66 protein-coding genes and 2 other annotated features (2 of these 68 running past the window's edge) are annotated in these 57,671 nt (G+C 37.4%); of the genes, 13 read left to right on the plus strand and 53 right to left on the minus strand.

Annotated elements, in window-relative coordinates; all coding sequences use genetic code 11:
• The 14 genes from ACQKNX_RS19575 to hmpA all read right to left on the minus strand — a co-directional run.
• Positions 1-2,128: the beginning of an S-layer homology domain-containing protein gene (locus ACQKNX_RS19575; RefSeq protein WP_427430297.1), read on the minus strand. It extends 2,306 nt beyond the left edge of the window; only the first 2,128 of its 4,434 coding nucleotides appear in the window; it begins with the start codon at positions 2,126-2,128; its stop codon lies off the left edge, out of view.
• A 281-nt stretch (positions 2,129-2,409) separates the two neighbouring features.
• Positions 2,410-3,579 carry an NlpC/P60 family protein gene (locus ACQKNX_RS19580; RefSeq protein WP_427430298.1) on the minus strand — a complete coding sequence of 390 codons (1,170 nt, stop codon included), beginning with the start codon at positions 3,577-3,579 and terminating at the stop codon, positions 2,410-2,412.
• A gap of 498 nt (positions 3,580-4,077) precedes the next feature.
• Positions 4,078-6,063, minus strand: a complete 1,986-nt coding sequence (locus tag ACQKNX_RS19585; protein ID WP_427430299.1) for an ABC1 kinase family protein — start codon at positions 6,061-6,063, stop codon at positions 4,078-4,080.
• Positions 6,064-6,313: 250 nt separating this feature from the next.
• A complete protein-coding gene (locus ACQKNX_RS19590; RefSeq protein ID WP_427430300.1) occupies positions 6,314-7,264 on the minus strand; it encodes a c-type cytochrome in 951 nt (316 codons plus the stop codon).
• 429 nt (positions 7,265-7,693) lie between these two features.
• On the minus strand, positions 7,694-8,359 hold the full coding sequence (locus ACQKNX_RS19595) for a DsbA family oxidoreductase (protein ID WP_427430301.1): 666 nt from the start codon (positions 8,357-8,359) through the stop codon (positions 7,694-7,696).
• Positions 8,360-8,369: 10 nt separating this feature from the next.
• The gene (locus ACQKNX_RS19600) at positions 8,370-9,146 is read right to left on the minus strand and encodes a sulfite exporter TauE/SafE family protein (protein WP_427430302.1); all 777 of its coding nucleotides are present in this window, start codon (positions 9,144-9,146) and stop codon (positions 8,370-8,372) included.
• Positions 9,147-9,279: 133 nt separating this feature from the next.
• Complete coding sequence (locus ACQKNX_RS19605) at positions 9,280-9,507, minus strand: sulfurtransferase TusA family protein (RefSeq protein ID WP_401013169.1); 228 nt, start codon at positions 9,505-9,507, stop codon at positions 9,280-9,282.
• 61 nt (positions 9,508-9,568) lie between these two features.
• Positions 9,569-10,696: an MBL fold metallo-hydrolase gene (locus ACQKNX_RS19610; protein ID WP_427430303.1), complete on the minus strand. Its 1,128-nt coding sequence runs from the start codon at positions 10,694-10,696 to the stop codon at positions 9,569-9,571.
• Positions 10,697-10,927: 231 nt separating this feature from the next.
• A complete protein-coding gene (locus tag ACQKNX_RS19615) occupies positions 10,928-11,323 on the minus strand; it encodes a DsrE/DsrF/DrsH-like family protein (protein WP_402765272.1) in 396 nt (131 codons plus the stop codon).
• Between the two features lie 16 nt (positions 11,324-11,339).
• The gene (locus ACQKNX_RS19620; RefSeq protein WP_427430304.1) at positions 11,340-11,894 is read right to left on the minus strand and encodes a sulfurtransferase TusA family protein; all 555 of its coding nucleotides are present in this window, start codon (positions 11,892-11,894) and stop codon (positions 11,340-11,342) included.
• An 83-nt stretch (positions 11,895-11,977) separates the two neighbouring features.
• Positions 11,978-12,274 (minus strand): rhodanese-like domain-containing protein, encoded by a 297-nt coding sequence (locus tag ACQKNX_RS19625; protein WP_427430305.1) that lies wholly within the window; start codon positions 12,272-12,274, stop codon positions 11,978-11,980.
• A 12-nt stretch (positions 12,275-12,286) separates the two neighbouring features.
• On the minus strand, positions 12,287-12,628 hold the full coding sequence (locus tag ACQKNX_RS19630; protein ID WP_427430306.1) for a rhodanese-like domain-containing protein: 342 nt from the start codon (positions 12,626-12,628) through the stop codon (positions 12,287-12,289).
• 43 nt (positions 12,629-12,671) lie between these two features.
• On the minus strand, positions 12,672-12,932 hold the full coding sequence (locus tag ACQKNX_RS19635) for a metal-sensitive transcriptional regulator (protein WP_173479334.1): 261 nt from the start codon (positions 12,930-12,932) through the stop codon (positions 12,672-12,674).
• A gap of 180 nt (positions 12,933-13,112) precedes the next feature.
• Positions 13,113-14,279 carry an NO-inducible flavohemoprotein gene (gene hmpA, locus ACQKNX_RS19640; protein WP_427430307.1) on the minus strand — a complete coding sequence of 389 codons (1,167 nt, stop codon included), beginning with the start codon at positions 14,277-14,279 and terminating at the stop codon, positions 13,113-13,115.
• Positions 14,280-14,473: 194 nt separating this feature from the next.
• Between hmpA and ACQKNX_RS19645 the strand changes: the two genes are divergently transcribed.
• Complete coding sequence (locus tag ACQKNX_RS19645) at positions 14,474-14,911, plus strand: RrF2 family transcriptional regulator (protein WP_069508058.1); 438 nt, start codon at positions 14,474-14,476, stop codon at positions 14,909-14,911.
• A gap of 62 nt (positions 14,912-14,973) precedes the next feature.
• Here ACQKNX_RS19645 and ACQKNX_RS19650 read toward each other — a convergent pair whose 3' ends face one another.
• The 7 genes from ACQKNX_RS19650 to ACQKNX_RS19680 form a co-directional block, all read right to left on the minus strand.
• Positions 14,974-15,954, minus strand: coding sequence for a GNAT family N-acetyltransferase (locus tag ACQKNX_RS19650; RefSeq protein ID WP_427430308.1), 981 nt, complete (start codon positions 15,952-15,954; stop codon positions 14,974-14,976).
• Positions 15,955-15,977: 23 nt separating this feature from the next.
• Positions 15,978-16,430, minus strand: a complete 453-nt coding sequence (locus ACQKNX_RS19655; RefSeq protein ID WP_427430309.1) for a nucleoside deaminase — start codon at positions 16,428-16,430, stop codon at positions 15,978-15,980.
• A 17-nt stretch (positions 16,431-16,447) separates the two neighbouring features.
• Positions 16,448-16,825, minus strand: coding sequence for a VOC family protein (locus ACQKNX_RS19660; RefSeq protein WP_427430310.1), 378 nt, complete (start codon positions 16,823-16,825; stop codon positions 16,448-16,450).
• Entirely contained in the window at positions 16,822-17,256 is a 435-nt protein-coding gene (locus ACQKNX_RS19665) for a DUF1801 domain-containing protein (RefSeq protein ID WP_427430311.1), read from the minus strand. The genes ACQKNX_RS19660 and ACQKNX_RS19665 overlap by 4 nt, the downstream gene beginning before the upstream one ends.
• A 155-nt stretch (positions 17,257-17,411) precedes the next feature.
• Positions 17,412-18,071 carry a YdeI/OmpD-associated family protein gene (locus ACQKNX_RS19670; protein WP_427430312.1) on the minus strand — a complete coding sequence of 220 codons (660 nt, stop codon included), beginning with the start codon at positions 18,069-18,071 and terminating at the stop codon, positions 17,412-17,414.
• A gap of 119 nt (positions 18,072-18,190) precedes the next feature.
• Positions 18,191-18,595, minus strand: a complete 405-nt coding sequence (locus ACQKNX_RS19675; protein ID WP_427430313.1) for a GNAT family N-acetyltransferase — start codon at positions 18,593-18,595, stop codon at positions 18,191-18,193.
• 170 nt (positions 18,596-18,765) lie between these two features.
• A complete protein-coding gene (locus ACQKNX_RS19680) occupies positions 18,766-19,260 on the minus strand; it encodes a DUF1648 domain-containing protein (protein WP_427430314.1) in 495 nt (164 codons plus the stop codon).
• Positions 19,261-19,575: 315 nt separating this feature from the next.
• Here ACQKNX_RS19680 and ACQKNX_RS19685 point away from each other — a divergent pair, with 315 nt between their 5' ends.
• Entirely contained in the window at positions 19,576-21,270 is a 1,695-nt protein-coding gene (locus tag ACQKNX_RS19685; RefSeq protein ID WP_427430315.1) for a methyl-accepting chemotaxis protein, read from the plus strand.
• A 175-nt stretch (positions 21,271-21,445) separates the two neighbouring features.
• Here the strand turns inward: ACQKNX_RS19685 and ACQKNX_RS19690 are convergent, their stop codons facing one another.
• Positions 21,446-22,198, minus strand: a complete 753-nt coding sequence (locus ACQKNX_RS19690) for an HAD-IIB family hydrolase (RefSeq protein WP_427430316.1) — start codon at positions 22,196-22,198, stop codon at positions 21,446-21,448.
• 196 nt (positions 22,199-22,394) lie between these two features.
• Positions 22,395-22,688, plus strand: a binding site (T-box leader).
• Positions 22,689-22,743: 55 nt separating this feature from the next.
• Between ACQKNX_RS19690 and ACQKNX_RS19695 the strand changes: the two genes are divergently transcribed.
• Positions 22,744-24,315: a 2-isopropylmalate synthase gene (locus ACQKNX_RS19695; RefSeq protein ID WP_427430317.1), complete on the plus strand. Its 1,572-nt coding sequence runs from the start codon at positions 22,744-22,746 to the stop codon at positions 24,313-24,315.
• 138 nt (positions 24,316-24,453) lie between these two features.
• Here ACQKNX_RS19695 and metG read toward each other — a convergent pair whose 3' ends face one another.
• The 4 genes from metG to rsgA form a co-directional block, all read right to left on the minus strand.
• Complete coding sequence (gene metG, locus ACQKNX_RS19700; protein ID WP_427430318.1) at positions 24,454-26,088, minus strand: methionine--tRNA ligase; 1,635 nt, start codon at positions 26,086-26,088, stop codon at positions 24,454-24,456.
• Between the two features lie 159 nt (positions 26,089-26,247).
• Positions 26,248-26,509 (minus strand) — a binding site (T-box leader).
• A 67-nt stretch (positions 26,510-26,576) separates the two neighbouring features.
• Entirely contained in the window at positions 26,577-27,233 is a 657-nt protein-coding gene (locus ACQKNX_RS19705; RefSeq protein WP_427430319.1) for an HAD family hydrolase, read from the minus strand.
• A gap of 21 nt (positions 27,234-27,254) precedes the next feature.
• Positions 27,255-27,680 (minus strand): FosM family fosfomycin resistance protein, encoded by a 426-nt coding sequence (gene fosM, locus ACQKNX_RS19710; RefSeq protein WP_427430320.1) that lies wholly within the window; start codon positions 27,678-27,680, stop codon positions 27,255-27,257.
• 70 nt (positions 27,681-27,750) lie between these two features.
• Entirely contained in the window at positions 27,751-28,821 is a 1,071-nt protein-coding gene (rsgA, locus tag ACQKNX_RS19715; protein ID WP_427430321.1) for a ribosome small subunit-dependent GTPase A, read from the minus strand.
• 380 nt (positions 28,822-29,201) lie between these two features.
• Here rsgA and ACQKNX_RS19720 point away from each other — a divergent pair, with 380 nt between their 5' ends.
• Positions 29,202-30,284 carry a type III polyketide synthase gene (locus tag ACQKNX_RS19720; protein ID WP_427430322.1) on the plus strand — a complete coding sequence of 361 codons (1,083 nt, stop codon included), beginning with the start codon at positions 29,202-29,204 and terminating at the stop codon, positions 30,282-30,284.
• A 1-nt stretch (position 30,285) separates the two neighbouring features.
• Positions 30,286-30,828 (plus strand): isoprenylcysteine carboxyl methyltransferase family protein, encoded by a 543-nt coding sequence (locus tag ACQKNX_RS19725; protein WP_427430323.1) that lies wholly within the window; start codon positions 30,286-30,288, stop codon positions 30,826-30,828.
• 84 nt (positions 30,829-30,912) lie between these two features.
• Here the strand turns inward: ACQKNX_RS19725 and ACQKNX_RS19730 are convergent, their stop codons facing one another.
• Complete coding sequence (locus ACQKNX_RS19730; RefSeq protein ID WP_427430324.1) at positions 30,913-32,109, minus strand: GTP-binding protein; 1,197 nt, start codon at positions 32,107-32,109, stop codon at positions 30,913-30,915.
• 168 nt (positions 32,110-32,277) lie between these two features.
• On the opposite strand from ACQKNX_RS19730, the gene rpmG reads away from it, so the two are divergent.
• Positions 32,278-32,427: a 50S ribosomal protein L33 gene (rpmG, locus tag ACQKNX_RS19735; protein ID WP_340821894.1), complete on the plus strand. Its 150-nt coding sequence runs from the start codon at positions 32,278-32,280 to the stop codon at positions 32,425-32,427.
• A gap of 302 nt (positions 32,428-32,729) precedes the next feature.
• Here rpmG and ACQKNX_RS19740 read toward each other — a convergent pair whose 3' ends face one another.
• From ACQKNX_RS19740 to ACQKNX_RS19755, 4 genes are all read right to left on the minus strand, one after another.
• Positions 32,730-33,536 carry a hypothetical protein gene (locus ACQKNX_RS19740; RefSeq protein ID WP_427430325.1) on the minus strand — a complete coding sequence of 269 codons (807 nt, stop codon included), beginning with the start codon at positions 33,534-33,536 and terminating at the stop codon, positions 32,730-32,732.
• 19 nt (positions 33,537-33,555) lie between these two features.
• Positions 33,556-33,852: a hypothetical protein gene (locus ACQKNX_RS19745; RefSeq protein WP_427430326.1), complete on the minus strand. Its 297-nt coding sequence runs from the start codon at positions 33,850-33,852 to the stop codon at positions 33,556-33,558.
• Positions 33,845-34,420, minus strand: a complete 576-nt coding sequence (locus ACQKNX_RS19750; RefSeq protein ID WP_427430327.1) for a hypothetical protein — start codon at positions 34,418-34,420, stop codon at positions 33,845-33,847. Before ACQKNX_RS19750 ends, ACQKNX_RS19745 begins: the two co-directional genes overlap by 8 nt.
• Before the next feature lie 99 nt (positions 34,421-34,519).
• Positions 34,520-35,158 (minus strand): hypothetical protein, encoded by a 639-nt coding sequence (locus ACQKNX_RS19755; protein WP_427430328.1) that lies wholly within the window; start codon positions 35,156-35,158, stop codon positions 34,520-34,522.
• A 226-nt stretch (positions 35,159-35,384) separates the two neighbouring features.
• On the opposite strand from ACQKNX_RS19755, the gene ACQKNX_RS19760 reads away from it, so the two are divergent.
• The gene (locus tag ACQKNX_RS19760) at positions 35,385-36,467 is read left to right on the plus strand and encodes a hypothetical protein (RefSeq protein WP_427430329.1); all 1,083 of its coding nucleotides are present in this window, start codon (positions 35,385-35,387) and stop codon (positions 36,465-36,467) included.
• Positions 36,468-36,806: 339 nt separating this feature from the next.
• A complete protein-coding gene (locus tag ACQKNX_RS19765) occupies positions 36,807-37,442 on the plus strand; it encodes an exosporium glycoprotein BclB-related protein (protein WP_427430330.1) in 636 nt (211 codons plus the stop codon).
• Positions 37,443-37,552: 110 nt separating this feature from the next.
• Here ACQKNX_RS19765 and ACQKNX_RS19770 read toward each other — a convergent pair whose 3' ends face one another.
• The 8 genes from ACQKNX_RS19770 to ACQKNX_RS19805 all read right to left on the minus strand — a co-directional run bounded on the left by ACQKNX_RS19770 (position 37,553) and on the right by ACQKNX_RS19805 (position 44,137).
• On the minus strand, positions 37,553-38,065 hold the full coding sequence (locus ACQKNX_RS19770; protein ID WP_427430331.1) for a YfiT family bacillithiol transferase: 513 nt from the start codon (positions 38,063-38,065) through the stop codon (positions 37,553-37,555).
• 161 nt (positions 38,066-38,226) lie between these two features.
• Positions 38,227-38,883 carry a hypothetical protein gene (locus tag ACQKNX_RS19775; RefSeq protein WP_427430332.1) on the minus strand — a complete coding sequence of 219 codons (657 nt, stop codon included), beginning with the start codon at positions 38,881-38,883 and terminating at the stop codon, positions 38,227-38,229.
• A gap of 5 nt (positions 38,884-38,888) precedes the next feature.
• Positions 38,889-39,356, minus strand: a complete 468-nt coding sequence (locus ACQKNX_RS19780) for a GNAT family N-acetyltransferase (RefSeq protein ID WP_427430333.1) — start codon at positions 39,354-39,356, stop codon at positions 38,889-38,891.
• Positions 39,357-39,446: 90 nt separating this feature from the next.
• Positions 39,447-40,208, minus strand: a complete 762-nt coding sequence (locus ACQKNX_RS19785; protein WP_427430381.1) for an alpha/beta hydrolase — start codon at positions 40,206-40,208, stop codon at positions 39,447-39,449.
• Between the two features lie 14 nt (positions 40,209-40,222).
• Positions 40,223-41,005 (minus strand): ABC transporter ATP-binding protein, encoded by a 783-nt coding sequence (locus tag ACQKNX_RS19790; protein WP_427430382.1) that lies wholly within the window; start codon positions 41,003-41,005, stop codon positions 40,223-40,225.
• A 29-nt stretch (positions 41,006-41,034) separates the two neighbouring features.
• A complete protein-coding gene (locus ACQKNX_RS19795; RefSeq protein ID WP_340821880.1) occupies positions 41,035-42,066 on the minus strand; it encodes a FecCD family ABC transporter permease in 1,032 nt (343 codons plus the stop codon).
• Positions 42,059-43,066 (minus strand): FecCD family ABC transporter permease, encoded by a 1,008-nt coding sequence (locus ACQKNX_RS19800; RefSeq protein WP_340821879.1) that lies wholly within the window; start codon positions 43,064-43,066, stop codon positions 42,059-42,061. Before ACQKNX_RS19800 ends, ACQKNX_RS19795 begins: the two co-directional genes overlap by 8 nt.
• A gap of 90 nt (positions 43,067-43,156) precedes the next feature.
• Positions 43,157-44,137, minus strand: coding sequence for an ABC transporter substrate-binding protein (locus ACQKNX_RS19805; protein WP_427430334.1), 981 nt, complete (start codon positions 44,135-44,137; stop codon positions 43,157-43,159).
• 288 nt (positions 44,138-44,425) lie between these two features.
• Here ACQKNX_RS19805 and ACQKNX_RS19810 point away from each other — a divergent pair, with 288 nt between their 5' ends.
• Complete coding sequence (locus tag ACQKNX_RS19810; protein ID WP_427430335.1) at positions 44,426-44,620, plus strand: hypothetical protein; 195 nt, start codon at positions 44,426-44,428, stop codon at positions 44,618-44,620.
• 5 nt (positions 44,621-44,625) lie between these two features.
• On the opposite strand, the gene ACQKNX_RS19815 is transcribed toward ACQKNX_RS19810, so the two are convergent.
• The 5 genes from ACQKNX_RS19815 to ACQKNX_RS19835 are packed head-to-tail and all read right to left on the minus strand — an operon-like array spanning position 44,626 to position 46,962.
• Positions 44,626-45,459, minus strand: coding sequence for an AraC family transcriptional regulator (locus ACQKNX_RS19815; protein ID WP_427430336.1), 834 nt, complete (start codon positions 45,457-45,459; stop codon positions 44,626-44,628).
• Positions 45,450-45,926 (minus strand): DinB family protein, encoded by a 477-nt coding sequence (locus ACQKNX_RS19820; RefSeq protein WP_427430337.1) that lies wholly within the window; start codon positions 45,924-45,926, stop codon positions 45,450-45,452. The genes ACQKNX_RS19815 and ACQKNX_RS19820 overlap by 10 nt, the downstream gene beginning before the upstream one ends.
• Before the next feature lie 18 nt (positions 45,927-45,944).
• Complete coding sequence (locus tag ACQKNX_RS19825; RefSeq protein WP_427430338.1) at positions 45,945-46,517, minus strand: nucleotidyltransferase family protein; 573 nt, start codon at positions 46,515-46,517, stop codon at positions 45,945-45,947.
• A gap of 13 nt (positions 46,518-46,530) precedes the next feature.
• On the minus strand, positions 46,531-46,740 hold the full coding sequence (locus ACQKNX_RS19830; protein WP_427430383.1) for a GNAT family N-acetyltransferase: 210 nt from the start codon (positions 46,738-46,740) through the stop codon (positions 46,531-46,533).
• 6 nt (positions 46,741-46,746) lie between these two features.
• Complete coding sequence (locus tag ACQKNX_RS19835; protein ID WP_427430339.1) at positions 46,747-46,962, minus strand: hypothetical protein; 216 nt, start codon at positions 46,960-46,962, stop codon at positions 46,747-46,749.
• Positions 46,963-47,058: 96 nt separating this feature from the next.
• On the opposite strand from ACQKNX_RS19835, the gene ACQKNX_RS19840 reads away from it, so the two are divergent.
• Positions 47,059-47,514: a GNAT family N-acetyltransferase gene (locus ACQKNX_RS19840; protein WP_427430340.1), complete on the plus strand. Its 456-nt coding sequence runs from the start codon at positions 47,059-47,061 to the stop codon at positions 47,512-47,514.
• A gap of 23 nt (positions 47,515-47,537) precedes the next feature.
• Here the strand turns inward: ACQKNX_RS19840 and ACQKNX_RS19845 are convergent, their stop codons facing one another.
• From ACQKNX_RS19845 to ACQKNX_RS19855, 3 genes are read right to left on the minus strand one after another with little or no spacing between them, the layout of a single operon-like run.
• On the minus strand, positions 47,538-47,897 hold the full coding sequence (locus ACQKNX_RS19845) for a YybH family protein (protein ID WP_427430341.1): 360 nt from the start codon (positions 47,895-47,897) through the stop codon (positions 47,538-47,540).
• Between the two features lie 56 nt (positions 47,898-47,953).
• Positions 47,954-48,847: a DMT family transporter gene (locus tag ACQKNX_RS19850; protein ID WP_427430342.1), complete on the minus strand. Its 894-nt coding sequence runs from the start codon at positions 48,845-48,847 to the stop codon at positions 47,954-47,956.
• Entirely contained in the window at positions 48,844-49,803 is a 960-nt protein-coding gene (locus ACQKNX_RS19855; protein WP_427430343.1) for a proline dehydrogenase family protein, read from the minus strand. The genes ACQKNX_RS19850 and ACQKNX_RS19855 overlap by 4 nt, the downstream gene beginning before the upstream one ends.
• Before the next feature lie 114 nt (positions 49,804-49,917).
• Here ACQKNX_RS19855 and ACQKNX_RS19860 point away from each other — a divergent pair, with 114 nt between their 5' ends.
• A complete protein-coding gene (locus tag ACQKNX_RS19860; RefSeq protein ID WP_427430344.1) occupies positions 49,918-51,309 on the plus strand; it encodes a PLP-dependent aminotransferase family protein in 1,392 nt (463 codons plus the stop codon).
• Positions 51,310-51,344: 35 nt separating this feature from the next.
• Positions 51,345-51,833, plus strand: coding sequence for an SRPBCC family protein (locus ACQKNX_RS19865; protein WP_427430345.1), 489 nt, complete (start codon positions 51,345-51,347; stop codon positions 51,831-51,833).
• 48 nt (positions 51,834-51,881) lie between these two features.
• Here ACQKNX_RS19865 and ACQKNX_RS19870 read toward each other — a convergent pair whose 3' ends face one another.
• The 5 genes from ACQKNX_RS19870 to ACQKNX_RS19890 all read right to left on the minus strand — a co-directional run bounded on the left by ACQKNX_RS19870 (position 51,882) and on the right by ACQKNX_RS19890 (position 57,077).
• A complete protein-coding gene (locus ACQKNX_RS19870) occupies positions 51,882-52,688 on the minus strand; it encodes a hypothetical protein (RefSeq protein ID WP_427430346.1) in 807 nt (268 codons plus the stop codon).
• 164 nt (positions 52,689-52,852) lie between these two features.
• Positions 52,853-54,484, minus strand: a complete 1,632-nt coding sequence (abc-f, locus tag ACQKNX_RS19875) for a ribosomal protection-like ABC-F family protein (protein WP_427430347.1) — start codon at positions 54,482-54,484, stop codon at positions 52,853-52,855.
• A gap of 482 nt (positions 54,485-54,966) precedes the next feature.
• Complete coding sequence (locus ACQKNX_RS19880) at positions 54,967-55,512, minus strand: hypothetical protein (protein WP_427430348.1); 546 nt, start codon at positions 55,510-55,512, stop codon at positions 54,967-54,969.
• Positions 55,513-55,638: 126 nt separating this feature from the next.
• The gene (locus ACQKNX_RS19885) at positions 55,639-56,148 is read right to left on the minus strand and encodes a DNA-deoxyinosine glycosylase (RefSeq protein ID WP_427430349.1); all 510 of its coding nucleotides are present in this window, start codon (positions 56,146-56,148) and stop codon (positions 55,639-55,641) included.
• A gap of 137 nt (positions 56,149-56,285) precedes the next feature.
• Positions 56,286-57,077, minus strand: a complete 792-nt coding sequence (locus ACQKNX_RS19890) for a DUF2268 domain-containing protein (protein ID WP_427430350.1) — start codon at positions 57,075-57,077, stop codon at positions 56,286-56,288.
• A gap of 108 nt (positions 57,078-57,185) precedes the next feature.
• On the opposite strand from ACQKNX_RS19890, the gene ACQKNX_RS19895 reads away from it, so the two are divergent.
• Positions 57,186-57,452, plus strand: coding sequence for a hypothetical protein (locus ACQKNX_RS19895; RefSeq protein WP_427430351.1), 267 nt, complete (start codon positions 57,186-57,188; stop codon positions 57,450-57,452).
• A 70-nt stretch (positions 57,453-57,522) separates the two neighbouring features.
• On the opposite strand, the gene ACQKNX_RS19900 is transcribed toward ACQKNX_RS19895, so the two are convergent.
• On the minus strand, positions 57,523-57,671 hold the 3' portion of the coding sequence (locus ACQKNX_RS19900) for a polysaccharide deacetylase family protein (protein WP_427430384.1). 523 nt of this gene lie beyond the right edge of the window; the window shows 149 of its 672 coding nt (coding positions 524-672); the start codon falls outside the window, past its right edge; it ends in the stop codon at positions 57,523-57,525.

Consider the following 57,671-nt stretch of genomic DNA (forward strand, 5'->3'; position numbering starts at 1 on the left):
CTCTTATTGGAGTTAACGTATCATCTTCAGCAATTGGATTATCATTCACTTCACTAACAGATATAGTAGCTTGTACTGTATCACTTAAGCCAATCTCTGTTGTATCAAGTGCTGCTGCAACATCAAAAGTAAAGACATCATTTGCCTCTGAATTTAAGTATTGCGTAGGTGTAAACTTTAAGCCACTATTTCCTTCAGCAATAGTAATAAAATCTCCATCTTGGATTGCTGTTGACCCATCGTTTTTATATAATGTTCCGCCTTGGATATTACTTATTTTCAGATGCGTTACAGCATTGCCATCTTGTGACGCAATCACCAATCCACTTTGTGTTTGCGTATGCTCAGAAGTCGAAGCAGTTGTAACCGATGGAATACTTGCGTTTCTAATTACTGTTAGAGTATAAGTAGTTTTGATTCCCTGACTAGATGTCACAACGACAGGTATACTATTTTTTCCTACTTTGAGTGGAAGTTCATCAGATGGACTATCACTTGTAACATCTGTATCTAGTACTTTTATTGTAGCTGAAGTTTCCGTAACTGTCGGTGTTACCTTTATAGATTGAATCTCATTATCTACAGTAAGAGTATAGTCATTCGTATCTTCTGAAAATGCAGGGTTAAGCGTTCCTTCACTTACACTTAAATTGGATAATGTTGATGGATACGCCACTATAACATCACATGTTGCGAATTTTGTGCCATCTTTTTTTGAAGTGACTTTTATTGTAGCACTACCTTCTGCTAACCCTGTCACAATACCATTTTGGTCAACTGCTGCAATCGTAGGGTCGCTAGATTCCCACTTTACATCTTGAAATGTTGCATTTGCAGGAGTAAATAAAGCTGTTAACTGTTTTGTTGTATTTGGTTTAACCGTTATATTCGTTTGATCGAGCGTTAAATTAGTAGCTTCATTATATAGTTTGACAGGATAATAACTAACTATATTTCTTCCAACTGTCAAAATATCATTTACACCATCATCATTCATATCTTCTATAAATAATTGGTCGATATCGTCCCCACTTGTAGAAGTATTAGGGGAGCTACTAAATTGACCTGCCCCGTTATTTAGGTGAATATCTAATTTCTTTTGACTGTCATTATTCATTGTTATGACAGCTAAATCCTCAAAACCATCTTGATTTAAATCACCAATTGCTAAAGAGCCATATACAAAATGATCTTGTCTCATTCTCTTCATATCAAAGCCTGTATTAGAATTATTTCGTAGTCCCACGTCTATAGAAAGTATTCTTTCATCGTAATTACTACTTATTAAAATGAAATCATCTTTCCCATCTCGATTTAAATCCCCTGTAGCTACAAATAATCCAGTTAAACCGTTCGATTTCTGCGGTGTTGCTTCAAAATGAAATGTACCGTCACCGTTACCTATTCCAATTTTATATGCGTCGTTACCATAATAATTTAGTGTCGTACAAATATAGTCTAAATTATGATCACCATTAAAATCCCCAACAGAACAACCATGATTGCCCATTTCATTATCTACGCCCTCATTTTCTTTCAACGAGAATGAAGGATTATTTGGTGTACTATTATTAATACCGACATACACTTTACTAGTTGTAAACCAAATAACATCATTTTTCCCATCATTATTGACATCTCCCGTTTGCACATTAGTACCATAAAATGCTTTTGAAAAAAGATTAAACGTAGATTGTTTCATTAATGTTTGATTATCATGGTTCCATAAAATAATATTATTAGGGCTTTCTTTAGATCCATTTGGCCCAGCTGAAACAATATCTTGTTTACCATCACCATCTAAATCAGTCATTGCTGTACTATAAAATTCATTTACCTCCGGGCTTTCAGTATGTACTTTATAGACAGGTTCTCCTTTTAAATCGTTTAGTGTAAAAGGAGATTGTGAACCGACCATTCCTGCCATGCGGAGTATACCATCACTATCTTCTCCAATAGATACTGCTCGTCGTCCAGAGCTAATCGGCAAACCCGAAAATATCACTTGCGGTTCTCCTAAAATGATTTGGTTTAACGATGCTGCTTTTGCTTCTCTTGGTGTCATTGGAAGCAAGCTAAGTAACATGCTAAAAATGATAACTATATGTAAAAATTTCTTATTATGCATTCTATTTCTCCTTTCTGTTTCTTTTATTTTTTTAATGAATGCCGTAATAAGAATAGCATCGACAACTCTCAAATTTCTCTCAAAAACAGCTTATTACCATTAATATTCAACAGTTAATCGTTTCTTATGTAATTAAAATTTGTATTATATATAGTGAAAAATACTTATATTTATCTAAAAATTAAATAAAAATAGCACCCATTATCGTTACTTGATAATGAATGCTATTTAAATAGTTTATTTAACTTTTTTGCTATTAAAATCGTCTAACTAATATAGGCTTACTGAATACGACCGAAGCCTACTAGATATTGGTTCCACCAATCAAGTGACTCAATGACTACCCCTTTATTTTGAGCATCAATCATTGTGTTATTACCAAGGTAAATACCAACATGCGCTACGCCTGAGCCATAGCTGAAGAATACTAAGTCACCAACACGAGCTTCACTTGCTGAAATTCGTGTTGTTGATAAATATTGTTGTGATGCTGTACGAGGTAATGATACACCAGCTTGTTTGTAAGACCATTGTACAAGACCTGAGCAGTCAAAGCCTGTTGTAGGATTACTGCCACCCCAAACATATGAACGACCTAGGAATTGCTTCGCTGTAGAAATAGCATCACCTGAAGACGCAGTACCTGAACCAGATCCAACTATGATTGGTTGAGGTTTGCTACCACCGTTATTGTTACCGCTATTGTTATTGTTGTTGTTATTGCTGTTGTTGTTGACATGAACTACAGGTGTAGCTGCTTGAAGTGCACGTAAACGAGCTGCTTCTTCTTCAGCTGCCTTACGCTCTGCTTCAAGACGCTCTTCTTCTTGTTTCGTTGCAATTTGTGCCTTTAATGCAAGTGATTTTGCTTGGTTTTCAGCTTTTTTCACTTCCATTTCGCTTTCTTTTTGTTGAAGCTCTTGGAATTGTTTTTGAAGCTCTTTTTGTTTCTCGTCTAATGTTGCTTTTTGTTCTTCTAATTTCGCTTTGTCCGCTTCTTGTTGATTTACTAGCTCTTGGTCAGCATCCATTAATGTTTTTACCGCTACGACACGGTCCATTAAATCTGCAAAGCTCTTCGATTCTAGAACAACGCTTAAGTATACACCCACTGTGTTATCTTGTGCTTGGTATGCAGCCATACGCTCACTTAAAATAGTTGAACGTTGCTCAATACGTTTTTCAGTTTCAACAATACCTGCATCTACTTCTTTTATATCTGCTTGCACTTGGTTAAATACTTTAACTTTTTGATCAATTTCTTGTTGAAGCTGGTCTAACTCTTTTTCTAAATTTTTAACTTCTGCATCAATTTTTGCTTTTTTATCTATCATATGCTGAGACGTTTCTTCAGCGTGTGCTTCAATCGGTTGAACTGTATTAAATAATAGGCCGCCTGCAAGTGCTAATGCTAGCACCATCGACTTACGCCATTTATTACGCTTACCCATGGGTCTTCATTTCCCTTCATCTATCAATTTCGCTCTTTATTTTCCTATGTAAATACATGAACGATCAATTTAAATTCTTATGTTTTTATTAGCCTTTTAAAGTTTAGCATTATTGCCGTAACTTTTATACTATTTCCGACCGTTTTAATAGTTTAGTAAAACTCGAAATATAATTGTAACATTGTAATTAATACGACATTTTTCTACAAAACGTTAATATAACGCTACATATCACTACAAATTTCTCTAAACAGCACCTTGTACCTTGGTTATTTGTAATCTTTTTGTAATATAAAAAGGTAGGAGAATCATCCCCTACCTCAAAATGTATCCAAACTTATAGAATTTAACTTCTACCATTGATTTCCGCTGTGACGAGCGCTTGACGACTTTAAGTTGCCTAACAAAATTGCACTGCAGGCAATGCCTGATAAATGACAAAAGGCAGTAATAGTGAACTTCTTTATGCTTTTTGTCAGCACTTTGTAGTGTCTTTTCCTACCTCATTGAGCGTAGCGCTTGAATAGATAGTCGTACTAATAAAATTGCACATAAGAACAACCCTAAATAAGCGGCAGTATTTAAATACACTGCATACGACTCATGAATGAATTGAGAAATTGCTAGTAGTGCGACTGAGATAATACCAAATGTAATGCCGACAAGTAATAAAACAAAACGTGCAAATAGCTGGGTAATGAAACGTGAGTTATGGTCATCTGAAAAAATATCATGATGCAATATAATTTTTCCGCTTTCTACTCTTTGAATAAGCTGATCGATACGTCTTGGCATTTTTCGTAAAGTAGGAATCAGCATCGACAGCTCTTCCTGCACTCGATTTTTTGTCGCCATCGGTTCTTTAAATGGTCTTAAAAATGCAGCTCTCATATAAGATGAAGAAAAATCTTTAGCTTCTGTAAAAATATCAAATTGCGCATCAATTACACGTAAAGTCCCATCTAATGTTACTAATGATCGAAGCGCTAAACCAACAGAAGGATAAAACGCAAGGCCAAAATCCCGTACGACAGTAAACAACGAATGTATCAATTCTTCAGTTGGAATACGATCTACATAAGATATTTTAAGTAATATTTGGTCTATTGCTTGTTCTACCCTACCACGATCCGCATGGTCCTTATTTTCTACTAGCAGCATTAAGCCATCGTATAAAATACTGGAATCATTTTGTTGAATACCTAATAAAAATAACTTTAAGCCCTCTTGTTGTGTAGCTCCTAAGCGCCCCACTGCTCCGAAATCGAGGAGAATTGGTCCCCCATCTGTCTCATCAATATAAATATTTCCTGGGTGCGGATCCGCATGAAATATTCCTGAAAATAACATTTGTTCGAAAAAGGAATACAAAATTGTTCGTGCAAATTGTCTGCGATCAATATTCAATCGTCTAAATTCAGATGAACCCTCAGCCACGCTTTTACCACGAACGTATTCCATTACAATGATGTCTTCATCACAAAACTCTGTATATATTTTAGGGATACGTACTTTATATTCACTTTTGGCAAGAGCATTCGTTACCTGTAACGTATTGCGTACTTCAATATCCAAATGAATTTCTTCCCGTAAGCCATCTGCAAATGCTCCCGCTAATTCTCGGAAGCCTAAAGACTCTGCCCACGTAGACTTGTTTGCAAACCAATTCGCAAATTCCTCTAAAATATCAAGATCATCACGCATAATTCCTTTTACTTCTGGACGCAATAACTTGACTACGACTTCTTCATAGTTTTTCAGTCGTGCCTTATGTACTTGTCCAATAGAAGCTGCTGCCAATGGCTCCATTTGAAAGTTTGTAAATACATCATCTACAGACATTGGTAGGGATTCCTCTAAAATCTTTGTAACTTGCTCGTGCGGTAAAGGCTTTACACTTTGCTGTAAATGTTTTAACTCATCGATAATAATAGGAGAAAATAATTCTTTGCGCGTTGAAAGTACTTGCCCGAATTTAATGAATATCCCGCCACATTGCTCCAAAGTTGTACGTAATGCAACAGCAAGCTCCTTCTCATTTTCCCGCTGCCTTGCATATTTAATCGTTTGTACTATACCATTTGTTACTGCTATTTTTAGCACATGACGCAATCTCTTCTGCTGACGCCAGTAGCTACGTAATCTCAACAATATTGTTTTTTGCCCATTACGTCGCTCTCCACCTTTAATCCCTATTGGATCAAACAGTTCGAATACAAGATAGAGTAGCATCGAGATAAGCAACATACTACCTATCCAAATAAGCGTACTTACCTCGGTAACGGTTTGCATCATCGACTCCGATAAAAAATCTCGATGACGCAAATAGGAGTACCAATAAACAAAGGACGTAAGCGTAACACTAATCACGACAGATAGTACTCTTCGTAAAAAGTTAATATTTGAGCCTATTAAACGACCACTAACAAAATAAATAATTCCTGCAACAAATATAATTTGAATAAGTAACTTCAAGTAAATCAACAAGCGCCACCTCCCGTTGTTTTTCCTAATACTGCTAGTATACCAAATTCATGTACTAACTTTCTTTTCCGAACTACTAGGGACAGCAAGATAAGTTAGAGGCAGTTCCACTATTTTTCTCTTATACATAATAGGACTTCTTATAACGTAAAAATCCACTTCGCTTCCCGGGGGCTTTTCGTAAGCCGCAGGAATCTCCATGGATTTTCACTAACAATATTCAGAATTGTTTCGGTGCCTGGCACTTTTTTTAATTCGTAGAAAGCACTTGCGCCCAATCAATCGTGCCATTTTTTACTTGATCGCGCTTCTCTTTATCCATTAAGTCGTTCGGACGACCACCTTTTGGCCAGTCTTTATCATGGTTGGCCCATTCAGGACGATCCTGCGATAAAATGTAGGCTGCTAAATCAGCGGCATCTTGATCAGATAATGTACCACCCGCTCCAACTGGCATATTATTTTTTATGTAGCCAGCCATTTTGGACATACGTACCATCCCTGCACCATCATTAAAGGAATTATCGCCCCATAATGCTGGACCTGTGTTAGCGCCGGTACCAGAGCCATCTGCAGCATGACAAGCGATACAAGATTGTGCGTATAATTCTTCGCCGTTCGCTACATCTGGAACAGGTATGTTTTTCATATTACTTGTACCTGCCCATTCACGCTCTGCTCCAATCGGTACTCCTTGTGAAATATAAGCAAAATAGGCAACCATAGCTTCAAGCTCGTCACTGTTCATTTCAAACTTTTTGCCGTTCATACTTCTTACCATACAGCCATTAATGCGTTCTTCAATCGTCACAATTCCTCCAGAACGAGCGATATATTGTGGATAGTTAGCCATAACGCCAACTAAAGAAGAGGCTTGTTCATCATAGCCTGCACCTGCATGACAGCTTGTGCAAGATAACTGATTTCCTACATATTCATCCGCAGCAACGTGCGTATTATTTACAAGCTCATAACCATATAAAATAGCTTCTTTCATCGGTCCATCAGGTACTTCTTCGATACTCGGTGGAGCGTAGACTACTTTTTGAGAAGCTGCCGTTGTTGGAATTTGTGTCTGTACTGCCGCTTCTTGCGTCTCACCATTTGCATCACCTAAAATTTTGTCACTGATCACTGCCCCAACAAAAAGTGTAGCGGCTAATAAGACTGTGCCCGCTATACCAGTAGCAATTTTCTTCATTACCAATACCCCCTTTGAATGTTAATTTTATTCTAGCAAGAGAATATATGGTACGATGTGACTTTTCTCACACTTCACAGTAATAGAACCATAAAGACAATAAAAATGTAATTATTATACAAATTATTTTGTTCTATAACAATAGAAACAATCCTTAATACCTCTTGAAGTACTTTATTTTTTCTGCTAAAACCGTGCTGTCTACATGGCAAAATCCACTGTTTTCGGTAAGAAAACAACAAAAATAGTATACCAAGAACATTTGGCATACTATAGTCTCCTATATTGTAAAAACCCACTTCGTTTTCTGGCGGGCACAAGCCGCAACGGTCGCTACGCCCGATCTATTGCGTCTTACATCTTGTGTTGTTCCCGCTGAAGTCTACTTAGGTTTTTACTTAAATACTCATAAGTAAATAATCTAAAAATTCATAATTGTTTCGGTGCCTGACACTTTCCTGCAATTTCTGCTGCTTGATGCAATGTACGCACGAATACTTCATTTGGCTCAGCACCTTTAATGCCGTAACGATTTTCAAAGATGAAGAACGGTACGCTTTGTACGCCAATCTGTTGGGCATCATAGCGATCTTTATCCAACTCTTCCATAAAATCGTCTGGATTAGTCAGCACTTCTTTTGCTGTAGCTACATTCAAGTTTAATTCTTTAATAACCGCTAGTAAAACAGCCTCATCATTTAAATCTTTACCTTCTACTAAGTGAGCAGCCATTAAAGCCTCCGTATAAGCCACTTCTTTACCGAATTGTTTCGTCCATTTGGCTAAGCGGTGGGCATTTTCAGTATGCACTTTTTTCATCTCTGCAAAATGATATGCTAGTCCAACTTCCCTTGCTCGTTCTATGATGCCAGCAGTCATGTGCTCTGCTTCTTCAAGCGTTGATTTTTGGTGTGCCATGACATATTCATAATAATTTTGACCAACCTCTTTGGATGCGCCCGGATCAATTTGGTAAGATTTAAATTCTATTTCTACTTGATTTGTATATCCTGCCTCTTTTATTGCACGCTCTAATTCTTTTTTCCCGATATAACAAAATGGACATGAGAAATCTGAAAACACTTCAATTTTCATAGTACCCCTCCTATAAAATATCCATCCAAATTTTCACAGCAGTAGCTAAAATCAGAACAGCTAATATTCCTTGTAATACTTTCGTATCCAAACTTTTACCTGCCTTTGCCCCCAATGGTGCCGCTATTAAACTAGCTACAATCATTATTGCCGCAGGGTAATAATCGACTTGACCCGTTATAAGTTTTCCTGTTGTCCCCCCAACGGAGGAAATCAACGTAATGGCTAAACTTGTAGCAATCGTCATACGTGTTGGAATTTTTAATACAACAAGCATTATCGGTACAAGAAGGAATCCACCAGCTGCCCCCACAATGCCAGAGCCAATACCGACGATAAATGCTAAAATAGCTGCTACTGACTTATTAAATGTGACCTCATTCATCGGCTTCTCATCAATTTGTTTTTTAGGAATAAACATCATAATTGCAGCAATGAGTGCCAATATACCATAGACAATGTTGACTCCCGCCTCCGATAAATATCGCGAACCAAAGCTACCTATAAAGCTACCTGCTAAAATGGCTCCGCCCATATAAATAATAAGCGATTTATTTAAGTAGCCACCTTTACGATATGCCCATACACCCGCAATCGAAGCAAACAAAACTTCTACAGCACTAATACCCGATACCTCATGCGCTGTAAATGCCGTAAATCCAAGTAAGGAGGGAATATACAGAAGCATAGGATATTTAATAATGGCTCCTCCAATTCCTAGCATACCTGATACAAAAGAACCTACAAAGCCAATTAAAAATATTGTAATTACCCACGATATAGCCATTCAGTTTTCCTTCTTTCAAGTCTTTTACACCTTGTCCTCTATTAATAATGAGGCATATCAAGGCATATATCCCAATGAATTTTAGAATGAAGATAAAAGGTGAGTGTCCTCATTTGAACACTCACCCCTCGCATTACGCTTTTTGAATAAAGAATGTAATGACACCAGCGTCTTCCGATTTATCTAAAATCGTGTGGCCACCCGCATTAGCCCATGCAGGAATATCCGCTAAAGCTCCTTTATCCGTTACTTGTACTTCTAAAACCTCACCTGAATTCAGTGTATCAATAGCCTTTTTCGTTTTTACGATAGGCATTGGGCAAGATAAGCCCTTTGCATCTAATTGTAAGTTCGCGTTCATGTTAATCTCCTTTTAAATTGTGTGAGAATTGTGTGGGTGCCTGGCACTCTATCCAGGCACTCTATCTAACTGCGCAGCGGTTTGGCCCGATTTCCATTTCTGTTTGTTCCTCTAATGCCGGTGTTACTTTCCCCATATTCACTTGGCGAATTTCCTGATATGCATTTGGTTGTGGTGGTAAATTATTTGTTACAATGTTGCGGAATTTCTCATCATCGTCAATATTTAAGCCGTGATTTTCTGCAAATAATTCCCCTAGACGCTTCGCAACAGTACCATCCTCATTTAATTCACCAATAATCATAAAATGAGCAGGTAACACAACTAAATCATCCGATAATTCACGGTAGCGCTTATAAAGCGTTTCTCGTAAATCACCAACCCAGTCTTCTGCAAGTCCTGCCAAATCAGGGCGACCAATCGAATCGATAAATAAAATGTCACCAGTTAATAAATATTTACTATCTACAACAAACGATGTCGAGCCAATCGTATGACCTGGTGAATAAAGTGCACCTACATCAATTTTCGATGCACCAATTTGCACAGTAGTACCATCTACTAACGGCGTATAATCAAATACGACCTCTTCTGCATCCTTCGGAGGTAAGTAATAGGCAGCCCCTGTTGCAGCTGCGATATGACGACCACCTGAAATATGATCAGCGTGTAAGTGAGTATCAAAGACATGTTTAATGTTTACGTTTTTTTCTTTTGCAAAGTTTGTAAATACATCTGTGAAACGAACAGCATCAATAATTGCTGCTTCACCTTCCGAAATAACCATATATGATAGACATCCTTTACCTAAACGGACGAACTGGTATAACTCGCCCCCATTAGTTAAATCGCCTACTTTAATTGGTTCTAAATATTCACTCCACGTCTTCATACCACCCTCTAAATAAGCAACTGAACGTCCTGCTTCTGATAGCATCTCAGCTATCATCATCGACGAACCTTCCTTAGCGCAAACGACTAATACCTGTTTATCCGCTGGGATTTTAGGTAAAATTTCTTCAACACCATCTAATAGCGCAAAATACGGAACATTTAGGTACTCAAATTTATGCCCATCAATTTTCCAATCTGCAAATGCATCTGCATTACGTACATCCAAAATAAATAAATCATCATTTTCGATTACTTTTTTCGCTACATCAGAAGCGTTCCATTTTAATACTGACACTACTATTACCCCCTAAGGTATTATATTACTTATTTTTTTAGCGGAAAGGACATGCCTCTCCGCTTACTTGCATCATTGAGTAAAATCAATTACGCATCGATATAATTGCATTCATTTATTTTTCGAGCCTGCTTGAAAACTCCTCTTATAATCTGCGGCCTTTAACTTCCTTCAGCCGAGATGTGAATCCAACTAAATTTTCGTGCATTATTAACATTCATCTTAAGCAAGTTAAAACGTTAATGATGGTGCTGCATCTTTAGCAAACTCTAAAAATGTAACAGCTCCTCCAACCTCAATACCATCTACGAAATCTTCAATCGTTAAGCCCATGACGTCCATCGTCATCTGACATGCAATAAATTTAACGCCTAATTCTTGTGCCATTTCCACTAATTGCGGAATTGCAGGTACATTCGCTTTTGCAAATCCTTCAGCAAAATGCTCTGCTCCAGCAGGCATCGGTAAAGCATGCATCCCTTGCTTATGAATTAAATTTAACCCTTCAAATGTGAAAAAGATTGCTACTTCCTTGTCAGAAGCCGCCGCAGCTGTCGCGATATTGAACACCTTGTACGCATCGAAAAGACCACCGTTACTTGCAATAATTGCTACTTTGTTTGACATAATAAATTCCTCCAATTTAAATAGTTTTAAATAATTCGCCCGTCCAAGATGTCATACCTGGTAGGACGTTAAATACTTTTGTAAAACCATTTGCCACAAGTTTTTGCGCTGCTAAATCACTACGAGCTCCTGTACGGCAAATTACATAAATCTCTTGTTCTTTATCTAGTTCAGAAAGCCGCGCTTCAAGCTCACCCATCGGAATCGATTTAGCGCCTTCAATATGACCGAAAGCAAACTCCGCTTCCTCGCGCACATCAAGAATAAGCCCATCTCTTCCTTGTATTTGCTGCAACTCAATTGTGGATTCAAACATTTTTTCACCGACTGCATCTTGTGCACATTTACGAATATAATGTTTTAGCACAGCATCCTCATCTATCGTTCCAATGTACTGATGCCCAACAGAGTCAGCCCAAGCAGCAATATCCGCTTTCGAACCTTTATCCGTTGCTGATACTTCTAAAATTTGACCATCTGCTAATTCCGCCATTGCCTTTTTCGTTTTTACGATTGGCATCGGACAAGATAGCCCTTTAGCATCCAGCTGAAAATCTGCTTTTATTGTCATAACTTCCTCCTTATACTTATAGGGGTATTATTTTTTATAAAAAAATATAGAGTAAGACACTACATAACTCTTACTATAGCCCTTTACCGAACTTCACCTTCCCACGCAAGCATACCACCAACCATATTTGTCACATCAAAGCCTTGGCTTTCTAAAAATTGAGTAGCTCGACCACTACGAGCACCAGAGCGGCAAACCATAATATATGTTTCATTTTTATTTAACTCATACATTCGAAACTCCAGCAAGCCTAACGGAATGTGAATAACACCAGGTATATGACCTCCCTGCACTTCATCTACTTCACGGACGTCAATTAATTTTAAAGTTTCGCCTTGTGCCAAAGCCTCTTGAACTTCTTTTGCTGCTATTTCTTTCACGATTGTTACCTCCTAATAAGCGCTCATGCCACCACGGACATTAGTTACACGCTCATATCCTAGTTTTTTCAATTGCTTGCACGCCTGACTACTACGCATACCACTTTGACAAATAACAACAACTTCTTTGTCCTTCGGTAATTTATCAAATCCAGAGCCAAGTGGAATATTTTTAAATTGCGGAATGTTTCGACCTTTATACTCAGCAGGTGTTCGCACATCAATAAATACTTTATCCTTTTCATTCAGCATATTTTTTAATTGTGCTGTCGAAATTGACTGCACCCCTTTTACTGGCTTCATACGCCAAATTAAAAACCCTATAACAATAGCAATCATAATCCATGTTTCCAAGTGTATTACCTCCTATTCACATACTATAAAGGGTATAATGAAATTATCTACTTTTCACAACTAAATCCATCGCTTCTTGGATGGCAGTATTCATTTTCTCTGAATCACCATCGGCAGTCGTTACACAATCTAACAGGTTTTCACTGACGATAACCCCTATCGTCCGATCAACTGCAGAACGCACGGCGGATAGCTGTGTGATCACATCTTTACAGTTTTGACCTTCTTCCATCATGCGTAAAATTCCACGCAATTGGCCTTCCATTCGCTTTATACGATTGGCTGTTTTAGCATCGTACGCCATTATGTGCACGTCTCCCTTCAAATTTAGTAATCCATCTTGCTTACGTGCTTTATAATATACCCCTATAGGTATATTGTCAACATGAAAGATCTAATTATTAATTTCCTTACTTCTTTACATGAAAAAAACTCTGCTACAAGTGCACAAAATGCGGCTTATAACAGAGTTAGTTATTATTTTTTAGTTTGCTAATTGCATAGCTGGACCAAAGAATTCATAGTGAATCTTTTCATCTTTTACACCGATTTCATGGAGATTTTTAATTACTGCTTCCATAAAGCCAATTGGACCACAAATATAAACGTCCGTATTGTTCGCTACTTGCTCAGCTAATAATTCTTTTGTCAGTAACTTGTCCTCATCAGAATAAAGCGCAGTATACGATGCATTAGGAAGCGTATTTACTTTGTCTTTAATGTCATCACTGAAAGCTACTACATTTTCATTCCGCGCACATTGAATGAAATTAACCTCATTTGCTGCATTATCTTTTAATGATTGCAGCATACTGTTTAATGGTGTTACACCAATACCTCCACTAACGAATGTAATTGGCGCTGCACTTTCTTGTAGAACAAATAATCCTGCAGGCACGCTTACATCTACTAAATCTCCAACTTGTAACACATTATGAATGAAGTTGGATACTTTACCATTCGGAGTATGCTCACTTTCACGTTTTACTGAAATACGGTAGCCATCCTCTGCACTAGCCTGTGAAAGCGTATATTGACGGTTCAATAAATATTCTTCACCAGGTACTTTCACACGAATGCTAATATATTGGCCAGGTTCGTATGCTGGAAGTGGTGAGCCATCTTCATTTACAAAGTAAATGGAAGTAACAAGGTCGCTCTCAACTTCTTTTTTCGCTACTTTTAATGGTTTAAATAAACGCCATCCACCATTATTTTCAGCTTTTTGATATAGCTCTTCTTCTACTTGAATGAAAACATCAGCAATGACGCCATAAGCTTCAGCCCATGCATTGATAATGTCATCTGTAGCTGCATCACCTAAAACTTCTTTAATCGCTTTTAATAAGAACTCACCCACGATTGGGTAATGCTCTGGTAAAATTCCTAAACTACGGTGTTTATGAGCTATTAACATAACTGCCGGTAAAATTGCTTCTAAATTTTCAATATGAACTGCCGCTGCATAAACTGTATTCGCTAGCGCAGTTTGTTGACGACCTTTTTCTTGGTTTGTATGGTTAAAAATATTTAATAATTCTGGATGAGCTTGAAACAAATTTTTATAGAACGTCTTCGTAATTTCTACCCCATGAACTTCTAATACGGGTACTGTCGCTTTAATAATTTGTACTGTTTCTTGTTTTAACATATCGCATACCATCCTTTCGTGATTACAATATAACGCTTTCATTTCCTTAAAGCAATATTTAAAATACATCTTTAACAAAATGGACATATTTGATGTATTTTAAATACATCTTTTAAAAAGGTAATGTATTACTATAAATTATTGTAGAAATGTTATAATTATTATAGTGACAATATTGAAAGTAGGGTGTTCCAATGCGATTAACTTTATACACAGATTACTCCCTTCGGACACTCATTTATCTAGGAGCAAAAGAAGAGGGGCAGCTCTCAACCATTCAAGAAATTTCAGATGCCTATAATATATCAAAAAACCATCTAATGAAAGTGACACACCAATTGGGGCTACTTGGTTACATCGAAACAATTCGAGGCAGAGGCGGCGGTATCCGTTTAGCAATCGACCCTAAATCAATTACTATTGGTGAAATTGTACGCCATACAGAAGAAGATTTTCATCTTGTTGAATGCTTCGACAAAGAAAATAACTTATGTAAAATTGCACCAGAATGTCAATTAAAAGGTGTTCTTTATGAAGCTTTACAAGCATATATGGCTGTCCTTGATCGTTACTCCCTTGATGATTTTTTACATTCAAAGGAGAAATTAATGGCTTTATTATTTGGCAAATAAAAATACCCGCTCAACAATTGTTGGTCGGGTATTTCTTTATGATTAATACTTTTCAATATCTTTTATAATGCCTTTGAAAATATAATCATGTCCAGTGCGCGTATACCATTTTCATAAATCGGCTCCGGATAATTACTGAAAAAATCTTTCTCTATGGCTTCCATACGAAAACCCGATTTTTGATAAAAAGCAATGTTATCGATACTAGAATTGGCTGTGCCTACTAAAATATTTTTAAAACCTTGCGCTTCACAAACCGTATAAATTTTGTTCAAAACTTCCTTACCGATACCTTTACCTTGAAATGCTGGCACAACAGCTATATTTTTTAATTCTACTGTCGTATCAGACTGTGCAATAAGTAATGCGACACCTGCTAATTTCTCACCACATTTAATTGCGAATAAATCACCGTCATTCAAATATTGACGAACGGCAACTTCACTTTCATCTGCTATTAATAGATAGGACATATAGCTTTCACGATCACCCTGCACCTTTTCAATAGATGTATGGTATCGAACAAAATCCTTGCGTTCAAAAACATTTAATACACACGGTTGCTTTTCCTTCAGTTCTAACCAAGAATGTTCCTGCGGAAAATCCTTTTCTACCCCAATACGAATAAAAGGCAACTTTTCTTGTGCCTTTTGTGAGCGAATATTGATCTTTCTAGCTCCTGCGAAAACACGTTCAAGTCCTAAATCAAAAAAAGCGATTTCTAAAATTGCCTTTTTCGCTTCCTCATTGTAGCCTTGTCCCCAAAACTCATGACCTAACCAAGACCCAATATGACAGTTTTTATTATCATGATCTATATACATTAATGCTGTTACACCTATGAGTCGTCCTTCCTCATTGAGCACAACGCGAGGAACAGTTTTCCCCTCTTCCTCGTCAACACATTCACGTTTTATAAAGTTAATCGTATCTTCTACTTTCCCAGCAGGTAACCCAAGAGCATCCCGAACCTGTGGCATTGAAGACAATGCATGCATTGCTTCAGCATATTTAATGTCATGCTTCACTAAAGTTACTGCCATACCTTTTTCTCCTTTTTACGCAATTAAGTTTTACTATACCAAACATGCATTGGATTTTTACCTTCATCCTCTACTGGCATATGAATCATTCGAAACTCGCGTTCTTCATCTATTTTCTGTAAATCTGCATAGACCTCGCTTGAGCGGCTTAAACCTACTGCAATGGCATCAGCTAATGAATTTGCAAAATAAGCCTTATTCACTCCGGCCATCGCCATCGCGCCAAAGCACATTGGACAAGGAGCCCCACTTGCATACATCACCGTTCCGCGTAAATCTGTAGAGCCTAGCTTTTCTTGCGCTCGTCTTAAAGCAAGCAACTCGGCATGGCCCGTACTATCTGGTCGTAAGTGCAGTTCATTGACACCTTCACCAATAATTTCATTATTCTTTACCAAGACAGCCCCAAATGGTTGACCACCTTGTTCTATATTTTGAAGAGCTAGCTCCACTGCTCGCTCCATCCATTGGTTCATATATACCCCCCTAATAATTAATTATACGTAAGTTGCCACGATACACCGAAGCGATCCTGAATCCAAGCAAACTGTTTAGAGAAACCGTAATTATCCAATGGCATTAACGCTTGACCACCATCCAATATTTGCTCAACAAGGCTTTCAATTTCTTCCTTCGTCTCACACGCTAAAAAGATTGATATCGCTGGAGTAAATGAAAAGTTATGTTTGATTGGACTGTCATTCAACTTGATTTTCAAACCTTTTAAATCGACTTCTGCCATAGCAACCTGTTGTGTGTTCTCCACATATGTCAAAGTTTCAACCGCTAATTCTGGAAACCATTGCTTGTATTGCTCCAAGGCATCATGAGCTTGTCCTTGAAACATTAAAAATGTAGTAGCACTTTTCATTTGTTCAATTCTCCTTCATATCTATTAATCCATTCCCCAGGAGTCATTTTCGAAACGAGCTCTCCTATCAAATCATAAGGAATGTTTTTTGTACTAGTAAAACGAATACAACTTTTCCCCATATTTAACTTTGTTGGCACTCGCTTTGCGTACTCCTCTTGAAACCAAGACAATAAAGCGTTGTCTGCATAAATACCCATATGATAAACAGCTATATGTCGCTTCTGTGCTGCCAAGCTAATAAATGGTAAGGGCGTATTCGGTGTTACATGATACCCTTTTGGATATGACGCTAACGGAACTACATAACTTATCATGTCGTAATTCATTGTTTGTTCAAATCCAGCAGGAATATTCGTTGCTATAACGTCCGCAAGCTTGGCAAAACTATCACGCCATTTTTCATCTACCTGTTCAATATATGCTTCCATAACTTTCACCCCACTTTTTAAAAATGTGTCATTGATCGATTTAAAAATATTCCTTAATAGTAGTATGAAGCTTATTTATTAGCAATAGCGTAAGCATCTTTGTGACAACAATCGACAAAAGTTTTAACAGATAACTACTACATCTGGAAATTCTCTTATACTTGGCCCTCTGCTTTCGCTTTTCGATAGTGCTCCTTCGTCTTAAAGCCAGCCCTTGTAATTTCAAGCATCTCCACTAAACGAGCTAGCTGCGTTTCTTGCTTTTTCGCACTATAAACGTAGCGAGCCCAATCCTTTTGATATCCTGGCGTTAATGCATCATAAAAGGCTAAATCAATTGGATTTTTCGCAAGTTCACTTCGCAATAAGGGAACCATACTTTCATAGTCACTTACACATTGACTACTTGCTGTTTTTTTCTTTCCTCTTCCCTTTGCGTCCCGTTTAATGCATACAATAGAAAACGTATCATCCAATGACATTAGGCTTGAAAATTTATAATCGCTTCCAGCAATATATTTTGCCTCGTCCACCTGAATTGCTGGGAAAATGTCATCTCGGTGAATAAATTCTTTGTATTTTTTATTATTTTTTTTCGGATAAACAAAAAATAAATAGCCTTGCTCTACTATTATGTTCTGTTTAAGCGTGCTTTTTAAATACGTTATCATTTCATCAATTGTAAACACAAAAGAAATGACGCGATCGTAAGGTGCATGTCCTGCATCCGAAATCCCTTCTAATAGCACCTTGTCTGGCAAATTGTGAATGGTAATAGAAAGTCCATCCTTTAATTTGAATTTCTTCTGCATCATTTCAGCACCCTTCATGCATTTATTTACATTAAATTTATCACAAAATATTTAATTTAACTCCATTTGTCCAAAATATATACAAAAAACGCTTGAACATTCTCAAGCGTTTTAGTCTTTCATTAACTTCCTGATTGCATTTTATAATTTCTATAAACCATACCGTTTGTTTTTGTCATGCCGAATTTTTCATAGTAAGGTACGAGGTCATCATCACAGCATAAATCGATCATATAAATATTATCGAGTTCTTTAAGCATTTGTCTTACTAACTCCTTGCCTATACCTTTATTTTTGTATTGAGGTAATACTTCTAGTAACGGGATATAAGCAGACAGAACGCCATCACTTATAGCGGTAATAAATCCTATTACTTCGATTGTCTTATCATCAATCGCCAAAACTATTTTGCTGCTTCTCTCTAATAACCGTAAATGCGTTTGTGGATTAGGTGGACTCGGCCAATCTACAAAAAAACCGTTTAACATATTTGAAGAAATACCTTCGAGTGAATTCTTATAAATCATTTTTCTATCAACTCCTAATATTATTTAACTATTAGTAAGCTACTAGAAATCAAAAGAATAGTAACAAAATGCAACCTCCAGTATTTGTAATTATATAAGTGATTCTACTTACGTCGTCATTCTCCTGCTCCAAACGTTACTTTTTTAAAATTCCCCACTTTGGATACGGTTTACTTAATCTTCGATGCAGCAATTAAGCCTTTAACAATCGGAATACCTGTGCCAATTAGTACAACTGGCAAGAACCACCAACCTAATCCATCTACCTTTCCTAATGCAACGAGTACAATTTCACAAGAGATGACTGCAAATAAAATTAAGCAAAGGTTTTTTATTTCATTCAATATTTTACGACTATTTAAATAAAAGGCCTCGACGTTGCTCTCATTTAAACGCGCTGGATAGTTATGCATATATGGTACTTTCTCAAGAAGTCCTAAAAATATCCACAAAAAAATTCCGATACCCGGTAAAATGAATAGTTCTATTTTCGAACCCCATCGATCCACCTCTCCCGCTCCATTAAAATGTGCTGGAATTTCTTCAGGTAAGGTGCTCCACTGAGAAATAATAAATATGATGGATACAATAAATATTCCGCCACCGATTATATCCAAAAATTTTTCATCCTTCGTTTTCGGTAATTTCAAAACCGGTCTATACATCGCTCCACATCCTCGTTTATCGTTAACTAAATTTACGTTACTTCCAACAATTAGGTTTCAAACATTATATAAATCGTGTTTTTCGTGATACAATTTAGTTTCTTCTTCATAAGTAAATACATAGAACATAGTGCATAAAATGCCACTTATACGACCCCATACTATAACTAAATTCGCTCTTATTTCATATTTTTCACTATGAATAAACTCATAATGCTTTTTAAAATACATATAATCTGCTATAAATAAGTATATATACATATTTCACTTTTTTGTAACATTTCTACTAAATTACTAGGAAGGGACTTACAATACATGCGATTTACGATTTATAAAAAATTAATTCTCGGTTTTTTTATTGTTATTTTAGTTTTAATTGGCACGATAGCTTTAAACTTTAAGCAACTTAATTCAGTAAATGGTACTTATCAAGAGTTACTCGAAGAACAAACCCAAAAATCTATTAGCATTCAAGAGCTTAGAGTAATTGCAAAACAGGAAATTGTAAGTATGCGTGGATATCTTTTACTTGGAGATAAACAAAATCGTGATGGTAATAAATCCGCACGTGAAGAATTTAAAGTAAAATCCGAAAGTTTAATGGCAACATTAGAATCAGAAAAATCAATTGAATTATTAGAATCTGTCAATAAAAGTGAGCAAAATGTTCAACAATTTGCTGATCGTATGTTTGCTTTAAAGGATGCTGGCGAAACAGAACAATATGAGAAATTAGACAGCTCTCAAGGTCGACTTATTCTTAAACAATTCGACGAGCGTGTTGAAAACCTTGCCAACTATCAAAGTGAAGCTGTAGAAGCAAAAATTGCTGCTACCTCAAAAGATATTGATGCTATTAAATTTAACATGATTTCGCTTGGTGTGTTTGCTGTCATCATTAGTCTGATAATTGCCATGATTATGGGAACTATTATTTCTCGCCCTATTAAAGGAATGGCAAAAGCAGCGCAAAAAATAGCTGAGGGTGATTTAACAGCTGAACAAATTCGCATTAAAAATCGTGATGAAGTTGGTGATTTAGCCCTTGCCTTCAATCAAATGGCTCAAAATCTAAAAAGCTTAATTACCAATGTTAGTCAAAACACAACCCAAGTGAGTGCTTCAGCTGCTGAATTAACTGCAAGTGCAGATCAAACAATCCAAGCTACTGAACAAATTACATCCGCTATGCAGGAAGTCGCTAGTGGCTCAGAAGCTCAAGGGAAAAATGCTACAGAAAGCTCACAAGCTATGAAAAATATGACTAACGGCATTCAACAACTAGCATCGACAACTGCTGCTGTTTCTGAACTTGCCATTGAAACGAATACTGAGGCAAACAAGGGGAATGAGTCACTACATCGCGTCATCTCGCAGATGGATACTATTAATACAGCCGTTTTGGAATCTGCTAACGTTGTTAAAAATTTAGGTAACCATTCTGTTGAGATTGGAAATATTATTAGTATTATTACTGACATCGCAGAGCAAACCAATTTACTAGCATTGAACGCTGCTATTGAAGCTGCTCGAGCGGGTGATCATGGTCGAGGCTTTGCAGTCGTAGCTAACGAAGTGAAAAAATTAGCTGAGCAATCTAAAAAGTCAGCTGAACAAATTTCAGGATTAATTTCAGAAATCCAACAGGAAACAAACCGTGCTGTTACAGTGATGGATACTGGTACACAAGAGGTTCAAGTTGGTATGCAAGTTGTTAAAGTAGCTGAGGAAGGTTTTTCAAAAATCGTTGACCTTATTGAGCAAGTGTCAAAACAAATCCAAGAAGCAACAACCGTTTCTGAGGAAATGTCTTCTAGTGCTGAACAAATCTATGCATCCTTCGATGAAATAGCGACAATTGCACAAACGTCATCTTCTAACCTTCAAAATGTAGCTTCTGCTTCTGAAGAGCAGCTTGCGACAATTGAAGAGGTTGCAGCTTCTGCGGCAACTTTATCGACAATGGCTGAAGAATTGCAAACACAAGTTTCTCGCTTTAAGGTGCAATAGCTAAGTGACTGACCTTACAAAATTCAGAATTGTTTGAGTGCCTGGCACTTTCCATAAGCACCTAAAAACCCACTAAGCTTTCTACGGGCACACCGTAAGCCGCGCCGTTTATTGCGACTTACGTTCTGTGCTGTTCCCGCAGGAGACTACGTGGGTTTTTACTTGGTTATAATTTTCAAAATTGTTTGAGTGCCTGACACTTTATTATTTCAATCACTGCTGTTTCTTCAGATGGCACCTGTACAGTGGCATGCTGACCTACCTGGTGCTCACCAACACAAACACTCTCTAATGCTTTTTCAAACATCGCAGCATCATTTGCATCGTTGCCAAACGCGATAAACTGATTTTGTAATACCCCTAATTTCGTTAAGCCTGTCCATTTATCAATCCCACTGGGGCTCATATCTAAAATGTTTTCAGACGCATGTTCATATAACGAAATCGGTAGCTTTCGTAGCTGTGCCAAAATATTTTGATGATGCTCACCAGGGAATAAAACAATTTTGACAATGTCTTTTAGTTCCTCCAGTACCACTCGTTTTGCAAGCTGTAGTGGATCTAAGTTTTGATAAATTGGATGTGATTCACTGCCCGTGTAGGCGTAATCCCAGTCACCATCTACTAAATACGCTAATTGATAGGTTGTTATAATTTGTTTGATTGCTTCTATAATTTCTCCATCAAATGCTGCGATTTCTTTTATATCACCATTATTGGCTATAAAAGCTCCGTTTCCCCCAACCATTGGAAACGTGTGCATTGACTCTGGCAATACCGGTAACATATCTCGAATCGGGCGAGCTGAAGCAAAAATAACTTCATGTCCATTCTTTAAACAATCCTCTAATGCAGCCGTTATTCCTGCACTTAAAGGCTGACCTTTAAAACAAATTGTACCATCTAAATCAAATACAAATTTCACCATTCTACCTACTTTCTATATATAAAATCCATCCTCATTATCTCATAAGTAAATGCCTTTATTTGTGAAATATATATTTTAACAATCCAACTTACTAACTACCGTTAAAACTACAATGATTAAAACTGAAAACAAATAATTTTTTGAATATTGTTGACATACTGACAATATCAACGTATTATAGCTTTCAACAACACATTGTTAAGCAAAGATTGGAAATAGTAAAAATGCCCGTGTACTTGTAGAGAGCCGATGGTTGGTGTAAATCGGTAGGCACACATTTTGAACTCATCCATGAGCTACTCCCTGAACCAAAACGAGTCAGCACAATCCTCCTGCTCCTAAAGCAGCGAGTAGAATGCCGTTTAAAAAGTAAGGGATGTCGGTTTCCACCGTTATTGGGATAGACAGTGATAGCTGTCGATAAGGGGGCTTTTTCTTTAAAGGGAAGGTCAATTAGAGTGGTACCGCGAGCAAATAACTCGTCTCTATATTTTTATATAGAGGCGGGTTTTTTTATTTTATTACAACAAAAGGAGTGTTTGAAAATGGGAAGAAAAATTTGGGTGTTTGATACAACTTTACGTGATGGCGAGCAAGTGCCGGGAGCAAAACTGAACTTATACGAAAAAGTAGAGATTGCACAGCAACTCAAAAAATTAGGCGTCGATATTATCGAAGCTGGTTTCCCGGCTTCTTCACAAGGTGACTTTGATGCGGTAAAAGCTGTCGCTCAAAAGGTTGGTAATACGAACGACATTATGATTACAGCTTTAGCACGAGCAGTAAAGGCTGATATTGATTCCGTATATAATGCTGTAAAATATGCAGAAAACCCAATGATTCATATGGTGCTTGGCACTTCTGATATACATGTTGAAAAGAAATTTAGTAAATCTAAAGACCAAATACTACAAATTGGCGTAGATGCTGTGAAATATGCAAAAACTCTTTTACCACAAGTGCAATATTCAACAGAAGATGCCTCCCGTTCAGATTTTGAGTACCTATGGAAAACAATTGAAGCCGTTATGATGGCCGGCGCAACAATGATAAATGTGCCGGACACTGTAGGTTTTGCTGAACCAGAGGAATTTGGCGCTATGATTTATAAGCTTAATGACCGTATGAAAAACTTAAATGATAGTGTTTTATTAAGTGTACACTGTCACAATGACCTTGGTATGGCAACAGCTAACACACTTGCAGCCATTAAAAACGGTGCAGATAAAGTGGAATGTACAATTAACGGCATTGGGGAACGTGCAGGAAATGCAGCACTTGAAGAAGTCGTAATGGCACTAAAAACACGTAGTTCTGTTTACAATGCAGAGACGTGTATTAACACAAGAGAAATCATGAACACTTCACGCCTTGTTTCAAGCTTTATGGGCTTAGACGTACAAGTAAACAAAGCCATTACTGGAGACAATGCATTTGCACACTCTTCAGGAATTCATCAAGATGGTCTACTTAAATCTCGTGATGCCTACGAAATCGTACATCCAGAAGATGTGGGTCTAGATGATATGGAACTTGTCCTAACAGCTCGTTCAGGACGCCATGCTGTTAAAAATGCACTTGAAAAGTTAGGCTTTTCTAATCTTTCTACTGAGGAATTTGAAGGTATTTTCGATGGTTTCCTCAAATTAGCTGATGCGAAAAAAGAAGTTTATGACCATGACTTATATGTCATTGTAGAAAGCTATTATGAAAAGCATGATGCAAATCATGCCAATGCTACTCATTATAGCGAGCAATTTTTTGACATTGAAGATTTACAAGTCGTCAGCAACGCAAGCTTCCCTTCTGCTAGTGTAAAAATTCGCAAAGGTGAAGAAGTATTGAATGCAAGTGCTGTTGGCTCAGGTCCAATTGATGCATTGTATTCTGCCATTGCAGATATTGTAAAAATTGATGTGAAGCTAGTAGAGTATAATATTAACAGCGTATCACGTGGTAAGGAAGCACTTGGTAAAGTTAAAATAACGATTGAGCATGAGGGCGAAAAATATATCGCAAAAGCTGCAGATACAGATATTTTAAAAGCAAGTGCGCTTGCATACATTAATGCAATCAACAGCATTGTTGTGGCGAAATTAACTCCTGTTATGAACTAACGTAGAAAAGCTGTATGACGATAAATGGCATCAAGAATAAACTTCTTGATGCCTTTTGTTTCGTTAATTGGAACTTAGGGCGAGTGCCAGGCACTCACACAATTTGAATACGCTACTAGTAGCGGAAATCAACGGCTGCTAGTGACTGTCATTAACTAACTTCTGGTATTCTTCTTCAATTAGCCCCACATCAAGTCGTTCAAATAGTGGTGTCACTTCGCCAATGCTTTTCGGTAGCTCCACTTGCTCATACCACATCAATTCTGTTATGCCTAGCATGCCTCGAATTTTCTCTGTGGAGAACGGTAAAAATGGCTGTAACACTTGCCCTAAATTTGCAATCATGTAGACGCACGTTGCAAGCGTTTGATGACAATCCGCTATATTCTCCTTCACCTGTAACCACGGTTGCTGCTCGTCAAAATATCGATTGGCCGCACGGATGTAAGTAAAAATTTCTTCTAACGCTTGCTTAAAATGTCCCGCTTCAATCGCCACACCAACATCATTAAACAACTGTATCGTCTGTTTCCTTACAGCCCCATCTACATCGACCTGTGGCACTTGGCTATCAAATGATTTTTCTATAAATTTTAACGTCCGATCGACAAAATTGCCGTAAGCTCCTAGCAATTCACCATTATGACTATAAATAAATTCTCGCCAAGAAAAATCTGTATCACGATTTTCAGGTGCATTCATTGTTAAAAAATAACGAATAGAATCTGCGTCATAACGACTTAAAATATACGGCACCCAAACCGCCCAATTTTGGCTTGTTGATAATTTTCGTCTTTCTAAAGTCAAATATTCATTGGAGACAATATGTGTTGGTAATGCTTTCGCACCAATACCCATCAATATCGCTGGCCAAATAACTGTATGGAATGGAATGTTATCCTTGCCATGCACATAATAAGAAATTGTTTCTTCATTCCATAAATCCTCAATCGCAATATTATGTTGTTTTGCCCATTCCATACTCGCTGTCAAATAACCTGCTACGGCTTCGATCCACACATAAATTTTCTTCCCTTCAAAGCCCGGTACTGGTACATCAATACCGTTTGGCAAATCTCTTGTAACAGCACGATCAGGAACACCCTCCGCTAAGTAACGTTCAGTCAAGCTTATTGCATTATCTCGCCAGCGCTTATCCGCCTTTGCTTCGGACACAAAAGTTTCTAGCCTTCCTTGAAATTGACTAAAAGTAAAATAAAAATGCTCCGTTTCTCGAATAACAGGCTCATTGCCACAGATTTTACAACGCTTGTCGATTAATTCAAGTGGATCTAAAATTTTCGAACAATTATCGCACTGATCTCCACGTGCTTTCGCCCCACAATTTGGACAAACACCTTCCACAAAGCGGTCAGGTAAAAACTGTTTGTCCGTTTCACAATACGCCTGCTCAATTTTCTTTTTGTATAAATAATTATTTGCCATCAGCTGTAAAAAAATTGCCTGTACAGCTTCATGGTGATGCTGAGCATCCGTTCTCGTATATAAATCGTAAGTAAATCCTAAATCATGAAAACATTGTGTAAATTCTTGATGATACCGATCTGCAATCGCACTTGTCGTCGTACTTTCCTGTGCAGCTCGAATCGATATTGGTGTCCCATTACAATCACTTCCTGAAACATACAATACTTTGTCACCTTTTTGTCGGTAATATCTAGCCAAAATATCACCTGGTAATAATGCGGCAATATGCCCTAAATGTAATGAACCATTGGCATATGGCCAAGCTCCTCCAATTACTATTGTCATCCTAAGTTGCTCCCCTCAATTGATTAAATTCTACTCTTTTAAGCTGTCACGCAAAAAATTGGTTAGCTGTCAGCGGCATTCTCTTCATTCAATGGACAATAGAAATATTCCCTAGCATCCATCGTTTTTGAAAATAAAAAAAACGCCCTAATCATGACTGATTAGGACGAGTATACCCGTGTTACCACCTATATTTACAAATAGCTCACACTATTTGCCTCAATCAGTACGTCTTGCATTCATATAAGAGATACTGCCGCTGTTGTAACGAGTGCCCATCTCGTCGTAATCTACTCACAAAAATGCTTTCGGTACGAAGCTCAAAGGTCATTTTCAAAAGGGTTCATTTACCTCATTTCCACCAACAGAGGCTCTCTATTAAATGCTTGTCCAATTTACTTTTCCTTTTCAACGCTTTGTTATAGTTTGGCACTATTTTACTCTTTCCCCTTATGAAATGCAATGTAAACATTTATATTCACTTCGAATTAGTGAGAAATAGTAGTTAGATGCTTTGAAATATCTTGTAGATTATCTATCACGACATGTGCCTTTTGTAATTCAGAGTCCTGCGCAAAATCAAAGCGTACACCTATGGAAAACAGATGATTATCCAGTGCTGCTTGGATATCAGATGCACGATCTCCGACAACAGCACCAGCTTGAATGTTATTTTCTTCGATTACACTTTTTACTAAATCTGATTTATGACCACTTGGAATAGACTGAATACTATACGTCCCTTCTATATAACGATCTAGCTTATATGTATCTACAATTGCTTGCAAATACTCTTTTTGGCCATTGCTCGCTATGTATAAATGATAGTCGTTTGCTAACGTAGCAAGTACTTGCTCTGCATTCGGATATAATGCGCCTTTGCCATTTATTATTAGCTCAATAAGCTTTTCATGGAATAGGGCATTACTTGCTGCACGAACCTCTAAAGTATGCATAGGACATAAAGTTTCCCATACAACAGGCAATGAAACACCCATAATTTCACGGTATTGTTCAATCGGTGTGTCCCCTTGCCATAACCCCTTTGTACGTAGCACATCGAAAGTCGCTGTCAGTGCAGGCTCCAATATAAGATTCGTTTGAAATAAAGTACCATCCATATCGAAAATAATTGCTTTTTTCATAATATATCTCCTTTCGACATGTTAATCATTGAAAAATTCCATATGCGTTTTTTCGTTTTTATAATACTCTAGGCGATCCTGTAACGTACCTGTATGGAACTCAAATTTATGACCATCTGGATCGGTAAAATAGATGGACTGTTTATCTCGTTCATCTCTTTGTCTTCCTTCTAAAATATTGACCTTATAATGCACGAGCTTTTCATAGATTTTATCGAAATCATCTGCATCGATAGAAAAAGCAATATGTGTATAGGACTGCTGAATTTCATTACGCGGTATATCTGCTTCCTCATTGAGAGCAAGCCACAGCCCATTTAAATCTAAATAAGCAGTGCTTCTCCCTTTCACTAATAGCTTGGCATCAAAAACATTTTGGTAAAATGCTATTGATTGCTCTAGATTAGAAACAGAAAATAAAAAATGATTAATATTTTGTATCGTCATCGCACATCTCCTTTGCCACCTGATGAGCAACTTCGCAGCACAATGGCGAAGTTGCCCCTTACAGCTTCCACTATTTTTTCCCCTTCTTCATACCTTTCGCAATTTGCTTCCATTTGCGTTGCTCATTCAGCTTTGCCTGCATATTCGTTTTTCGCTCAATAAAAGCAAGCTCCTTTTGCAACTTGAAATAGCTTTGCAAACGTGATTGTTCAAGTGCTCCATCATTGATAGCTTGCTGCACGGCACAGTGTGGCTCCATATGATGCGTACAATCTCTGTAACGACATGCGGCTGCAAATTCTTCAATATCACGGAAACTAGAAGATAGACTTTCACTTTGATCCCATAATTGCAACTCACGCATTCCTGGGGTATCGATTAAGCAGCCACCACTTGGCAATACAATTAATTCTCGGTGTGTTGTCGTATGGCGCCCTTTGGCATCATCCTCCCGAATACCTGAAACTTTCATAAGCTCTTCTCCACTTAATGCATTCATTAAAGTGGATTTCCCTGCACCCGATGAACCGAGCAGTGCACCTGTCACCCCTTCTGTAAAGAGGTTCTGAATAGCTGCTATGCCTTCGCCTGATCGTGCACTAGTTACAAAAATATCCACACCAAAAGCTACAAGCTCGACCTCCCGTACCATGCTCGAAATATCTTCACATAAATCAGCCTTTGTCAGTACAATTATTGGCTTCGCACCGGAATCCCAAGCGGCTACTAAATAACGCTCTAAACGACGAATATTAAAATCTGCATTTAAGCTCATTACAAGTAGCACAATATCAACATTTGATGCTACAATTTGTTCCTTTATTTCCTGTCCTGCAACCTTACGAGAAAAAACGGACTTTCGGTTAAATAATTTATGAATTATCGCCTTTTCTTCCCCCGCCATCTTCTCTACTAATACCCAATCTCCAACTGCTGGATAGTCCTCTCTTGCTACAGATGTATATGCAAAATGTCCAGCGACTGTAGCTAGCCATTCTCCTTCTTCAGCTAGTACACGGTATGAATGCTTATGCTCTAAAGTAACTCGTGCAGGTACACAGTTCGCTAACTTTGATTCCTCTTTAAAGGCAGTTACTTGCTCTTCAAAATATGTTGAAAACCCTAATGTTGTTAATTTCAATTGTTATTCCTCCTAAATGTGTCTATCGATTACGCCTCTAAGTGCGTAACAAGCATAAAAAAACCTTGAAACTGCAATTCGGCAGTTTCAAGGTTTCACAGGCACGTTTAAGGGAATACACAAATAGCCTTTGTCACATAGTAGTCGTTAACTCTACGGGCAAGGTCAAATCGCATATTTTAGGCGTGTGAAATTGAACAAACCGAATTGCAGTTCGTTAAAAACGGATCTATTCATCATGTCACATCACCTACTTCCAATTTAGATGTTACCAATATATCTAAATTGTTCATAATTGTCAAATAAATTTATTGAAGCATGTACGCCCTTCCTATCTGCATATAATGTACAAGACCACTATTTGCGAAGGAGATGTTGAATTGTCAAAAATTATTTCTATCAGCACATATCAACCACCTTACACATTGCAACAGGCGAACGCGGAGGCGTTAACAAAGGAGCTCTTTTATGAAAAAATACCAAAGTTAGAGCGTTATTTAAAAGTATTTGATAATGGTGGCATCGATACTCGCCATTTCTGTGTACCCGCTGAGTGGCACCGCAGTGAGCATACTTTCGAAGAACGTAACAATCTGTATATAGAGCTAGCAACACAATATAGCGTTGAAGTCATTCAAGCCTGTTTACAAAATGAATCTTTTTTAGAAGCTCCTATTACCCCTAAAGATATTGATGCTATTATTTTCGTGAGTAGTACGGGCATATCTACACCAAGCATAGATGCTCGTATTATGAATCAACTGCCTTTTTCTGATAGGTTAAAGCGCATACCATTGTGGGGGTTAGGCTGTGCAGGGGGAGCTGCTGGAGTTAGTCGTGCTTATGATTATTGCAAAGCGCATCCTCAAGAAAAAGTACTTGTTGTATGTGTCGAACTTTGTAGCCTAACTTTTCAGCAAAACGATCTTTCTAAAAGTAATTTAATCGGCGCATCCCTATTCGCTGACGGCGCTGCCTGCATACTCGTTTGTGGGGACGATGTAGCAATTCCTACAAAAAAACCAATTCCTTCGATTGTTTCAACTGGTTCCAAGTGGATGCCCGATTCAGAAAATGTAATGGGCTGGAATATAAAAAACAATGGCCTTCATGTCGTATTCCAGAAAAGTATTCCATCCATTATTACGAATTGGCTTGGTCCTTTCATTGAACAATTTTTAGTTGAACAACATCTTTACAGTGAGCAGCTTGATCATTTTATTGCACATCCAGGGGGAAAAAAAGTGTTAAAAGCGTATGAGGATACGTTATATCTTGCTGAACAAAAAACCGACATTTCTCGGGAAATATTACGTCAACACGGTAATATGTCTTCTCCTACTGTTTTGTATGTACTAGAGCAGTTTATGTTAAACGAAGGGCAAATAGATGATATTGGGCTGCTTGTCGCCCTCGGTCCAGGCTTCTGTGCGGAGGCTGTATTACTTAAATGGAGGGAGTAATATGCTTTTTTACATTATTTTAATTCTTGTTATTCTACAAAGATTAACAGAGGTTTTAATAGCAAAACGTCATGAAAAATGGATGCTTGCAAAAGGAGCCTATGAAGTTGGTGCATCTCATTATTCGTATATGGTTGCTTTGCACGTTAGCTTTTTTCTATTTTTAATTGTTGAAGTAGTTTCAAATAATAATGGACCATCGTCCTTATTCCCGTTATTATTCTTATTATTCCTTATGGTTCAAGCTTTGCGTATTTGGTGTATCCGGTCACTAGGACCATTTTGGAATACAAAAATACTAATTTTGCCTGGCGCAGAAGTTGTACGCAAAGGCCCTTATACATTTATGCGCCACCCAAATTATGCTGTTGTTAGCTTGGAGATTCTTCTACTACCATTTATGTTTCAAGCTTATTTCACAGCATTTTGCTTTACGCTCTTAAATATTACAATGCTGTCAGTACGGATTCCCGTCGAGGAAAAAGCATTACGTGATGCGACAAACTATAATCATGTATTTAAAAAGAATCTACCACAAAAGTAATGTGGTAGATTCTTTTTTACGTAAATTGTACAAATTGACTACTTTTTACTGGCGTGGCTTAACACACAATCTAGCAATACTACTTTAACTCCATTCCCAATTAAATGGATCCTCTAGATGCTCCCATGGCTCCATAAATTCATTAGTCGTCAACAGACATGCATCCAGCTCTTTTGTTATTGCTTCTTTGTCTAAATCGATGCCTATTATGACTAGCTGTGTCATACGGTCACCGAATTCCTCATCCCAATCCTCCAAAACCTCTGGGCTTTGTGAAAAAACATCCTTTTGCTGCGCTGTTGGTAATGCCGCCACCCAATAGGAAACAGGTTCAATTTTTGCAGAGGAACCTGCCTGTGACAATAACAACGCTACTTCCTGATGTTTTGCGCTCCAAATAATACCCTTTGCACGCACAATGGATTGAGGCATATTATCGCACCACTCCACAAAACGCATTGGATGGAAAGGTATTTTACGCTTATACGTGAATGAAGCAATGCCATACTCCTCTGTCTCTGGTGTATGATTTTCATGCCCAAGTTCTAACTCTTTTAACCAGCCAGCAGATTCTGATACTCTCTCAAAATCAAAACGTCCTGTATTTAAAATTTCACTTGGCTCGATTACACCATTAATTGTACGTATTAGCATTGCCTCAGGTTGTAATGCACGCAAAATACGTTCTAATCGTTCAAGTTCATCTTCTGTTACAAGGTCACACTTGTTCAATACTAAAACGTCACAAAATTCAATTTGGTCAATCAATAAATCTGCCACATCTCGTTCATCTAAATCACCAACTGCTTCCTTGCGCTCTAACAAGCTTTCGCCTGACTGAAAATCATGCCAAAAACGGTGTGCATCGACTACAGTCACCATCGTATCGAGTTGACAAAACTTTGTTAAATCAATTCCAAGCTCCTCATCCAAATAACTGAACGTTTGCGCAACTGGAATAGGTTCACTAATACCCGTTGACTCAATTAAAATATAATCTATATTTCCAAGCTCCGCGAGGCGTTGAACCTCTTGTAATAAATCCTCACGTAACGTGCAACATATACAACCATTGGAAAGCTCTACGAATTTTTCCTCCGTTCGAGAAATACCACTTCCACTTGCAATTAGTTCTGCATCAATATTGATTTCACTCATATCATTGACAATAACAGCCACCCGTATATTTTTCTCATTTTGTAGCACATGATTCATCATCGTTGTTTTACCTGAACCTAAATAACCACTTAAAACTGTCACTGGAATTTTCTTTGTCGTCATATTCCAACCTCCTTAAATCGTAATGATTACTATTTACAATTTGTAATTTAATCATAGAAATGCTGAAAATGCAATGCTTAACTTTTTGAGTAGCTACATATTGACAATAGAAAATAAAAATAATATTGTATAAAGCGTAATGATTACTATTTAAAAGGAGTTGATAGGATGCGTGTTCAAATTATTTTAGCCTGTACAGAAACTGGAGATAAAAACTACATTACTTCAAAAAATAAACGAAATAACCCAGAAAGACTGGAGTTAAAAAAATATTCTCCTCGTTTAAAGCGCGTAACGTTACACAGAGAAACAAAATAATAAAATTCAACGTCAACTAAACAATCCAGACAAAAGTTTTAAAAGTTCCGCTATGTAAGATAAAAAACTTTAGCATTTTTCGATCAATAAAGTTTAGAAATGAGCACTAGTTGTTGAGAGCAGGCCTGCTTAGAACGTAAGGCGTAACAAACCACAAACTTTCGTGTGTTGCGCCTTACGTTGTACTGAGCGGAAAGGGACCGCAGTAGCTAAGCGACGGTCACAGCAAAAAAAGCGCTAGATTGATTGTAGTCAATCTAACACTTTCTCTCTTCATACCATCCATATAAACTACCTCGTTTTTACATAGACCTATTCACATTGATCTCTATAGCGAGCTGAGTCAATTGGTGCTCTAAGTCATCTAGAATACGAACTTTCTTCTCTAGTTGCTCCTCAAAATCATTGGATTGCGCTATTATTTTTTGTATTTTAGCATCTAGATTTAAAAGCACCTTCGAATTGACAGACGTATTTTTTCCATTTAAGGCTACAGTGCCTGTGTTGTTGTTTTTAATATCCATTAACTCAAAGGACAATCTATTCATTTCATTGTCTCTTTTTGCTAACTCCTTAACTAAATAGTCATGTACATTATTTTCATCATTTCTCTGTACGGCTTCGATTATAGCATTCATTTTTTCATTCGCTGCTTTTGTAAATGTACTTAGCTGTATTTCGAGACTTTCAATTGCCTGCTTTTCTTCCGCTACATAGTTTCTTTTAATAGTGAGCAGTTCATTATTGTTTGCCTTTGTTGTTTGCCGTAATTCTTTATTTTCAGAACGTAAATGTTCAATTTCTCTTAATAATGTATCTATCGAGGAAATGTGTTTTTTTCGTTGATTTTCCCTTCTCTGTATTTCCTCATTATAAGCCTTTAATTCCCTTTCATTCGTTCTTTTTAATTTCATCCGATCCATCGCAAGCTCTTTATTACGTTTTGTCAATTGAACATTTTCCCGCTCTAGTCTAAGTACGAGTGAATAATAATCGCTATCTCTAAGTCTATTTATTTCATTTTTATATTTAGCAAGCTCTGCTCTTAAAAAAATAATCATTTGCTGGAGCTGTATAGGATCGTTATTTTTAACGCTTTGATTATCCACGTTAGTACCTCCTATCACGTTAGCTTTTCAAATAATCTATTATTTCCTCAAATTGCACTTTACTATCAGCTATTAAATCATCAAGTTCTTTTACGAGACGCAATTCAAACTGCCCTGTTATATTCTCTTCTGGTGCTCTCCTGTCGCCAGATAATAAATAGGAAAGCAGTAAATGCAACGTACTTTTTTCAAGAAATGCAAAGCTATTATCTCCCTCCTTTCTAAAGTCCGTGACATTACTAAGTTGATCCTTCATAAAATGACGAACGATTTGTTCTAAACCCGCTTCTAGTTTTTGTTCTTCTATTTCACTCATCTTGTTCCTCCTGTACAACGTTAATTCCATTGAGATTAATAGGATTTAGCACGAAGACACCATCTTGTAGCTCATCGCAATATGTAAAGCCCGTTATTGTACCAGCATAGGATAAATTATGGGACCATTTAATTTGGAAATTAGTAAATGAAATCGTCTCATTCGGCTCAATTGTTGTTTTGCCTATTGGTTTAAGCCAAAATTCTGCATTGTTAGAGCTATCATTTATTCGTTCCCAGCTACCCGAAGTTTTTAAATTTTGACTAAAATGTTCATATACATATCTACCTGAGAAGGAAAACGGGGAATCTTCAGGTAGCTTTATGCACAAATAAGGATTTGTTATTGGCTGATTACCTATATTGCGAATATGATACGAACCAAGACATAGACTCTCCTGTTCTGAATCATAAGAAATATTAAGAGAAGTCGTAAAATAACTAATAACACTTACATTTTTTTGAAAATTTTGTTCCTCCACTAACTTTTTTATTTCACGGACATAAAACGTCGTTTGCTCTTTAAGATTCTTTATTTTTTCTTCTACAGAATCTTTATGAGTATTCATAATTAGTGCCCCCTTGCCTATATAATATGTAACAAAAATAAAAAAAAGAGAGGATAATCCTCTCTTTAAGGTATGACATATGTTTATGTGTTAGCACTCCTAACCCATAGTTGGGAAAATAACGGAGCATTGCTTTGGACGAACCGTTGACGGGCATGAGAATGGTAAATCTGCTCTTGGCTCGCAGTAATTTGCTAAGAATTCCACAGTAACTGGGAATGTGGATTGAATACTTTGACAAACTGCTACTGTGATTGTCAACGCAGAAAACGTAATTGTTCCAGTACCAGCAGTAAGCGTACCTGTTGTACACACGAAGCAATCTAAATCTGTATAAAGGATTTCTACATCTGTTCCTTTTGGTGCACATAATGTAACTTGTTCACAACGTGATACCGGAATCTCACTACTTGTTAATACAGCTCCAGTTGGTAAAGTAACAACAATCGTAAGAACAAAGTTCTTTTGAATATTTAAGTGTTGTAGACAAACTGTTGCTCCATCAATAGAAAATTGACGGTTCTCACGATTTAAAATTACGATTGGGTTTGTCGCAGCCGGAGTTACTCTACATGTGACAATTGCACCTGTTAAAACCGTCGCCGGTGTTACGCCTGGGAAGGTAATTGCACCTGTTGGAGAAATATCAAATGACATTTCCTTTACAATCCAGTCATATACTTTATCGACGTTTATACAAATTAGTTCGCGCGCCTGGGATGGCATATTATCTTGCATCCTTTTGACACCTCCATAAGTTTTTTATCTTTCGTTTGTAGCATATGATTTTTAGCGTTAAGTGCATGGGCTAACAAATAATTTACCATGATAATTATTCAACAAGTGTTATTGCTATTTACTATTAAAGAACACTTTTCTCTCCTTTCGAGTAGGCTTAAATGATTTGTAACAGAAAGTGGAGTTTTTTAATAAAATACTAATGGACTGAAAGGGGTGAAATGCAATGGAAGATTCAAAGTTGTACTCCACTCAAGACATTGAAAAATTAAAAGAAAAAATCGATAGCTATAAAGAAACGTTAACAACATTAAAAATGGGTACTTCAATCGAGGATTACTTATTTATGAAAAATGAGTTTGAGGATCTTAAAAAACAAGTTGTACATTTAGAAGGACTCACAGAAACAATTGATGGTAAACACAGTATGCAAATTAAAGAATATGAAGAGCAAGTCAAACAGCTTTCTATTCATATTGAATCCCTCAATCAAGCAATTGAAGAAATGAATCAAGAAATTTTAGCCGTATTAAATAAATTAATAACCGTTGAAAACAATATACCAAAAGACAATTTCCCAACAAATGTTGATGAAAGCTCAGTAAAAAATATAGTCCTTCCTTCGAGAAAACTTCTAGAAAAAATAGAACAAACTACTGTACAACCACCATTACCTACCACTGAACCAAGTTATAAATTCCTTCAAGATTTGGCTGGTAAAGCTTTTAATATGAACAATGGAGTACCTTTTCCTCCTAATGATCATCCTGTGCAAAAACAAGAAGAACGCCATTTTAACCAACACTATTTTCAAACCATCAATACACACCCGAGTCAGATTTATAACGGTTTATATAGAAACACCACAGCAGAATCAACTTTTCATTTTAAAAATGCAGCAGACACGCAAGGAATCCCAGTAAGCGTTGTAGAAGCAAATAGTTTAACAGCTCCTATAGCAAAAGAGGAGAATACGGAAGCTATTGCTCCTACTGCTAATGACTTGAACATAACAGAAGCTTCTGTTCTTAACGCAAATGATTTGGAAATAGTAGAAGCCTCTTTTCCAATTACAACTGAATTAGAGATAACAGAAGCCTCTTCTTCTATCGTTCATACATCATCAATTATTCAAGCTGAGCCTTCTTCTTTAAGCGTATCGAAGGAAAACATGGAACTAGTAAAGGAAGAAAGCATTACACAAATGGAGTTCAATAACCAAACTGAAGATATAAAAGAAGTAGTGGAGGAAGAAGTGAAGAAAGAAAAAAATTCTTTATTTTTCAATCTATTTCGCAGACGCAATTAGCTTGAATCTCTCGGAGGAAAAACAATTAAACCTTATACAATCAACCATCATTATTCCTATAGATAAATGTCCAATAGGTATCCAAAAATACATATTGGACTTTTTTACGTCCAATAATATTAGAATTCTGCTTGCAAGTACCCTTTAATAACTTTTAAGCACGGTGAACATGTAATAGTGGTTTTTCAAATTTTCACTAGTAGACAATAGACTAACCCGTATCACTTACAGGCATTTTTCTCTTTTTCTTTTATTGTAAAAATAGCTTTATGAATGTAGTTGATAGCCCTTTTTCTTTATTCTTCTATGAATAGAATAATGAAGAAAGGAGGTGTAAATATGTTCTTATTTGATCCTATGTCTAATAGTGGATGTGGTTGCTCATCTAGATCTAATAATATGGAATGCCAAAATTTTGGCCCATTTTTAGCAATTGATGCTGCATGTATCACTCCACAACGAACAGTTACTGAAGGTTCCATTATTCCATTCTCTTCTGGGGTTACACCTGTTGTGTTAACTTCTTTAATAACAGGTTTAATCGCTACACCATCCCTTATTGGATTCGGTACTGCAATTCCTGGTGTTACGCTCGTTGGAGATACAGTTGATTTAACTGGCGTATTAACAGAGGCATTTACGGTACCACGCGCAGGTAATATTACAGGCCTTTCTGCATCATTCTCTGCTACGCTTGCCGTTACTTTAGTTGGTAGTACTACTGTTACTGCTACAATCTATCGTGCACCTGCTGGAAGCACGGTTTATACAGCTACAACTGCTACTGTTAATTTAGCTCCGCCATTTACAGGCTTAATCGCAATAGGTACTACAGCATTTGGTTCAGGCAGTTTTGCACCAGTTCCAGTCACTGCTGGTGACAAACTAGTAATGATGTACTCCATGACTACAGCTGGTGTAGCTGTTGCTCAAGTACTTACTGGTACAGCAAGTGCTGGCATTACAATTCAATAAATTATTTTTTTAGCATCCCAGTTTATACGACTAAAAAATCCACACACATTTGAATAGTCAAAATTTTAAAAAGCGACTTTCCTCAGAAGTGAGGATAAGTCGCCTTTTTTCTATTTCGCCAGAGCATTTTGTATATGGGCAAGATGATGCTTTCCATGCCATGCATAGAGAGCGAGTGCTTTTTCAAGCGTCATTAGCCCGTTGTCTGGATGTTGAAAAGCCCGTTGTAATTGCTCATCCGTTAAACTTGTCAGCAAATAAACCCAACGTTCATGTAAGCTTTCAAGTAACTTATAGGAAGTGGCAACTGGCATATCCGAATCCGGAAGCACTGCCCAATCCACTTCATTGTATGGCTTAATTAGCGGTGTATCTTCGGTTAAAGCTAATTTAAAGCGAATAAAGCTATTCATGTGACTATCCGCCAAATGATGGACTAGTTGTGTTACAGTCCAACCATTCTCTCGGTAGGATTTCGCTAATGATTGTTCACTTGCTCCACTTAATGCCTCCGCTAATTGCCTCGGCAATAAACGGATATCATCAATCCATTTCTGTACTTGCTGTGCGGTCACTATTTCTGGAAATTGAAATTGTCCAATCGGATACCGTAAATCGTTCATATAGCTCGCCCCCGTTTCTCTTTCTAATTTCATTATACTACCAATTTAGAAGTTTCATTTCATTTAAATTTAAAATTTTATCGGCGATTGCGTGAGTTTTATCGGTGATTTGAGCATTTTTACCGGCGATTGCTCGACTTTTATCGGCGATTCCGGCACTTCTACCGGCGATTGCCATTTTTTATAACAAATCCAACTAATGATTTCAAAGGATGTATAATCGGAATGTTAAAATCCTTTTCAAATTGTTGTGCCGCTTCGACCATCGAAAGCTGGGCAACAGAAATTAGCCGACCTTCGCCAATTATTTCCCGGAAATATTCCATTATTGCATTGTTGTATGCTTGCTTTTTTCCTTGCATAATAAGCTCAAATGTATTGTCTATTACCTTTGCCTGAACGTTTATCACTTTATTGTGGAGCTTAGCATATTGGTAGAGTCTGTCCATCGTTCCCTCCACCGTTGCAGGGTTTGTAAAAAGTATTATTTGTGGTTGCGTCACTTTGCAAAGTGATTGAAAATAGGGTTCATCTATTTTTATAATTGGTATGGATAATGACAACTCTTCTTCCTTTAACAACGCAATATAATTTGTACATGTAATTAAAATGGCATCGACATTACAGCTGGCTATCCACTCCACTTGCTCCTTCACTTTTAATGACAAATCGTCAGTACCCTTTGCCACATGCTGAATAAGTCCCGGATCAACAAAATGCTCAAGCTCTAATTCATGAAAGCTATTAAAAGCTTGCTCTATGTAATCTATATTTGAATGATGTGCGTGCAAACAGCCTAATCTTTTCTTCAAATGCACTCCCCCTAAAGATTCTTTTCCATTGTTACAATCGGAAGAGAAAAGCCATTACGATTTTCCCCTATCGTTTCTTTAGTGATAACATATCCTAACGAGCGGTATAACTCAATATTACGTGGTACATTCATACGGACTTTACATTCACTAATCCTTTTCCCTTGTGCACGTGCATAATTTTCAAGTTCAACCATTAATGCTTTTGCCAATCCCTGACCTTGCTTTTCTGGAATGACCGATAGGCGAAAGAAATAAATACCCTGATCCTTCAAAGTAAATCGAACCATTGCTACAGGTGTATCTTTCATATAACTAATAAACGCTTGTTCGCCATTATTTAGCGCCTGTTCAATTGATTCAACCGTTTCACTTAATGCACTGGATGGTGGCGTTGCATGTTCATATTCTTTAAAAGCCTGAAGCATTAATTTATGCACTACTTGTGCATCCTGACTATTTGCCAAAACAATTCCCATCTAAGTCACATCCTTTTTGATTATAAATACATAATATTAAATTTTTATACATAAGTAAACCGCATTACCAAAGATAATGCGGTTACTGAATTAATATTTATTCACAAAACGTATTGCTCTACTCATTACAGTGGGTACAACAGATGCATGATTTTCGTTCAATGCTTCATAAAATTCAATACCCATTACTTGCATTAGCTCATTAGCCATTTGTCGTCCGTCATCTACCATAAAGGTTTCAAGTTCCCCTACACCGATAAATAATTGTTCGTTCACTTGCTTGTGCTCTTCCATAAATACGCTTGCCTTATGGAACAATTCATGTTCATTCCACCAGATGGAAGGGCTAATGGCTATATAACGTTGGAAACTATGTTTTTCATTCAATAATTGCCACAGCACAAAATAGCCTGCTAAAGAGTGACCAAATAAAGTTTGATGCTGTTCATTTACATCGAATTGTTGCTGAATTTGTGGCATTAATTCTTCCTGTAAAAAGCGACTAAAACTTACCGCACCGCCATGCTTATCATATCCATTTCCTTTAAATCTTGCAGGATAGCTATACGTTTCGGCTGGTGCTGTAAAATCATAAAATCGTCGTTCATGCATGTCAGCTCCATGTCCTACACCGACGACAATGGCAGGTACGATGCCTGTTTTGGGCGCATTACGGCTTTGCAGGCGATTTGCTTCCTTCACTAAATTGAAGTATGACGATCCGTCTAATACATATAAAACTGGAAAGCCGCCTTGAGGTGTTTCCCCTTGAGGTACATAGATGTTTATCGTATACGTATAATCAGTAAACTTCGACGTTATTTCATAAGATATAAAATCTGTTACGTTAATTGCTTGTTTTACAGTCATCTATCTTCCTCCTTTAAAACATCATAGCCATAACATACAGGGGTGTTTGTTGCTGGGTCTTCCATTATTCTTGCCGTAATATTAAACACTTTACGCATCACATCCGCACATAAAATTTCCTGTGGTGTTCCGGTTTCCACAACAGCACCTTGACGCATAGCGATTAAATGATCTGAATATCTTGCTGCATGGTTAATATCATGTAAAACCATGACAATCGTACAGCCATGTTGTTCATTTAAATTTTTTACGATATCTAAAACCTCTAACTGATGCGCCATATCTAAATACGTCGTTGGCTCGTCTAACAGCAAAATGCTCGTTTCTTGTGCTAATGCCATTGCTAGCCAAACACGCTGTCGTTGACCTCCAGAAAGCTGTGCAAGCTCTCGGTTGCGATACTCCAATGTATTTGTGACCGTTAAGGCCCATTCAATCATTTCTTCATCCTTCTTCGTTAAGCGATTGACATTATTACGATGTGGGTAACGACCATATGCAATCAGCTCCTCTACCTTCAACTGCCCTGGTGCAATTGGCGTCTGTGATAGGATTGCTAACTTTTTCGCAATTTCTTTCGTCGACAAATTTTGCATATTTTGTTCCTGTAAATAAACCGTTCCCTGTTGTTTCTTTAAAATGCGTCCTATTGTTTTTAATAAGGTCGATTTTCCACAACCATTAGGACCAATAATAGTTGTTACTTTTCCCTCTTCTATCGTTAAGTTCAATCCTTCAAATACACGAACATGCTCATAGCCTGAGGACAAATTTTCCATTCTAAATGCAGTTTGCACACAACTTCCTCCTATGCTTTTGACTTCACTAGTAAATACAAGAAGTACGGAATACCAATAATTGAAACAACAATACCAACTGCTAGCTCTGAAGGTGCAAAGACAGTTTTACCAATAAAGTCGGCGAACACAAGCAGGCATGCACCTATTAGGGCACTCACCGGCATTACATAACGATGTTGAATACCGACAAGCTGTTTAGCAATATGTGGCGCCATTAATCCAATAAAACCAATACTTCCGGAGACAGATACACAGGCGCTCACTAAGCCTACACTTGCCAATAATAATTTAATTTTCTCTTTTTCTAGCGCTATGCCTAAACTTGTAATACTGTCTTCTTCCAGCTGAAAATAATCGAGTAAATATGATTTACGATATACATAAAATCCTAGCAATAGGAGCCATGGCAACATCGATACGACAAAAATCCAATTGGCATTATAAATAGAACCAGCCATCCAAACTGCTGCCGATTCATAATCTTGCGCATTCATTTTCAACGATAGAAACAGCGATAATGCACCAAATCCACTATTAATAGCAATCCCTGTTAAGATCAGTCGCTGCATATCTAGGTGGCCATTTTTCATGGCAAATGAAAAAATTAAAGCTGCGGCCATCGTACCGCCCACAAAACCGAATATCGGCATGATTAAAATAGATAACCAGCTACTAATGTCCGCTGTTACAAGACGGAATTGAAAGAAAAACATAAAAATGACTACTGCTGCACCCGCTCCAGCATTAATACCCAAAATTCCTGGGTCTGCTAAGCCATTTCGTGTAATGCCCTGCAGCACAACCCCTGCCATGCCTAGTCCCACACCAACAAGTGCTGCTATTACAATTCGTGGTAAACGAAATTCAAAAATGACAAGATCATATTTCGGGTTTGGCTCAATACGTAAGAGTGTTTTTAGTACATCTAATACGGACATATCAAAAACGCCATTCGTAATATGGAGATAGCTTGCCCCTAATATAAATAATAGCAGGATAGCGACAGTCGTAATGACTGCACGGGAAGTTTTTTTATGCATGCTTTTCACCTCCGTGCTTACGAACTAAGTATAAGAAGAATGGGACACCGACTAGCGCTGTTAATACACCAATTGGCGTTTCGTATGGGTAATTTACATAACGACTGAGCACATCGCAAAGTGCTAAGAAAAATGCTCCTATTACCGCTGCACATGGAATAATAAAACGATAATCAACACCTACAAGGAAACGTGTAATATGTGGAATGACAAGCCCGACAAAAGCTATTTTTCCGACAAGTGCCACCGCAGTACCTGTTAAACATACAACTGCAAGCATACTAACAATTTTTACTGCTTTTGTTTTTTGTCCAAGGCCTAAGGCAATATCGTCGCCTAATGCGGTGATAGTAATAGCTCTTGCCGATAATAATGCAAGAATAAGGCCTATTAATCCGAAAGGTATTGAAAGCATTAGCATATCATTGTCTACCGTATGTACCTTAGTGTTATACCAAGCGCTAACCGTTTGCGACACTTGGAAATACATTGCTATTGCTGTCGCTATACTACTCAAAAATGTCCCTATTACTGTTCCAATAATCGCTAACCGAACTGGGGAAAGCCCATTCCTTATTAGTGAGCCAAACCCGAAAACGATGCCTGCTCCCATTGCAGAGCCGAGCATAGATAGTAAAATCATTTGGTAATTTGGAAGTCCTGGAAAAAACACAAGCGCCAATGTAATGACAAATGCGGAGCCGTCATTAACGCCCATCAATGATGGAGATGCTAAATAATTTCGAGTAATACCTTGCATAACCGCTCCGGCTACTGCCAAAAACGCACCTACTAGTAATACGGCACAAATTCTAGGAATACGACTAGTCCTAACAATTTGATGATCAATATTCCCAGCATCGAATGCCGTAAGTGCTTGCCATACGGTTAAGCTGCTAATATCCTTTGTACCGTACATGACAGAAATTAAAGCCACAATCGCAATTAAGAAAGGTGAAGCTACTAATATAGAAAATGATACTATGTTTGTTTTTTTCAACTGCCACACCTTTTTCTATTTAATCTTTATCTTATAAAAGGCTGGTAATAGCCCGGTGCTTGCACCAATTCTACTACCAGCCTACTTCTTCTATTTAAGTAATTTTTCCGCTGCGACATCTAAGAATTTAACCTTAGACCAAGCAGTACCACCTTGAGCGAGTGGATCAATTGCATTGACGAAAATCTGTTCATTTTTAGCTGCCTTTAAGCTAGCAAAGATCGGGTTTTTTTGCAGATCTTCTAATGCTTTCGGTGCATCCGTATTTTCAGATTCCTCAAATTGTAGGAAAATCGAGTCTGGGTCGATCTCCGCTAACGTTTCAAGTGAAAGCTCTGCTTGCGCTTTTGTCGAGTTTAAAATTTCAGGTACTGGAGCACCTAAATCTTCATACAGCACAGGATTTAAGTAAACGCCTGCAGGATAAATATACATAACGCCGCCACGTAAGCGAATAATTAATACTTCCTTGTCCGCTAGTTGCTCTTTTGATTTAGCCTGAGCATCCGCTACTTTAGCTTCATAGTCTGCAATAATTTTTTTAGCATCTTCTTCTTTGCCAGTAAGCTGCGCAAGAAGTGTTAAGTTTTCTTTCCAATTTGTTGAAATATGTGAGTAAGGAATCATTGTTTGAATTTTATTTAATTTTTCAGCAGTTTCCTCAGGGAATTTTGAAGTACCGATAATAACGTCAGGATCAAGTGCTAAAATTGCCTCCGCATTTGGCTCCATTTTATTTCCTACTAGTGTTGCACCCTCTAATTCCTTTGTAAGATATGATGGAATTTTGCCACCAATATCAAGTGCACCAACTGGTTTGATACCAAGCATTGCAGCATCTTCCATTGATTCTAAGCTTGCAGCTACAATGTTTTTCACCTTAGCGGGCAGTTCATACGTTTCACCTAAATATGTAATGCTCTGTGTTTTTGCTTGGTCAGTTTGTGTTTCAGTTGTACTTGTTTCTGCTGCTTCATTTTTGACAGGTGTGGATTCCTCTTTATCGGTACCACACGCTGCTAGGGATAGTGCTAAAAGTGCAGGTGCACACATTTTGATATATTTATTCACAATGAATCTCTCCTCATTATTTTCATCTGCTAACGATAATGATAATCATTTTCATTTATAAGTCAATAGTAATTAGCTATTTAATTGATAGCCATTATCATTTACGATTACTATCCTACCAAAGAGAAAAATAGTTGTGAATGGACAATTTTATTTTCTATATGGACTTTTGCCGAAATTATTTTAAAAAAAGAGACAGAATAATAGGAGAAAAAGTGTTAGATTGACCGCAATCAATCTAACACTTTTTGGCTATGCCGGTGTCGTCATTTATAGAGGATGCTTTCCTTGGGTTTATTGGCGAGTTTTTTCATCTTACTGGCGATTTACGGGTTTTTATCGGCGATTTCTCTCGTCTTACTGGCGATTTACTGGTTTTTATCGGCGATTTCTCTCGTCTTACTGGCGATTCACTGGTTTTTATCGGCGATTTCTCTCGTCTTACTGGCGATTCACTGGCTTTTATCGGCGATTCCCCTTTAGACATATTAAGCTTCTTCAATCATTATTTTTCGATATGCTGTTGGAGACATTCCGGTGCTTTTTTTAAATACCCTGCTAAAGTAAAAGCTATCAACATAGCCTACACATTCTGCAATTTCAGTTACTGTAGAATCACAATATCGTAGCAAGTCCTTTGCCCGTCGCATGCGATATTCTGTTAAATAGTTACTAGGATTCATACCTGTATGCTGTTCAAAAAGATATGCAAATCTACGACGCTCGACACCGAATTCCTGTGCAATTTTCGACACTGACAATGGTTTCGAATAGTGCTCGTGAATGTATTGTATAACTTGCTCCATCATTTCATTTGCTGTATCAAGAACCTTCATTTTTGCCGAAATTAAAATCGTTTCCACTAAATTCATAAATATCGACTTTGATTTAAATGTTGCCATACTTCCTGGCATTGCATAACTTTCTATTAGCTGTTGTACAAGATTAATAATTTTTGAGTTTTCACCTGTATTGATTAAGAAATGCTGCGTTGCTAATGGATTAATAGCCTCCTCGTCTGCAGGTATATGATAATGGACTACCGCATACTCCCACACTTTATCACCAATCGTATATATTTCTATTGGCATTTGTGGCCCCGCATGAACAACCATTCCTGGCACCATGATATAAGGAGTACCATTAAAGCTAAAGGACGCACTGCCTGCCAGTGGAAAGACTAAACCACATTTCCCTGGCGCTGTTGTACGCCCGATATCCTTTCGATCTGGTTCCATTTTATTCGTAAAAATATCAACAAAATCCACTGTTGCCTGTGCATAATAATCAATGATTTGATTTATATTTATATTTATTTCCATTCCATCTCACCTATAACATCTTGGACTTGTAAAAAATGATGCAGATCATGTTCTACTAAGCCAGAAAAATAACTGTAAAGTGTAAGCTCAGAGTGCCCGATTTTAAAGCTCTGCTGCCACAATTCATCTGGTAAACGAGCAAGGGCATCTAACAGTAAACGCCTATTATTCAGTAACGATTGCAATATTTGCTCCATACTTTGTAAACGGCTGCTGCTCGCTGCTTCAGCATTCATCTGTTCCACATCGGGCCCCTTAGGTAACTGCTCTTTTGAAAATAGAAATGGAATGCGCTTATGCAATACAAATTCATCCCATGGAATTAAATGTCCAATCACTTCGGCGACTGTCCACTTCCCCTGTTGAATTGGGGAACGCCACTGCTTATCCGTAATATGCGAAAGTCGCTCTAGCCATAGTATAGATTTTTCATAATGCATTAGTGTTTGCTTCTTTTCTGGTTGCAATTCTGTCAGCTCCTTTAGCTATACCGATGTTACAAATGTTAGTTTTGGCCAAATATTTTGCCATCGTTTGTTATGTATCCTCTTTTGATAAATGTCATGCAATTGTGTATTTTCATCAAAATAAGGTGTAGGCGCAACAATCCCCGACAGCAATTGCTGTATGCCATAAGGCGCTACAATTTCCAGTGTACCTTGTGTAAGCCTCACACCAATCGCTGTAGGTATTTCAGGAAAATGCGCAATTCCATCAACGGAAGATTGATAAGGATTACTATCGTTTACGACATGCATTCTAGCTTGATTTTTCACAGACCACGGTTCTTTTGGTAAGAGTGCTAATAATCGCTGTTCATATTGCTTCTCTAGTTGTTCGGAAATATGCTGATTATCGAAATAAATGACATCAATATCACCTAATGGCGTTCTCTCTTTATAATCATGCAAGTAATCCCACACCTTCGAACGAATAAATCCAGCACATACCCAGCCATCCGGTAATTGTAGTTGCTCGACACAGCGTAGAATTTCCATCATCCATGTATCCGACTCAATTAAAGTTATGAAATCTCGTTCTGTTAGTAACTTCTTCATTTAAATTAGACCCCTATTTTAATTGCTTAATAAAACCAGTGCTTTTTCCTTCAAAGCCTTGCTGTCTGTAAAATTGGTGAGACGCATTTCGTTCTTCACGATGACCGCTGTTCAAAGCAATTACCGAAGCCCCCTGTTCCACTGCCCAGTATTCTATCGCTTCAAGCAGCTTCTGTCCAATGCCTTTTCTACGATAATGATGATCTACGACAAAAGCTTGAATCCGTACCTAACTTCCATCATGCTCATAAAATAAGCTATGGCACAATCCTGCCATCCCAACTACGTGGCCGTCCATTTCAGCAACTAAAGTATGATAACTTGGATTTGCTGCTAAAGCTTGAAAACTTAATGTCTTTTTCTCCTCTGTCGTTGGAAACCCAAGCCGCTCCATTAACAAAGTTAAAGCTTTTATATCATGTATATCAACGGATCTAATTTGCACCTTTATTGCCCATCCGATAGTTTTATCATTGCTTATTAACGTTTCCATTTATTACAATAATAACTGTATGACATTATTTTTCAAAGGGGTGTGAATATGAAAATTATTTCTGTACGTGAGGAGCCTAGCTTTGCTAAATTGACGACCCGCTATATTCAAAGTAAATGGGCAAGTGAGGAAAGTATGATGCTCTATGAGGATTGTATTTCACATTGCATCACTGCGCAGGCACCACTTCCGCAGTGGTATTTATTAATGGACAATGATGACATTATTGGCTGTGCAGGTTTAATAACGAATGATTTTATTAGTCGTATGGATTTATATCCTTGGGTCTGTGCGGTGTATATTGAAGAAAGCCATCGCGGGCATGCATACGGAGCATTGCTATTAGAGCAAGCTAAAAAGGATGCCCAGCGACACGGATTTTCACACCTTTATCTTTGTACAGACCATATTGGTTTATATGAACGTTATGGCTTTTCACATATCGGTACTGGCTACCATCCTTGGGGGGAAAGTTCACGCGTTTATGCCGCAAAACTAGATTAAAAAGGGGGTATATGCCAACTGCATTAGCTACTTAAATGTTCGTGAATAAGCTTCCATTCGTTATTTACTACAGTAAAAACATTTGTCGCTCTCCCGCTACCTGATACAAATGTGCCATTATGATATCCCTCGTAATGGTATGTATAAATACATGTAGCAGTATTTGCATCCGCAGTAAGCCATTGAACATTTGTCGCCCGATACACTTCATCTTTTATGACATGCCATGCATGAGTGAAATAAGCTCCTATCTCGTCTAGCGTTGTGCATGTTTGGTCAGTAAACCAATAAACTGCTTGTGGGTGTAATAGCGCTTTGACGTTATTAAAATCATGTGTATTTGTTGCTTCAATGTAATGTGTTAAAGCTTGTTGACAAACCATTTCCATTCCTCCTCTTTTCATCTAATATTAGCTAAATATTTTGCAAATCGAAACACTTATTTAAGTGCTGGCTTTCTTGAAAGATAATACAGTGCGACTAAAATTAATACACATCCAACTAATTGAACAGCGGATATAGATTCACCTAATACCAAAGAGGATAACGCAATACTACTGATTGGCAAAAAGCCCGTTAAAATGCCAGCCATATTTGCTGATACTTTCGCTATGCCAAGATGCATAAGAATAAATGCGATGACTGTAACAACGATTCCAAAATACATAATTAAGCCCCATTCAGCAAAGGACACTTTTTCATATGCAAACTGCCTACTTTCATATAGAGCACACGGTAGAAATAAGACTGATCCAAAACAGCTAACAATCGTAGAAATAGTTAATGCACTAACCCGTTGAGAAATAAATTTCCCAAATATAATAAATAATGACTCACAAATAACTGCACCAAAAACGAGGCAATTCCCAACTACTGATAAATAAGAAATGTTAGAAGTGCCAAATATCCCAGGGGCATTTATTGTCATAGTTCCCATCGTTGCTAAGCATATGCCAATTATGATGTTCTTTGTTAATTTCTCTTTCAATAAGAAAAAGGACAGCAAACCTGTACAGGCTGGGATAGTGCTTGTGATTAACCCTGCTTCAGTTGCTGTCGTTCGTGTTAGTCCATAAAGCATAAAAATATTAAATAAAAACACGCCTGTTAATGCCTGAAAAAATAAATAGAGATAGTCTTTTTTTCGCAATGAAGGCATACCTTCAACCTTTAACAAAATCGGTACTAAAATGATTGATGCGACTAAAAACCTTAGTTCAGAAGCAAGAAACACAGGGAAGCTTTGAACAATGAGTTTACCCGCAACAACAGAACTTCCTACTATACACATAGCAAGGCTAATATTTAGAACAGGCATGATTCGATTCTTCAATAACCTTCACTACTATCTACTAATGATGTACTCAACATGTCCATTACTGCGGAATATAGATTCTCTGGGTTTTCAGCAAGACGATGACACAAATATAAATACCAGTCATGACCATAAGGTAAATATATCTTACAGTTATATCCTTTTCCTTTTAATTTCTGAAGTAAGTCTGGTCGAATGCCATATAACATCTCGATTTCTACATTTGTTTGATGAAAATATTGTCGTTGTTCCATCACTTGTATAATGGATTCATCATGTGTAGCTATAGAAATAGGGTGATTCAATTTTATTAATTGCTCTACATATTGAAGATAGCGACTATTCAACGCTTCTGACCTCTCAAAAGCGAGTGTACTTGGCTCTTGAAATGCTCCTTTCACAATCCGTATCTTCCCAGGATATTGCACAAGTTCTTGTATATCCAACTCAGTGCGGTATAAATGAGCTTGTAACGTAATGCCGATATTGTTGTATTGTGTTGCTATTTTTTTATAAATGTATAGAATATCGTCTGTCTTTGATGACTCCTCCATACTGATCATTAAAATAATGTCATATTTATTTGCCTGCTGAACAAGTTGAAGTAAATGCTTAAAGGCAATTTCTTTGTTTATAGACAATCCAATATGCGATAAATCAAACGATACAGTTTGTTTCATAGACAAAGTACCCAGCTCTTCAATCAACGCCATAAATTCTTTTGTAGCCTTTTGACATTCCTCAAGATTTACTGTATTTTCTCCTATAAACTCCAGCGAAATCTGATAATCTATTGCAGACAAATTTTTTGCTACAGTAACGGCTTCCGCTCTTTCTTCCCCTGCTACATATCGTCTTGCAGCCTTCAATAATAGTGGATAAAGTTCATTCGATTGTTGAAACGCGTCTTTCATTTGATTATTTCTTGCAGCCGATTTCAATGCTTGAATAACTAATCCTTCTGACTTTTTCATTTTTTCAGCTCCTATTCGTTATTTAAATTTACTGTATCATGGTAATATTGGTAAAAATAGAACCACTTATTATACTTTTTAACGGTACCAATTTTAAAAAGGAGTAAAACAAATATGCTGTGGATACCAATAAGTAGAGCATTAGATGTACCTTTAAATAAACAGGTCTATCAACAAATTCGTGAAAAAATTTTAAATGGAACTTTACAAGGTGGGGAGAGGTTGGCGTCAACACGTAAACTCTGTTCAGAATTAAATGTGTCAAGAAATGTTATATTAGAAGCTTATGAGCAACTTGTGGCAGAAGGATTTTTAGTTTCTTATAGAGGTTCTGGTACATTTGTTGTCGATGGAGCATTATTAACTCAATCTAGCAAAGTAACTTTTATAAAAAGAACAGAAGAAAAAACAGAAGAACCGAAAATTGACTTTCGTTCGGGTATACCTGCGTTAAGTTTATTTCCCCGTAAAACATGGGCAAAATTATCTCATAGTATATGGAATGATACGAATCCTTCTCTCTTTGGTTACGACTTACCCGAAGGTCGATACGAGTTAAGGGACGTATTGGCAAACTATTTATTGCGAACAAGAGGTGTTGAATGTCATCCCAATCAAATTGTCATAACCTCCGGTGCTACTCAAGCATTGACAATTATTTCTAAATTATTTTTATCAGCAAATGATATAGCTATTATGGAAGACCCTATTACAAATGATATTCAAACTATATTTAAATCTTCGGGAGCTTCTATTCATTCACTACCAGTTGATAAATCCGGTATGAGAACATCCTTATTACCACAAAATCAACAGCCAAAATTCGTCTTTCTAACTCCTTCGCATCAGTTTCCATTAGGGGGCACTTTGCCAATCCAACGCAGAATTCAGTTAATAAACTATGCAAGGCAAAAAAAATGTTATTTGGTCGAAGATGACTATGATAGTGAATTTAGATATGAAGGCCCTCCTGTAAGCTCCTTACAAGGATTAGACCCTAATCGTGTTCTCTACGTTGGATCTTTTAGTAAAATTCTCTCACCGGCATTAAGAATTGGCTATCTCGTTCTTCCAACAGACCTTGTTGAAAAATGCCGTCAGCTTAAATGGTTTTCAGATCTACATACACCTTCAGTAGATCAGCTTATTCTTGCTCGTTTTATTAAAGAGGGATACTTAGAACGACATATTGCAAAAATGAAGAAGTATTATAAGAACAATAGAGATTTTCTTATCGATTGTTTATGTACAACCTTTTCAGATAGAATAAAGGTTTTAGGCTATTCCACTGGGTTGCACCTCGTTGTAGAAATACAAAACATCAACTTCTCAAAAGCACTACTTGAAAAAATTGAACAATTTGGTGTAAAAGTATATCCAGTAGAAGAACATTCAATTAGTAAAGGAAAATATAACAATCATATTATTTTAGGATTCGGGCATTTAAAAAAAGATGAAATACAAGAAGGCGTGACCCGATTATTTAGAGCAGTCTTTCATAAATAAGAGGTCGAATAGCCTTAAATTCAAGGAGGTTGTTTATGTTAGCTACGATTCACAAAAAACAAACCGGCTATATCGCGCTAATTGAATGCTCACTGTCACATTCAATTAGCGCAGTTTGGGCGGTACTAACGGACAATGGCAAACTTCAAAAATGGATGAGCAATTTAGAAATGATTGACCCTAAAAAAAATGGTAAAATGCGCTTCAATATGAATGACGGAACTGATGCCTTTATAGACATCGCTATTACAGATTATATTGAGCAGGAGGTACTGGAGTTTGACTGGGGCAAGGATTGCGTACGCTTTGAGCTATCACCGACTAGTGAGGGTTCACTATTAGTGTTGCACGAAACAATCGGTCAGCTGACTGATCATACGCCTAAAGATTTAGCTGGTTGGCATATTTGCCTAGAGCAACTGTCTGATTTGTTAAACGGCACGGTGCATGAAGCATTTCCAATGGAAGCATGGCAAAAATGGTTGGCAGAATATACGATACTTTTACAAGAAGTTGAAAAGTAAACAAGCAAAAAAAATACCCTGAGCGGATTGCCACTCAGGGTATTTTGATTATTGGTTAAAGGCTGATGCAATTGCTAGCGCCTTCATTGGGTCCTTTATTGAATCAAGTGTATAGACAAGCTTTCCATCCTGCCAGACGATTAAGTTTCCAGATTCATAAACGTCTAAATGCACCATGCCGTTTTCATGTGGAATCGGAAGCGTATGGGATTCTAAATATTCTACTGCTTGTTTCGCTAGGTCAACTCCAGCGGCTGGGTTATCTGTTCGAGTATGGCTTGCTAATGCCCATCTCCCCTCATTCCATCCAGTCCATAACGAGCCTGCGCCTGCATCCTGATAGCCATTAATATTGTATCCAAGCGGTACTTGCTGCCCGCCATTTTTACTAAAATCTTCATAAGCAATCTGTTCGCTTGCCTCATCTATACTATCGAATAGCTTTACAGTAAGCTTGGCAATCGCTGTTGCATTAGTAGCATTTTTTAGCTTCACATCGTTAACAGGAATATACTCTTTGCTTTCTAGAAAAAGAACTTCAGCTTGTTTGTCTGAACCTGTTGTTGTCGCCGTTAAAAAAGTCCCTTTTGTTAGCGGAAGGTTATTTGGCATAACAACCGCTAATTCTGTTCCAAGCTGCTCTTTTATAGTCTTTAATGCTTCTGCCTGCGTGATAGAAGATACAGTGTCTTCAGATTTTGTTTCAGTTGTAGCATTCTCATTTTCATTTGATTGCTGCTCTTCTTGCGTATGGTCTTGCTGTGTATGGTCTTGTTCGCTCACTTTCTCGTCATTTGTAGTACATGCGCTTAGCATACTAATCGTGAGTAAGCTTGTAAAAAGTATTTTTTTCATTTAGACACCCCTCTTTTGGCTTTATATCAATAACGGTTTTGGCATTTTTTCAATTCTGCTCTAAAAGCCTGTGACATTAGCCAGGTTTCCCCACATTATAAAAGTGGAGAACTTCTGCTGAATCAAGTTTATTTTCCCCACTCTTTTCTCTCTTAAACGTGAAACTAGCGAAGATCATTAATTTGCTTAGTCAAGTCATTAAACTTTCGATCAAGCACTGCATATTCCTTATCCTTTGCAGTTAGAAAGCTAAGTTTGCCGAGTATTTCTTGTCTTTCATTTTCAAGCTTTAGTCGCAGTGCACTCGTATCATTTACTTGTGGCGGTGCGCTCTCTCTCCATTTTTTCTCAACGCCATTATTTTTAAGCTCCCAAACGAAGTTCGTCGTTTTTTCTAAAAAATAACGATCATGTGATACTACGAGCAATGTACCTGTATACAATTCCAATGTTTTCTCCAATTGCTCTCTTGATGGCAAATCTAAATGGTTCGTTGGCTCATCTAAAATGAGAACATTTTTTTCCTCTAGTATATATGCCATAAGCTTACACTTCACACGCTCACCCATACTCATATTGCCAATAGGTGCTGTCCAATGACTAGCTGTAAACCCTAAATGTTTCATGACATTGCGGACTTTACCTCTTTCCTCGAAAGTCTCCTTGTAAAAGTATTGCTCTGGTGTAAGTTCAAGTGGCAAATCAAATACATCCTGCGTTAAATAGCCGATGTTGGCAGCAGGTGAAATCCATATATCACCATCCGCTTTTTCTTGTCCTGTCAGCACTTTCAATAAAGTCGTTTTCCCGCTACCATTTGGGCCAGTAATAGCAATCTTTTCACCAAACTTAATTACTAAATTTATATCTTGAAATATAAGACGATGCTGAAAAGATTTTGTTACATGCTTACACTCTAAAAATCGTTTTCCTACCCGTTGGTTTGTCTCTACTGAAAATCGCACTTCCTCTTCTTGCTTAAGTTGTTCAACTTTCGTTTTTGCAAGCTCATTTTCCAAGCGTTTTTTCTTTGATTTTACTTGCGCATCCATTCGTTTAGCCTTTACTCGATAAAACTCTTTAAAACCCTCTTGCTTAGTCGATTGCGCGTGTGCCTTATGTGACCAAGACGAAAGCTCATTTATCTGTGATTCAATACGTTCAATATTTTTCTGCTGTTTATCATATGCACGTTGTTGCGCTAACCTTTGTTGCTCTCGTACCGCTATATAACTTGTATAATGTCCACTATGCTCTTGCAATTTACCGTCTTCCAATGACCATATTTTCGTGGCAACTTCGTCCAAAAAATAACGGTCATGGGACACGACAATAATTGTACCGCCATATTTTTTCACTTGGCCGATTAGCAGTGCTGTACTTGTTTCATCTAAGTGATTTGTCGGTTCATCTAACAATAGTAGTTGCGCATGTTGTGAAAATCCTCGTGCTAGTCGCCTTTTCAGCTTTTCACCACCACTTAAAGCTACAAAATCAGTGTTTGGCACATGCCATTTAGCTAGTAAATCTGCTTCCTCTGCACTTACTTCCCAATTTTCAATAGCTACTTGCTCTTGTTCAACATAAGCAATTTTGATTCGCTGTAACCACAATAGCTGCCCTTTTGTAGGAGATAGTATGCCTTGAATTAGCTGTAATAATGTCGATTTTCCAGCTCCATTTTTACCTATTATGCCAATGACTTCACCCTGTTTTACTGTAGCGGTCACATTATCAAAAATCACTGTGTCACTCACTTCATACTGTATATTTTGTACTTTTAAAAGTTCTTTCATTACATCCGTTCCTCTCCGTATAGAGGGACAAAAAAAATCCCTCCAATTATTTTGGAAGGATTAGTCGCGAAATATCATACATAAAAAAAGCTACATCGTCGAGCTTAGTTATGAGATGATCCAATACTAAAAAATGCTATACCCCAACAAAGAATTTCTAGTGGGAAAATATGCGTTTTAAGTATGCGTTTAACAATAGTTGGTGGTTAAACCTATATCGTTGCACTTATGGAAAATGGGCAGACTAATCCTATTTTTGGTTCATTGAAATATACATTTCATGTGCAAAAAATAAGATTAGTTAATCATTAGCCACCCATCGTCCCTTCATCTTTAGTTACAATAATTGTAACATCAATTGTTCAAAAACAGAATATTTATAATAAATATCTCTCTATATTTTCGAAAAAGGAGCTATGTCCACTAAAATAGAAAGGGGATTCGTCGCGGTAAATCGACGAATCCCTCGCAATATAGGTCCCTTATCTAAAACATTCGAATGCGAGTATATTATCTCGCAAGATTGTACTGAAACGCCAGCCAGATCTACTGCTCCAGCGGAATCCTGCAATAACGTCCCTGCCAATAACCGTCGGGAAAAACCAAAAACTTCTTCCGTTCGTCGTCCAAATAAATGTATTCCTAAATAAACATCTTTGAATACCACTAGAACCTCCATGCCACGCAGGCATAGCTGGCGAAAAACTCGGTGGAGCACTTGTTGGCATTTGGCCAGTTGATGGCGGACCATAATTTGGTGGGCCGAAATTTGGCGGGCCCATATTTGGTGGGCCAAAATTAGGTGGACCCATATTTGGTGGGCCGAAGTTAGGCGGACCCATATTTGGTGGGCCGAAGTTAGGTGGACCCATATTTGGTGGGCCGAAGTTAGGTGGACCCATATTTGGTGGGCCGAAATTTGGCGGACCCATATTTGGTGGGCCGAAATTTGGCGGACCCATATTTGGTGGGCCAAAATTTGGCGGACCAGGACGTCCCCCTAAGTCATTATTTGGATATAAATTCAATACAAACTCCCCCTTTTACATAATTCAATATATGTAAAAGGGCGAAAGCTGATTGAGCAATTAGCCTACTCATCATTTCATCAAAGATGTTTTTAGTCTTCACTTTTCCATGCTACAAAATCGGTTTTATGCTAAATACGATTGCATCACTCGCCAATCCTCCAGCTTTTCATCAAAAGATTTAATATTTTTTCCAGGTATCGGGCTAGTTGATGGCATTTTTTGATATGCTCGCCCGTCTAAAACATCAAAGCCAATATGTTTTTTAAACACTTCAAATGCCTTACCACCATTAAAAAGCACAAGTTCAATTTTTGGATAATGGATAAAAAGGGTTTTAAAATCATTCGGTTTTTCATTTCGAATGGCCGAATCTAAACTGCCCTTCCGCTCGCATGATTCAATTGTATCCCAAAGACCAATACGATTTTCCTTTAACAACTCTATTCGCTGACCATAATCTACAGGTATATCTCTCTGTAAAATTTCCCCAACAATAGACCAAAAGTGATTGCGTGGATTGCCATAATATTGTTGCTTCTCTAACGATAGCTTTCCTGGCATTGAGCCGACAATAAGCACTTTTGTTGCTACATCAATAATAGGAGGCAGTAAATTTTTCACTTCATCTGACACAGCTATCACTCCTTTCTTTTATTGTAGCGCAAAGTTTTAGAACGTTGCTTCAAAGCTGATTAATGTCGTTGGCAATGCGGAAGGTACTCACTATTTAATTACAAAACCAGTTGTCTCGACAACTGGTTTTTTTGTAGCTATAAAGGAAAAGCAGAGCCTGTAAGTATGTTTTTTGAACTTTTTTTTAGAAGCTCTTTCGCCGAGTGACTTTGAATATATGTCCTTACAATTTCATAACCAATGCAATACCCTATCCACGGTGGAAGCCTTCCACCATATAAATATTCAACATGGTTATTCAAGTCTTGAATATTTATATTGGGCAAAAATTGAGTCTTCCAAATAGCTAGCATCTTTTCCGAAGAATAGTCTCCCAACCAAGTCGCTAACCATTTAGACCCGTAAATTTCCTCTACAGCACATTCTGCTAAACCTTCTAAAATTATTGAATCTAAAAGCGTTACTTCCCGTAACGATTTGTTTAAGTAGTGCAATCGACAAACATGATTGTATTCATGTGCAAATAATGCTTTAAGTTCTTCCCTTTCAAGCTCTCCTATAAATAAAAATAAAGCATCTGGATATGCAACACCATTTTTGTTTGTCATGTTTTGCTCCTGTGTTAGTGGAAAAATATAAATTGGTATATCTGGCCCGCCCCATCGCTTCTTTAAATAAAAATATTCTTCCTGAACAATTTCCCAAGCATTTTGATCCTGTAGCTTCTTAATATCAATGTTTTCATGTGCTCGAAATAGCCCTTGCTGCTGTAATTCAAACTGTATTTCTTGTAGAGTTGCGCCGTTAAAATGTTCTACTAATGGGCTACATAGAATAGTACGTTGTAAATCTTCAAAATCTCTACTGCCATTTAACTTTTGACTAGTTTTTAACTCGTAAAGCCAATCATCAGTTGATATGACTGACATACGTTCACCCCCTTGCAATAGCTTATGTTTCAATAGACATTCGGCTAGTGATGATTGTATGCAACGGCATATATTATCTTGTAAGGACTAAGAAAGGAGGAGATTTCTGTGAATCCAGCTGATTGTTATAATCTTTGCTGTAAATATCACGGTAAACGTGTAAAAATTACTGATACATCTGGGAATGTTCATGTTGGAGAAGTAACTAGAGTGGATAGAAACCAGGTATGGATTCTACCTAATAGACAAAATCGAGGATATGGTTTAGGTTTTTGGGGTTGGGGATTTAGACCAGGATTCGGAGCAGGACTTGGCATCGGAATCGCATTTGGCGCAATTGCCGGTATTGCATTAGCACCTTTATTATTTTTCTAGTTTAAATACGTAGAGTATCCGTTGCTTTTAGGAAAAAATAAGCCATTTCATTATTGAAATGGCTTATTTTTCATTGGACTTTCTCTTGTTGCTGTTTTCTTTCAATTAGTTCCGATACTGTTACAAATGTATAGCCCTGTTTTTTTAATGTAGGTATTATTTCTTCTAGGGCTTTAATTGTTTGTGTGCGGTTGCCGCCTCCGTCATGAAACAAAATAA

This window comes from Lysinibacillus sp. NPDC093712, from assembly GCF_050280025.1.
Taxonomy (GTDB): Bacteria; Bacillota; Bacilli; order Bacillales_A; family Planococcaceae; genus Lysinibacillus.

Bases quoted from the DNA above. Each gene is read 5' to 3' on its own strand.
- ACQKNX_RS19695 (WP_427430317.1), top strand. From the start codon at position 22,744: ATGGGAAGAAAAATTTGGGTGTTTGATACAACTTTACGTGATGGCGAG.
- ACQKNX_RS19595 (WP_427430301.1), bottom strand. From the start codon at position 8,359: ATGAAAATTGAAGTGTTTTCAGATTTCTCATGTCCATTTTGTTATATC.
- ACQKNX_RS19795 (WP_340821880.1), bottom strand. From the start codon at position 42,066: ATGCATAAAAAAACTTCCCGTGCAGTCATTACGACTGTCGCTATCCTG.
- ACQKNX_RS19855 (WP_427430343.1), bottom strand. From the start codon at position 49,803: ATGAAAAAGTCAGAAGGATTAGTTATTCAAGCATTGAAATCGGCTGCA.
- ACQKNX_RS19650 (WP_427430308.1), bottom strand. From the start codon at position 15,954: ATGGCAGTAACTTTAGTGAAGCATGACATTAAATATGCTGAAGCAATG.
- ACQKNX_RS19655 (WP_427430309.1), bottom strand. From the start codon at position 16,430: ATGAACCAATGGATGGAGCGAGCAGTGGAGCTAGCTCTTCAAAATATA.
- ACQKNX_RS19645 (WP_069508058.1), top strand. From the start codon at position 14,474: ATGCGATTAACTTTATACACAGATTACTCCCTTCGGACACTCATTTAT.
- ACQKNX_RS19665 (WP_427430311.1), bottom strand. From the start codon at position 17,256: ATGGAAGCATATATTGAACAGGTAGATGAAAAATGGCGTGATAGTTTT.
- ACQKNX_RS19675 (WP_427430313.1), bottom strand. From the start codon at position 18,595: ATGATTTATAAGAATTCACTCGAAGGTATTTCTTCAAATATGTTAAAC.
- ACQKNX_RS19705 (WP_427430319.1), bottom strand. From the start codon at position 27,233: ATGAAAAAAGCAATTATTTTCGATATGGATGGTACTTTATTTCAAACG.
- ACQKNX_RS19865 (WP_427430345.1), top strand. From the start codon at position 51,345: ATGTTAGCTACGATTCACAAAAAACAAACCGGCTATATCGCGCTAATT.
- fosM (WP_427430320.1), bottom strand. From the start codon at position 27,680: ATGACGATACAAAATATTAATCATTTTTTATTTTCTGTTTCTAATCTA.
- ACQKNX_RS19770 (WP_427430331.1), bottom strand. From the start codon at position 38,065: ATGAACGATTTACGGTATCCGATTGGACAATTTCAATTTCCAGAAATA.
- ACQKNX_RS19620 (WP_427430304.1), bottom strand. From the start codon at position 11,894: ATGACAATAAAAGCAGATTTTCAGCTGGATGCTAAAGGGCTATCTTGT.
- ACQKNX_RS19860 (WP_427430344.1), top strand. From the start codon at position 49,918: ATGCTGTGGATACCAATAAGTAGAGCATTAGATGTACCTTTAAATAAA.
- ACQKNX_RS19635 (WP_173479334.1), bottom strand. From the start codon at position 12,932: ATGGCGTACGATGCTAAAACAGCCAATCGTATAAAGCGAATGGAAGGC.
- ACQKNX_RS19685 (WP_427430315.1), top strand. From the start codon at position 19,576: ATGCGATTTACGATTTATAAAAAATTAATTCTCGGTTTTTTTATTGTT.
- ACQKNX_RS19660 (WP_427430310.1), bottom strand. From the start codon at position 16,825: ATGAAAAGTGCTACTACATTTTTAATGTTTCAAGGACAAGCTCATGAT.
- ACQKNX_RS19780 (WP_427430333.1), bottom strand. From the start codon at position 39,356: ATGGGAATTGTTTTGGCAAATAGTCAGGATGCACAAGTAGTGCATAAA.
- ACQKNX_RS19825 (WP_427430338.1), bottom strand. From the start codon at position 46,517: ATGAAGAAGTTACTAACAGAACGAGATTTCATAACTTTAATTGAGTCG.
- ACQKNX_RS19815 (WP_427430336.1), bottom strand. From the start codon at position 45,459: ATGGAAATAAATATAAATATAAATCAAATCATTGATTATTATGCACAG.
- ACQKNX_RS19670 (WP_427430312.1), bottom strand. From the start codon at position 18,071: ATGATGCAGAAGAAATTCAAATTAAAGGATGGACTTTCTATTACCATT.
- ACQKNX_RS19870 (WP_427430346.1), bottom strand. From the start codon at position 52,688: ATGAAAAAAATACTTTTTACAAGCTTACTCACGATTAGTATGCTAAGC.
- hmpA (WP_427430307.1), bottom strand. From the start codon at position 14,279: ATGTTAAAACAAGAAACAGTACAAATTATTAAAGCGACAGTACCCGTA.
- rpmG (WP_340821894.1), top strand. From the start codon at position 32,278: ATGCGTGTTCAAATTATTTTAGCCTGTACAGAAACTGGAGATAAAAAC.
- ACQKNX_RS19890 (WP_427430350.1), bottom strand. From the start codon at position 57,077: ATGTCAGTCATATCAACTGATGATTGGCTTTACGAGTTAAAAACTAGT.
- ACQKNX_RS19590 (WP_427430300.1), bottom strand. From the start codon at position 7,264: ATGAAGAAAATTGCTACTGGTATAGCGGGCACAGTCTTATTAGCCGCT.
- ACQKNX_RS19750 (WP_427430327.1), bottom strand. From the start codon at position 34,420: ATGAATACTCATAAAGATTCTGTAGAAGAAAAAATAAAGAATCTTAAA.
- ACQKNX_RS19605 (WP_401013169.1), bottom strand. From the start codon at position 9,507: ATGAACGCGAACTTACAATTAGATGCAAAGGGCTTATCTTGCCCAATG.
- ACQKNX_RS19725 (WP_427430323.1), top strand. From the start codon at position 30,286: ATGCTTTTTTACATTATTTTAATTCTTGTTATTCTACAAAGATTAACA.
- ACQKNX_RS19690 (WP_427430316.1), bottom strand. From the start codon at position 22,198: ATGGTGAAATTTGTATTTGATTTAGATGGTACAATTTGTTTTAAAGGT.
- ACQKNX_RS19765 (WP_427430330.1), top strand. From the start codon at position 36,807: ATGTTCTTATTTGATCCTATGTCTAATAGTGGATGTGGTTGCTCATCT.
- ACQKNX_RS19730 (WP_427430324.1), bottom strand. From the start codon at position 32,109: ATGACGACAAAGAAAATTCCAGTGACAGTTTTAAGTGGTTATTTAGGT.
- ACQKNX_RS19790 (WP_427430382.1), bottom strand. From the start codon at position 41,005: ATGGAAAATTTGTCCTCAGGCTATGAGCATGTTCGTGTATTTGAAGGA.
- ACQKNX_RS19845 (WP_427430341.1), bottom strand. From the start codon at position 47,897: ATGGTTTGTCAACAAGCTTTAACACATTACATTGAAGCAACAAATACA.
- ACQKNX_RS19755 (WP_427430328.1), bottom strand. From the start codon at position 35,158: ATGCAAGATAATATGCCATCCCAGGCGCGCGAACTAATTTGTATAAAC.
- metG (WP_427430318.1), bottom strand. From the start codon at position 26,088: ATGACAATAGTAATTGGAGGAGCTTGGCCATATGCCAATGGTTCATTA.
- ACQKNX_RS19600 (WP_427430302.1), bottom strand. From the start codon at position 9,146: ATGGCTATATCGTGGGTAATTACAATATTTTTAATTGGCTTTGTAGGT.
- abc-f (WP_427430347.1), bottom strand. From the start codon at position 54,484: ATGAAAGAACTTTTAAAAGTACAAAATATACAGTATGAAGTGAGTGAC.
- ACQKNX_RS19615 (WP_402765272.1), bottom strand. From the start codon at position 11,323: ATGTCAAACAAAGTAGCAATTATTGCAAGTAACGGTGGTCTTTTCGAT.
- ACQKNX_RS19840 (WP_427430340.1), top strand. From the start codon at position 47,059: ATGAAAATTATTTCTGTACGTGAGGAGCCTAGCTTTGCTAAATTGACG.
- ACQKNX_RS19680 (WP_427430314.1), bottom strand. From the start codon at position 19,260: ATGTATAGACCGGTTTTGAAATTACCGAAAACGAAGGATGAAAAATTT.
- ACQKNX_RS19760 (WP_427430329.1), top strand. From the start codon at position 35,385: ATGGAAGATTCAAAGTTGTACTCCACTCAAGACATTGAAAAATTAAAA.
- ACQKNX_RS19745 (WP_427430326.1), bottom strand. From the start codon at position 33,852: ATGAGTGAAATAGAAGAACAAAAACTAGAAGCGGGTTTAGAACAAATC.
- ACQKNX_RS19580 (WP_427430298.1), bottom strand. From the start codon at position 3,579: ATGGGTAAGCGTAATAAATGGCGTAAGTCGATGGTGCTAGCATTAGCA.